The following is a 57671-nucleotide window of genomic DNA, read 5'->3' as shown; positions in this document are numbered from 1 at the left end:
ATTTGATAATCTCAGCCGAGACCTTATCACGAGTATCAAGCTCATTGATAAATCGTTGACCGCTTTGTGAAACTAAAATAGCTCCACCACCACGTATAGATTCAGAAATTAAATATGAGGTCGTTTGTTCAACCGTTGGATGGATTTGGATTTCTCCCATATCAACAGTACCAGCGCCAAGCTTTTCCAAAATTACAATACCAGAACCGGTTGCTCCTTTATGATTGGTAGTTACAAAACCCTTAAGATCAGGACGATATTTTTCAACCATTTTTTCATTAGCACTGAAACCTCCAGTGGCAATAATTACTGCTTTGGTTTTAATAGTTTGGCTAGAGCCATCTTCTTCTAAAATTTTCACTCCCACTACTTTATGGTTTTCTGTAATAATTTCAGTTACGGAAGTTTCTAACATAACTTCAATGCCACGTTTATTAATATTTTTTACCAATCCGCTAATCAAAAATCCCCCCACAGCCGCACCATTGGCAGGGCGATGAGTTCGATCTATACTCATTCCACCAGTAGTTGTAATGCCACTTAGTTCTATACCATTATCATCTAACCAATTTATTGCATTAGGTGCATTATCAACAAAATAACGGAGTAGATCAGTGTTATTTTTATTTTTACCACCTGCCAGCGTTTCTTTATAAAATAGATCTTTGCTATCTACAATGCCTTTAAGTTTTTGAAATTTCGTTTCTGCTGCGTTCATACCAGCTGATGCTTTATTTGTGTTTCCGCCAATTACTGGCATTTTTTCAATAATAATAACATTTGCTCCGAGATCATAAGCTTGAATAGCAGCAGCTAAGCCTGCTCCACCACTGCCTACGACAACAACATCGTAAGATTTATCGTTAGGATCCCCTCCTTCAGCTAGAATTGCTTCTTTGTTAGATTTTGCCATAGCTTTTGTTACGGCTTTCTTAAATGCCTCACATTGCGTGGTTGCACCAGAAATTGCATCAACATGTGGGCTATTAGAATCGATAATTCGACTTTTGATAGCAGCAAAATTATTTAACACTTCATTATTAAATTCATTTGCATTGATTAATTTTAAATCTTTGATGAAGTCTTTACCTAATTCAACATTAATCAAAAACTCATAAGTTTCATCATTAACTTTTTCCTGATAATTGCCAGGTTTGAATTTTTTAACATTGAGATTAACATCACGAATTAAGCTTTCAACAAGTGAAAAATGCCATAGAGGTTCTGGAATATTGAGTGCTTCACGCTTATCACTATTTATCGTTAATTCTAATGTTTCTCCTTTCTTTATACGATTAACCCAATCTGGATAGGCAATGCAAGCTCGACCAACAGCAACTAAATCATAGCCATTATCGATTGCAGTATCAATATCACTTTTATTAACAACATTACCAACACCAACAACCGGAATTTTAGCTAATACATCAGAACGCATCGCAATGAACTTCTTGATTAATGGTGTTGGATCTTGAGTATCAACAATCGATGATCTAAGGGTTGTTCCCATTGAAAAATGAACATAATCAAGTCCTTTTTTAGCTAATTTTTCAAGTAAATACATTGTGTCATCAAAACGAATACCTGGGACTTCTAATTCTTCCGGAGAGAAACGATAACCAACAATAAACTCTGAGGATGCATATTGTTTTGCCATGCTATGAGTGATATCTAAAACTGCTAATGGAAATTGAGTGCGATTATCACGACTACCACCCCACTTATCATCTCGTTGATTTGAATTTGGGGAGTAGAATTGTTGAATAAGATAAGTATTTGCACCGTGAATTTCGACACCATCAAATCCTGCTTCGATAGCACGTCGTACAGCTTGACCAAATTTATCGACCATTTCATCTACTTCATTAGCCGTTAGTGCTATTGGAGTTGCAGCGCCAGGACGTGGTGCTGCTATTGCACTTGGTCCTACAGGCAATTGTCCACCAATCAATTTTGGCTCAACCATGCGACCACCATGGTAAACTTGAATAACCGCTTTGGATCCTTTTTCTTTGATTGCTTTTGCAACCTTTGCTAATCCTTCAATTTTGTCATCGCTATCTAATCCAATAGCACCAGGAAAAGCTAATCCTTTATTATCTACAAAGCCACATTCAACGATAATAGTACCAATTTCACCTGCTCTTGCTTGATAGTATTCTATTAAATCTTGTGTGACAGAGCCTTCATGAAAGCCAGAACAAGTCGTCATCGGAGCCATCATTATACGATTTTTTAGCTCAACACCGTTGGGTAATGTGAATGCACTAAATATGTCTTTATTTTCCATTTTAATATACCTAATTATTTTATTTTGATTCAATTACTAACTTTAATAATAACATTACTTATTCTGATACTCCACTTACTTTAGTTTCAAAAATGTACTAACGTATCAATTTTGAGAAATAATATTTCTTATATTTATTAAAGAATTATGTAACAATTTATTCTTTTAGCAGTGATTTTTAGTTATTTTATCAGTTGAATTTGCCAAGCATTGTTTAAACCTACGCATAAAAATCTAAAAAAAAACACTATAACTATTTCATTTAGTTATATATTTATTGATTAATTTATTCTTGAACTTTATTTTTATTTAGCTAGAATTCCTTGAAGCTTAACGAAAAGAGAACATTGATAATGAAAATAAAGTTAATCCATAAATTAGTTCTAAAACTACGTCTCTTTCATTGCCTATTAATTTCATTTACAAATCCTCCTTTATGGAGGATTTTTTATTTTAAACAATACCACTTAAGGACGTGCATAAATGGGAGACAATATGAAATCTTTGACACCTTTCTATAATCCATATATTAGCTATGAAGATAATTATGCTAAAGGACCATTTGGGCTTTTTGTGCAATTAAATAAAACAGAAAATGTTCCTACTAAGTTAACCAAATTTTTGAATATAGAGGTAAATCTACCTTTTGGTATACCCGCTGGCCCCTTACTAAATGCTAACTATATTAAAGCTGCTTTTGCTTATGGATTTGATTTATGTGTATATAAAACAGTACGAACTAAACTTCATAAATGTCATCCTTTACCTAACATCTTATCGGTACACGCTAAAGGTAAATTATCAAGTAATTTAGATACGGTATTAGCAGATACAAATTATGATCAACCATTATCAATAACAAACTCATTTGGTGTGCCTTCCTTTTCACCTGATATATGGCAACAAGATATGGAAGATGCGGTAAAATCTGCAGGTCATGGACAATGTGTAATTGGTAGTTTCCAAGGCACGGAAGGTAATGGCAAAATAGAAAATGATTACGCTTTAGCCGCAAAATTAGTTAAAGAAACCAATGCGCCTATTCTTGAAGCAAATTTAAGTTGCCCGAACGAAGGGGCAAATAAATTACTTTGCTTTGATATAGATAAAGTCGAAAGAATTGTCAATGCCATTAAGACAGCTGTTCCTGATCGTCCACTTATTTTAAAACTAGCCTATTTCCCTGACGATGAAAGGATTGTTTCTTTATTAACTCGTATCGGTTCTATTATCGATGGTTTAAGTGTAATCAACACACTATCCGCTAAACCAGTTGATGCTAAAGGGAACCCAGCATTAGGTGAAAATAGAAAAGAAGGTGGTGTCTGTGGGGATGCAATTCGTTGGGCAGGTTTAGATATGGTGAGTAGATTAGCTAAATTCCGTCAAGAAATGGAATTAAAATTTGTTATTGTAGGTGTTGGTGGAATAAGCAACAGTGAACATTATCGTCAGTTCATCGGCAATGGCGCTGATGCAGTCATGAGCGCTACTGGGGCAATGTGGAACCCTCTGCTTTCTATAGAAATCAAGAAAACCTTGAATAAAATTATTTAACGTTATGCTCATGTCTGTTACAGGGTAACTTACCCTGTAATTTTTTACTGACAATACACCCTACTATATCCTTATTACTTTTTCTTAAAAAATAAAATCCAAAACAAGATGAGCAAAAAACGATAACTAAAATAATTGACACATGCAAGGAAGGAATAAAAGATATTAACAGTACAATTAAGACCATTGCTAATATTTTAAATAAACTTTTTTTGTTGCTCTCTTTTCAATAAGTATCTTTTATATATGAGGTTGATACTAATATCTTTTAGTAAAATAATAATAAAGGCAATCTGAACTATTGAGCTAAAGTAAGACGTTAATAAATAAAAAAGGCACTGTCGTTAAAAGTGGCACAAAATGCCAATGATTACCAACAAAAATGAAACACCATCTATAATAAAAAGCTATTGTTTAACATTACTAAATGTAACTCAGAAAGGTTTCAGTATTTAACTCAATATAAGTAGATGGCGTCAATAATAGAATAAAACTTATAACGTACTAACTAGACAATTTGAATTGGCGGAACGGACGGGGCTCGAACCCGCGACCCCCTGCGTGACAGGCAGGTATTCTAACCAACTGAACTACCGCTCCGCTTTATTTAATAATCTTAACGTTGGAACGTTAAAGTAGGCGTGATATTAAAGATAATTTTCATTTCCGTCAATAAAATTTTTGTATTTAATGATTGATTGCGTATAAAATCATCATTAGTTAATGAGCCATAAGGCCCCCGCACTTTTTTTATCAATTTTTTTTAAAACAGCTTCATGTTCAGACAGTTCAACTTCAGAAGCTTTAATTACTTTTAAAGGTATAGAGCTACGTTCAACTCTACGAATAGAAGTATTATTACCAGATAAAGAATTCTGATCATCCATATTAAAAGATAATGTTGTTTGTCCCCCTGTCATAGCTAAATAAACTTCAGCTAAAATTTCAGCATCCAATAATGCTCCATGAAGTGTTCGATGTGAATTATCGATTTGATAACGTTCACAAAGCGCATCTAAGTTGTTGCGCTTACCTGGAAATAAGCGTCTTGCCATAGCCAAGGTATCAGTAATAATACAATGATCTGCTGTTTTGAAATCTAAACCGCATAAGCGAAACTCATAATCCATAAATCCAACATCAAAAGATGCGTTATGAATAATAAGTTCAGCACCATCAATAAATTTTATAAAATCATGAGCAATATTTTTAAAAATAGGTTGATCTTTAACTAACTCATTATCTATACCATGTACTTTAAAAGCATCTTCATCAATCAAACGTTCAGGGTTGATATAAACATGAAAATGATTGCCAGTTAAGCGACGATTTATGATTTCAACAGCACCAATTTCAATAATTTTATGACCTTCATAGTGATTATTGCCTTCTTGATTCATACCTGTTGTTTCTGTATCTAATACTATTTGGCGCGCGGAATTATTTATCACGTTATTCTCTTTTATCTGTTAACAATTGGGGAAAAAATAAATTAGTGTTATAGTCTATCACCAAAAGTGATTAATGTTGATATCTAGCGATTATACAAATACAAAACTCATTATGAATTAAAAATAGTTGTCATCAATGAATATATAACCAACTTAAACAATTTAATCGACAATCAAAATATGCTGAAAAAAATAGAAATTTATACAGACGGATCATGCTTAGGAAACCCTGGACCTGGCGGCTATGCAGCCATTTTAAAATACAAACAGCAAGAAAAAGTGGTAGCAGAAGGTTTTTTTAAAACAACCAATAATAGGATGGAATTATTAGCAGCAATTACTGCCTTAGAACAATTAAAACAAGCTTGTGAAATTGACTTATATTCTGATAGTCAATATTTACGTAATGGCATTATGAATTGGATTCATGGTTGGAAGAAAAATGGTTGGAAAACGGCTAATAAAAGACCTGTTAAAAATGAAGATTTATGGAAAAAATTGGATGAGCTTGTTCTGTTACACAAAATCAACTGGTTCTGGGTAAAAGGTCATTCTGGTCATATTGAAAATGAACGATGTGATATTCTAGCGAAAAAACGGGCTCAATCTCCAACATTAAAAGATATCGTTTTTGAGCAATCTAATAAAGAAAACATTTAATTAACAATTTTGAATAGCTTTCTATGTTTAAATTACATATTATTCCTGCGTTAAAAGATAACTATATTTGGTTGTTATCAAATACGGATAACCAAGCCATCATTATTGATCCCAGTGAGGCGGATACTGTCATTAACTATGTTAAGAAAAATGATCTCTCACCTATTGGAATTTTACTTACTCATCTTCATATAGACCATATAGGTGGTGTAACAAAATTAAAAGAACGGTATAACCATATTGAAGTTTATGGTCCCAGTGAGATTAATCTACCAATAAATTATATAGATAATCAAAATACAATTTCTATTGGGAATTTTACATTTGATCTCATCAGTGTCCCTGGACATACATCTGGACATCTTGCTTATTATTGCCACCCTTATTTGTTTACAGGAGATGCCCTATTTTCAGCAGGATGCGGACGAGTTTTTGAAAAGACTTATCAAAAAATGCTAAATTCACTTAACAAATTAAAACAACTTCCTGATGATGTTCTTATTTGTGCTGGTCATGAATATACTTATTCTAATTTGTTATTTGCTAGCACAATGTTACCAGAAGATGAAAATATTAAGTCATATTTGAATACAATTAATGAAAATTCAATTACTTTACCTTCAAACTTAGCAACAGAAAAATTGATTAATTTATTTTTACGATGCTCTGATAAAAAATTACAACAAAAATTCAAGTTCAACAATGAATTAGATTTATTTATTTTTTTTAGAAGCCAAAAGGACAATTTTTAGGTATAATACGCGGTTTTAATAAATGTTTAATTTTACAGGCTAATGAAAAAGTTATTTATATTCACAATATTATGTTTAATTTTGGTTGCATGCCAAAACCATGGTTCTAATACCAATAATAGTGTCTATCAAACACATAATTCATTATCGGTAGTTGCAAGCAGCATTAAAAGTAGTGGTATTAATCACATATTAATAACTCAAAACCCTTGGCAATATATGCTAAACCAAATTGATGTTAATGTTCCCGAGAATAAACGTGTTAAAGAAGAAAGAGATCGTTTATTACTTAATCCACAGGCTTTCGAGGTGACAGCACTTCGCTCTGAACCCTATGTTTACTATATCATTAACCAACTTCGTAAAAATCGTTTGCCGGTTGAATTAGCGTTAATTCCATTAATTGAAAGTGCATATGATCCGCTTGCAACATCTTCCGGTAAAGCGGCAGGTTTGTGGCAGTTTGTACCTATTACCGCAAAAGAGTACGGTTTAAAAAAGAACAGTAATTTTGATGATCGTCGTGATCTTATAGCCTCTACAAATTCGGCCATTACACTTTTACAAAATTTAAATAATCGTTTTAATGGTGATTGGTTATTAACATTAGCCGCTTATAATGCTGGGGAAGGTCGAGTAAAAAAAGCTATCGAAAAAAACCAGGCAAATGGCTTACCTACTAATTATTGGTCTTTGGAATTACCAAATGAAACAATGCGCTATGTTCCGAAAATTCTTGCCATTATTGATATTGTGAAAAATAGTAAACAATATGGAATTAAGTTACCAGATTGTAGCTATGAAAATTCTCTAGTTAGAATTGACATGTCTAAAAACATTTCTTTAGCTAAAATTGCTCAATACAGTGATATACCACTTAGTGATTTAAAAAGTTTTAATGCTGGGTATTTAAAACAGACAGTAAATGGCCCTTTCCATTTGCTTGTGCCTTATGCCTATGCAGAAAAATTACATAAAAAGCTACAGGAAAAAAATCTTGTTACAACAGAAATTACTGAATTACTACAAGATGTGCCGCATAGCACAATGCCAATAGAAGTCAAAACAGCAACAATTCAACAATCGACTGGAATTAACAATAAAAATACCATACTTCATACAGCTAATACAAAAAAGCAGATAACTTATCAGGTTAAAGCTGGTGATAGTCTTCATTCAATTGCACGAAACTATCAAGTAAAAATAACTGATATTTTGACGTGGAATAACATGAAAGATTCGCAAGTTAAAGAAGGGGATGTATTAACAATAAATCTTATCAATCCAATCTAAATTTTATTAAAAGAGGATTATGGTCAGATGTCTTAGTGTTAATAATTTCAGCTGTTTCCAATTGTAATCCTCGATAAAATACAAAATCCAATGGTCTACCCATGAAAGTTTTGCGATTATCTATAGTAAAATTCACTGACCTAAGACCTATTGAATGTATCAAATCATATAATAAATTCAAACGTTGTTGGCTCCATGCATTAAAATCTCCTCCTAATATTATTGGACCATTATGTTCTTTAATACGATTTAATAACATGTGAATTTGCTGACGATAAATTTTAACACCAATACTAAAATTAACGGCATGAACATTAGCCACAAGAAATTGCTTTTTTGAATGAGCAATAGGATAAATTGTAATTAGTGCAGATTTGGGAACTCTAATTAATGGCTCTTTTTCTCTGAATGAGAGAAGAGCGCTAGGTAAAGATTCAGTAATCGTCATCACACCTGCATAAATATCATTAAAGCAATATGTAGGAACATGATCTGCAACCTTATGATGTTTTGAAATAAAGCTTAAAAGCTGAGGGGTATTTTGGGCTTCTTGTAGCAATATTAATTTAGTAGTATTTGCATACTGCTCTAAAATATCAATACAATCTGCCCGCTTTTGTTTATAAATATTCCAAACTAAAACCGAAAAAGAAGTATGATCAATAAGCGATTTATTAACACTTAATTGGTGATTAGGTAAGATTACTTCTACATCATTATTTGATCGATAACGTAATGTATAGTTGCGTTTTTTAAACATACTACTGCGAGTTTTTCAGCTTTAAATATTCATCAAATGATAAAGTATCACTTTGCTCTTTTATTTTTTGTTTTTCAAGCGATAAATGATGTTGTTGAACAAAATCATTATCTGTTAATAAAGTTAAAGGTTCTGAAATAAGCTGCCTTTTATATTGGTTAGCTAAAGCTACCCCAAACTTTGATGTACCTAGATCGCTAATTGCTTGTAGCGTCCTTGCTGATAAAGTTAACTCAGGTTGTTCAAACATCAAATCCAAACGTTCACAGACCTTACGGTAATGTTGATGACCATTTTGGTGATCTAAAACATCGGCAACACGAAGTAAATCTTTAAATAATTCGTGCCCTACTTTGGACAAAGGTTTTCGATAACTATCACAACCTATACTAATTTCAAGCCCCGGCTTTCGCCCTTCAATAATTACTTTATTCCAATTCATCTTAGCGCACTCAAGTTCTTGGCTACTCATTTCTGGAGCTGGAGCTAATGCACACCAAATCAAAAATAAATCAATAAAACGAATTTGTTCTTCAGTAATACCTATTGGTGAGAAAGGATTAACATCAAGCGCACGTACTTCAATATACTCAATTCCACCACGTAAGAGCGCATCTGAAGGTGTTTCATTTGCTCTGGTCACTCGTTTAGGGCGAATTGGTCCATAAAACTCATTTTCTATTTGTAAAATATTATCATTTAATTGGCGATATTGGCCATTTACTTTAATACCTAATTTACTAAACTCAGCAGATTTAGTATGAGTTGCACGTTTCAATCCCGCTACATAAGAATCCAAATGATTAAAAGTAATACCTAATTGTTTCTGAGCACTATTCGTATAACCGATATCGCTTAACCTTAACGAAGTTGCATAAGGTAGATAACAATTACCATTTGTTTGCTCAATGAAGGATTTGGCTTTTTCTGGATCTTGAATAAATGGAGAACATATTGATGGCGAAGCACCAAATAAATACGGAATTACCCAGCCAAAACGATAATAATTGCGAATCAAGGTAAAATAACCTTCAGATATTATAGTTTTACCTTCTTCAATATTTTTGATACCGTTTCTTGCCTGCCAAAATGCGGTAGGTAATGAAAAATTATAATGTACTCCAGAAATCGTTTGCATCATTGCGCCATAGCGGTTTTTTAACCCTTCACGGTATAGCGTTTTAAATCGCCCTTCATTGGAAGTACCATATTGGGCTAAAATAATGTCATCTTCATTTGCAAGAAAACAAGGCATACTTAATGGCCACAACATTTCATCTCCAATGCTTATGCTAGCATAACGATGCAAATCCCGTAAAAAAGACAGCATATAATCAATATTGGTATTAACTGGTGTAATAAACTCTAACATTGATTCAGCAAAATCAGTTGTTATCCAAGGATGAGTTAACGCTGACCCAATTTTTGAAGGAAAGGAAGTTTTCGACAATGATCCATCAGGTAAAATACGCAAAGTTTCACGTTCTAAACCTCGTTGAATCCCCTGTAAAATAGTATAATGTTTTTCTAACCAACTAAGCGCTTTGGAAACATCAGGAATCATAATCTAGCTTTTCCTAATTTAATTATTTATAGCATTAATATTATCATAATTTACTAGTTACTATAGATGATTTTGATATTTTAAGAATAGCTGAAATGAACAAAAGCATTTCAAAAACTAAATAAAAAAATAACTCTATCTATTTCAATAGGTAAAAATAAAACTCACAACATACATTTTTATCTATTTCATAGATAGGATTAGTTAATTGCAATTAAAATAATGATAAATTGATACATTAAAGCAGTTTATTTTTGCATATGATCTTTTTTTTCTAACAAAATTAAAACTTCCATATGTGCGGTATGGGGGAACATATCAAATAATTTTGATTTGGTAATTTGATAATCATTTAACAACTTTAAATCCTCAACAAGCGAAGATAAGTTACAACTTGAATATAAAATATAGTTTGGTTTCATCTCTTCAAGATACTGGATTAATTGCTTCCCTGCTCCTCGTCTTGGTGGATTTAACAAAACTAAATCAGGGATATTCTGATTGGTAATCGCATATTGAGTAGCATCTAATGATTTAAAAAATATTTGCTTATAACCGAGTTCGTTAGCTGATTTTGTTGCGCATTCAATTGCATCTGAATTTATTTCAATTCCTGTTAATTGAACATCATTTTTTGATAAATTATTCAAGCAATGTAAACCAAATCCACCCACACCGCAAAAAAGATCCCAAATCGAATGTATATTCAAATCGGTGACCCAGTCACTTGCTGTTTGATAAAGATTGGAGGCAACATCGGTATTTGTCTGAAAAAAGCTTTTAGGCTTTATAAAAAGAGGAATATTATTTAATGTTATTGATAGAAAAGAATTATTGGTTAAAACTATCTCTTCATCCCCTTCTAATATAGCTGAATGATTAGGTTGAATATTAATTGAAACAACTTGCAGATTTTGAATTTTATCTTGTAATTGATTAAAAGAATTCTTAATTTTTTCAAAAAATTTTGGTGACTTCAAAACAAATCGCAACATAAAACTACTTATTCCATCACAAATACTCTCAGTGATAATAACGAATTTTAGCTCTCCTTTTCGCTTATTGATATTGTAAGGCACTAATCCTTGTTTTCTGATATATGTTCTTACAATTTTTAGAATATTTTGCATATTGTTAGAGTAAAGAGGACAATCACACAGATCAATAGCTTGATCGCCTGTTTGAATACCTAATATGGGTTTTTCAACTGTACCTAATACAGCCATTTTAGCTTTATTACGAAAAGCATGTTTTTTACTTGCCAAAGGCTCTTTAATTTCTTTAGGATTAAATTCACTTAGCTGCTCAATTAGCATTGTTTGCTTTTGTTCTAATTGTATTTGATAAGGATGGTCAAGCCAATGACATGATAAACATTTTTTTTGTTGATAATAGCTACATTGCATCGTAAAAACCTCTTTTTATAATTAATTATTATATACCTAATCAACCTTAATAATCAGTAGTTTTAGTTATATATACTGTTTCAGCGTTACAGTAAGTGGAATTAAAATCGATTTAATATGAATCATATACTTAATTAATCACTTCCATTTATTTGACGAAATAACGGTATATGATAGGATATGTTCATTAACATTACAGGAACAATTTAATGTCTATTAAGTTAAAAACCCCAGAAGAAATCGAAAAAATGCGTATAGCAGGCAAACTTGCTGCTGAAGTTTTAGAAATGATTGAATCTTATGTAAAACCTGGTATTAGTACAGGCGAGCTTGATAAAATCTGCCATAAACACATTGTTAATGTCCAAAAAGCTATTCCTGCAAATATTGGTTATCATGGCTACCAACATACTAGCTGTATATCAATAAATGATGTTGTTTGTCACGGCATTCCAAATTTTGAAAAAAAAATAAAGGATGGTGATATTTTAAACATTGATGTCACTGTAATCAAAGATGGCTATCATGGCGATACATCTAAAATGTATATTGCTGGGAAACCGACTGTCACAGGTGAAAAGCTATGTCAAGTTACCCAAAATAGCTTATATGAAGCGATTAAGATAATAAAGCCGGGTATTCGTCTAAAAGAAATTGGTAAAACAATTCAAAAATATGTTGAAAAGTTTGGCTTTTCATCAGTACGTGAATACTGTGGTCATGGAATTGGAAAAGTTTATCATGATGAACCACAAGTATTACATTATGATGCTGATGATGGTGGTGTAATTTTAAAACCAGGCATGACCTTTACAATTGAACCTATGGTCAATACGGGTGATTGGCGTACTCGAACGATGAAAGATGGTTGGACAGTTAAAACCAAAGATCATGGACTTTCGGCTCAATATGAACACACTATCTTAGTTACTGAAAATGGCGTTGAAGTTTTAACATTGCGCAGTAACGAAGATTTTCCTCGCATTATCGAACACTAAATAAAATGGCTTCAACAATAGTTTATGATTGAAGCCATTTTATTAAATTTCATAAATCTTAATATAATAAAGTATACAATTTACGTCGATAACTGCTAGCCAACGGATTACTTGTTCCTAATGCGGCTAGTAAATCAAGTAATGTTTTCTTTACTTGCCCATCACCGGCGTTAAGATCTTTTGTCAGCGGTTTAAATAACAGCTCTAATGCTTCCTCATGACGTCCTACATGCATTAATTGTGAAGATAATTGAATCATTAGTTCAACATTATCAGGATGTTGAGCAAACTCTGATTGCAATTGCTGTAACTCAGGCGAGTTAGCTGCTTGTTCAAGTAGTTCAATTTCGGCTTGTAATCCGTGATAACTTGAATCTTGATCTTGTAGAGGAATGGTTGCAAGCACTTCTTTTGCTTCACTTAGCTGTTTAAGTTCAATTTGTGATTTCACTAGCATTAATGCAATATCTGTTCTTGGTTTCCCCAAATGATCGGTAAGTGATTTCCAAGCTTGACGTAAAAGTGGTAATGCTTCTTCATATTTAGCTTCATGAAATAAATTTTGAGCTTCAATTAATTTAAGTTCATCTTCATTTGGTAGTACTTTTTCTAAAAAAGCTTTAATGGTTTCTTCAGATTGAGGTCCTTGAAAGCCATCTATAGGTTGACCATCTTTAAATAAATAAACAGTAGGAATAGCACGTAAACCAAATTGTGCTGCTAACATTTGCTCTTCATCACAATTAACACTAGCTAAAATAAATTGCCCATGGTGTTTATTAGCAAGCTTTGTTAATGTTTGTGTCATAGCTTCATAATCTGGGCTTCTTGAAGACCAAAAATAAAATAATACGGGATATTTAGATGAACCTTCTATAACTTCTTGAAAGTTTTGTTGATTAACTTCAAAAATAAATTGATTTTGCATATTGTGTCCTAAGAATATTTTGATTCATTATTTATTAATTAAAATTCTATCCATTAATTTATCAGGAAGCAAACGTTTAGCAAATGCAGCAAGCTTGGTTACCTTTGTTACCCTGTAACGTATTTTAGGCGCTGAATGCTCTAACGCATCAAATAAACATGGTAATATGGCTTCCGGTGATAACGTAAATCGCTTAGCTATCGGTGGATTTTTAATAATATTTGATTGTTCCGTTTGATTCACATTTTGTGAAAAATGAGTTTTTAACGGACCTGGCTCAATTAAGCAAACTTTGACATTGGTATCAGCTAATTCTAATCTCAAAACGTCAGACCAAGCTTCTAAGGCATACTTACTCGCTGAATAAGCACCTCTACCAGGAGTTGCAACAATACCGACAATTGAACTTGTTTGAATAATACGGCCTTCATTTTGTTCAAGCATGGCAGGAAGTAGTAACTGCGTTAACTGATGTACTCCAAAAAAATTAGTTGAAAATTGCGATTCTAGCTGCTCTCGGCTAATTGTTTTTAATCGCCCATACAGACCAAATCCCGCATTATTAAATAACGCATATAATTTTCCACCAGTTAATGCTAATACTTCCTTAGCAGCTTGTTTAACGGAATTAGAATCATCTAAATCAAGTAATACCGTTTCAAAGCCTTGTTCAATCAAATGTTGCTGATCAGATGCCTTGCGACAAGATGCAATAACACGATAACCTCGTTTTTTTAATGCAATGGCTGAAATAAGTCCTATCCCGCTTGAACAGCCAGTAATAAAAATTGTCTTCAATTTTTATCTCCGTTTTACTCACATATTGTCAAGTTAATCTACTGCAATTATGATATCACACCTAAATAGAAGTTACCGTAAGTAAAAGAAAGAGGATTGTATGAAAATCGCTATTATTGCCGCAATGGAAGAAGAAGTTGCTATATTAAAAAGTAAAATTACCCATTATCAAATTGAACGCCATTTAGGTTGCGATTTTCACCTTGGGCAAATTGCTGGTTGTGAAATAGTTCTACTTCAATCAGGCATTGGTAAAGTAGCCGCAGCTTCAGGCACAACATTATTATTAAATAATTACAAGGTTGATGCTGTTATTAATACGGGTTCAGCTGGAGGACTTTCAACCGAACTCAATATTGGTGACATTATCGTATCAAAAGACGTATTTTATCATGATGTCGATTTAACCGCTTTTGGTTATAAACCAGGACAAATGTCCGGTTGCCCAGTTGTATTTGAAGCAAGCCAACAATATCAATCATTAGCCAAATCATGTATAAAAAAACAAGGTGTTAATGCAGTTGAAGGATCAATTGGTAGTGGTGATACATTTATTAATGGTAAAGATACATTAGAACGAATCAAACAAACCTTTCCAAATGCCATAGCGGTAGAAATGGAAGCCGCAGCAATTGGGCATGTCTGCTGGCTATTTAAGGTACCGTTTGTAGTAGTAAGAGCAATTTCAGATAATGGTGATAATGAATCTGCAATGGATTTCCAGTCATTTTTAAAACTCGCAGCAAAACAGTCTTCCTTAATTGTTGAATCGATGTTAAGCGAGCTAGCCTGAACTATTTTAAAAAATAGCATACTGAAATCACAAACAATATTCACTAAACAAGGGCTGACGCCAACCAGTTAGTATTTCTGGTACGTCACCTTTTTTATCAATTTTCCATTTAATATATTGATTAATTAATCGGCGCGAAAGCAGTAAATCTTGATTAAGCCCTGTTTTTGATGAAATGATTTGAGCCGCTTTTTTTAATTCATCCGAGATCTTCTTGAAATCGGGATAAGTATTAATTCTACGAATCGGTGGTATCTCTGGTATCGGTTCGGATAAAATATCGAGAATTTTCTGCCCATATAAGCGAATTTCTTTTCCTTTCATTCCTAATTTATCTAGTTCAGCTAATGATGACGGCAAATACCGTGCAATCTTCCACAAAACCTCTTCATGTATGACAAAATTTAAAGCGATATCTTGTTGTTTTGCCAATTGGTATCGGAAACGTGCAATTTTAAATAATTGTCCTAAATTTTTGCCTTTTAATTGCCAACTATTTTTAATAGTTAAATAGGCATCATCAGGGAACATCACTTCACTTTTACGCGCAATCACCATTTGGCATTCTTGGTAAGCAGCATCTAACCAATTTTGATCAGCTAATAGCATTTTCAATTTTTCCATTAATGGAAAAAGATAAAGCACATCATTAATAGCATATTGGCATTGTTTCTCGGTAAGGGGACGTTTTAACCAATCAGTACGAGTTTCACTTTTATCAAGATCAACGCCTAAATATTTTTTAGCTAAACTAGCATAACCACTACTTAACGGATTATCTAAAAAAGAAGCCAATATTTGACTATCAATTATCGAGGAAGGAATACAATTAAAATGATGCAAAAAAACCTCAATATCTTCACTGCAAGAATGAAAATATTTTTCAATCATAGGATCATTTAATATAGCTTCAAAAGCTTGCCAATCAGTGATAGAAATGGGATCGATAAGTGCCGCAAATTCACCATTAAAAATCTGTAATAATCCCAAATGCGGATAAAATGTTCGAGTTCTAACAAACTCAGTATCTAAAGCTATAGCGGAACTATTGTTGATTTTTAAACAATAATTCACTAATTGTTCATTATTAGTAATAAATTGATAAGTCAAAATCACTTCCTATTTAGTTTCATATTTTAATTTATCTACTTTTTTATCGAAGCTCGCATCAATAACCACAATTTCAGAACGAGTCATAAAACGAATTGGCAAACTACCAAAACCATATCCATTACTTACAATACTGGTAAAGTGGTGCTGGATATCTTGATACATACCATAAGCATTTTTATACATTAAATCAGCCAAAAAGTTAACGGGGAAAATCTGCCCACCATGTGTATGACCAGAAATCATCAAATCAACGCCTAAATTAGCTGGTTCAGCAAGATCCTTAGGTTGGTGATCAAGCAAAATAATTGGCGAAGAAGTATCTGAAAAAAGCATCAGATCAGAAAGTGAAGCACGGGTAACCTCATATGATGACGATGAAAAATCGTCTCGACCAATTAGTGTTATGCCTAAATCATTCAAATAGATAATATCATCTTTCAATACATTCATATTGGCTTGTTTAAAAGCTGTGATAAGATTTTGCTCCTTATCCTTTTCACCTTTAGTTTCCAAGTATTCATGATTGCCAAATATAACATATGTCCCATATTTAGATTTTAATTCTTTCATTTGCTGATTAAATTCATCTTTAACGAAAGGACTCAATTTTTTATCGATAGTATCGCCTGTAATAACAATAAAATCTGCATTAAGCTCATTGACTTTATTAACCATTTGTTGAATAAACTTGTGCCGTGTCATTTCGTTAATATGAATATCACTTAATTGAACAATTCGTAAATGATCCGCATTCGCTTGTTTATTGATTTTAACTTGATAATGAACAATTTTTGAATTTGTTGCCATTTGATTACCGAAAATAAAAATCACAGCAGTACAACCAAGATAGACAGAGCTCAACATAAAATCGGGTTTAAATTTTTTTTTACTTAACAAATAAATAGCATCAAAAATTAATGAGGTGTAAACTAAACAAACAATCAAAGCAACTAACAGAGAAAAATAACTGGTAAAATTAATAAATAATTTAGAAAGTAAAAAAGCGATACCTAGCGCAAATATCCCTAGCCAATAGACAATTAGAAAAAAACCACTTAAATTAAGATCTAACCAAAATTGCAAACGCTTTCCTAAATAAACAGCAATAAGAACACACACCAAACATGTTAAAACAACTACAAAATTCATAAAGTCACATCAAATAAACATAAAAAGTGTTATCATAACAGAATTATTTTTTTGATAGTATCAATAACTTCTATGGGTTTTAAAAAAGATCAATTATTTTCTGCACCTATCGATAAATTAGGTGATTGGACTTTTGATGAAAAAGTAGCTGAAGTATTTCCTGACATGGTTCAACGATCCGTTCCAGGCTATTCTAATATTATTTCAATGATTGGCATGTTAGCCGAACGGTTTGTACAACCCAATTCGACTATTTATGATTTAGGCTGTTCACTTGGAGCAGCTACATTGTCTATTCGTCGTAATGTTACGCAAGATAACTGTCATATTATCGCTGTTGATAATTCTCCACCAATGGTTGAACGTTGTAAGCGCCATATAGAATCATATAAATCCAAAACACCTGTAGATATTATTTGCGATGATATTTGTAATATCAATATGCAAAATGCATCAATGGTGGTACTCAATTTTACGTTACAATTTTTAAGTCCTGAAAATCGGCAACATGTTTTAACTCAAATTTATAATGCGCTAAATCCAAATGGCATATTAGTATTGTCAGAAAAGTTTAATTTTTCAGATCTCACCATAAATGAATTATTGTTCAATATGCACCACGACTTCAAACGTGCAAATGGCTATAGCGAACTTGAAATCAGTCAAAAACGAAATATGTTAGAAAACGTCATGCTAACTGACACGATAGATACCCACAAAGAACGCCTTTATAATGCAGGTTTTGAACATATAGATACCTGGTTCCAATGTTTTAATTTTGGCTCTATCATTGCCATAAAATAACGTTTTAATTTAGTGTAATTGAATAAGGAAACAAGAATGATTGATTTTGGTGATTTTTACCAGATTATAGCAAAAAGTAAACTTAGCAGCTGGTTAGAAGTATTACCAGCTCAGCTTGCGAGTTGGCAACGACAAAATATCGACAATCGTTTTAACCAATGGTTAAATAGCATTAAGCATTTACCTTCTATTGAACCTTATCAAATTGACTTATTACACGGTGTAACAACCTATTCAGATGAGCCATTGTCTACTGGTGAACAACAACGTATTACCCAATTACTCAAAAATATGATGCCATGGCGTAAAGGACCTTTTCACTTATATGGTATTCATGTTGATACCGAATGGCGTTCAGACTGGAAATGGGAACGTTTAATCAATCATATTGATAATTTAAAAGGAAAAACAGTATTAGATGTTGGCTGTAACAGTGGTTATCATTTATGGAGAATGGTAGGAGCTGGGGCTAAACTGGCTATAGGTATTGATCCTATGGCGCTTTATTTATGTCAATTTGAAGCTATCCGCAAACTATTAGGCAATGATCAACGTGCTCACTTTTTACCGCTTGGTATTGAAGCCTTACCTAAACTTAATGCTTTTGATACTGTATTTTCAATGGGCGTATTATATCACAGACGATCACCACTCGATCACCTATTCCAATTGAAAGATCAACTTGTTGAAGGTGGGCAATTGGTTTTAGAAACATTAGTCATTGACGGCAATGAACATCAAGCATTTATGCCGGGTGAACGTTATGCGCAAATGCGTAATGTTTATTTTATTCCGTCAGTACCAACAATGATTAACTGGCTACAGAAATGTGGCTTTATGAATGTCAAAATGGTTGATATATCGCTAACCAGCGTGGATGAACAACGAAAAACAGAATGGATGACATCTGATTCACTTGCTGACTTTTTAGATCCTAATGATTCAAGCAAAACAGTTGAAGGCTACCCTGCTCCAATGCGGGCGGTTTTTATTGCTAGAAATAAATAAACAACGAAAAGAATATAATTAAAAACAGTTTAGAAAGTGAGCTTAGCAAAGTAAAAATATTGCTGTTAAATGCCCCAAGACATAAAAAGTACACAAAAAAGAAAACGGGTTAAAAACCCGTTTTTTATAGGATGAAATAAAAAGATAATCCCTAAAATATCAGATATCTTTTATAAAAGATTCCATTAAAAATAAATGAAAAATGCCTTAGTTAGCTAATAAAATCAAATAAGGTGATATATTTAAATCTTTATTACACACCAGGAATAGTAAATTCCATAATAAGCAATAATGTTGGCAGAATAAATATTGATAACACTGTTGAAGCAAAGAAAATACTTGACGCATGTTCTTGTTCAACATTCCAATTGTAAGCCAAAATAACCGCAGTTGATGCAGTAGGCATTGCCAATAAGAAAACTAATGCTTCAGCATCTTTGCCTGTTATTCCAAAAAGATATACAGCGAAAAGCGCAACCACAGGTGTTAAAAAACTTTTTAACAAAATATTAATTACCAATGCTCTGGAAAAATTCAATTTAACACCATAAATACCAACTCCAACTGCAAGTAATGATATAAAGTTACAAGCACCTGATGTAATTTCAAAAGTATCCATGACAAATTTTGGTAACCAAGTAGTAGTACCATTAGTCGAACTTACAATTAACCCCAGAATAACGGCTAAAAACATAGGTTTCATTAGTGAGCTTTTCACAGCACTTAATACCATATCGGCAGTTACTTTACCGCCAGATATTTTTGTATCGCATAACTCTAATAAGAAAATGGTTATTGGAATCAATGATAACGCCACAACAAAGTTAGCTATCGCAACAAAAATAGTTGAAGATGCACCTAACATTAAAGTTAAAAATGGTACTCCCATTCCCCCCATATTAGGGAAACAACATAACATTGAGCTCATCGCTGTTGATTTTAATTCTTTATGCAAGATGTATTTATTAGTTAAAAAACAAATTATCCACAAAAAAGACATTGCGCAGAAAAAAGTAACCATCCAAATACCATTAAATATTTCCGATGGTTTGGCATGTGACGTATGTACAAAAAGTAAAGCTGGAAATACAAAATTTGATACAAGTCCAGACAATAATTTCTTAGAATCTTTCGTAAATATCTTTTGTTGTACACACAACCAACCAAGAAAAATTAATAAAAATACCGGAAGACAAGAACTTACTACTTGTCCAACTGCTGACCAGATTAGATTCATTTTTTAAAACTCCTAAAATAATATTACTTAAAATACAAATTCGGTAACGATTCGGTAACTTTGGACTAGATTTTCTATTTATGACCGAGCAAAAATAAGGGGTAACAAAATCGAATATACGCTATTAATTACAAAACTACATTCCACCTTGTTTAAAACTTGAGATAACTTAACGCTATTTGATTTTTAGCGTATTTAAATAAAGACATTATTAATATTACAACTCTTGGCATATTTAAACGTCAAATATCATCACTTAGAAAATATTATACTTATTCTTCTCAACCTTGTGTAAAACAAGAAAGACTAACTTACTTAAAAAAGCAAAAAACATAAAAAATTTATTTGATAAAAATCAAAAAAATAAATTTTATCTATAAAAAACAATAGTCAATTAAACAAAAAGAATAAGTGTTAAATTATGGTAAAAATCAATATGTTAACTATTTTATCTAAATGGTACTTTTTTATACGATATCTTTGATCATAAAAAATACCACTACTAAAGATAACAAACTGACTAATTTATACATTTACTTTGATACTTAAAATTAACGTTATTAGTGATTATATATATAGCAGTGAATAAATAATTCAAGTTATTGTGAATTATGTTTTAAATTAATTAATAAAAATCTAATATAATGTAAATTATTTATGGAGCATTGTGAAATAGGTAATATAAATTTCATCAATTAGTTGGCTGTTATTATTTCTCCTCATCGCACTTTAATCCTTCATAATATAAAACAGCGAGATCAACACGATTGCTCATAGGAAACAACCGATGTGGTCACATCATGTTTAGCCCCCCACAACAAACCTAGCTTCATTTTCCTAGGTAAACACGATATCTGAATCTGGTATTAATAACTTATTTAATTTCGATAGTTTTTTATCTATCTTGGCTTTTGCCGTTTGCACCACAATATTATTATGCCTAAAAGCTCGAACATCTAAATAAGTTCCTCTATCGCCAGTACCCTTCATTAACTTTTTTCAAGTGTCCTGCTTTTTTTCCTTTGTCATAAAAATTTCTTTACAGCCTTTATTTAAATAAAGCTTACTTGACTACCATTCTTTATTTATTAGTTCGTTAGTCGTGTAAATGCATAATCTGTTTTCTTTCATCAACCACCGCTTTGATTTTTTCATTAGCCAGTAGATTGCCATACCGTAGCGTCATGAAAGTAAAAATACTTTGATTGCTTCGATTTGTTAATCCATGAGAATACCCCCCCCTGTAATAAGTACTCGCCAATTTGATTAGATCAATTTAGGTTATCTCTTTGCTAAGCTTGGGTATTGTTGTCAAGTAATACCATTCTTGGTTCGAGCACAATTTAATAGTCTTGATCACTAGATTAAATTCCGTAATCACACCGTAAAGTGTTTTAGTTTTATCAAGCGCATTAAATCAACTTATTTTACTCTGTTGTGGCAATAGGTTTTGTGTATGAAATAATACTGAAATATTTGTTGAAGACTCCAACACATCAATTGACAAAGAATATTGATTAATATGCAATTTTGCTAACTATTGAAGTAAGGGTATTGGCAAATATCTCCTTCATATCAATTTTCGTTTCCTTGTATGCATAAAAGTTAACTTACAATACATGCATAAAAATATGATGGTGATTAACTAATTTGTGTAAGGTAATATACGATTTTTTTAAACAGTCAATATTTTTTCATATAATTATAAAATTGATCTATTAATTTAGATAGAGTGGCAATTAGGACAGTAATTAAATTATAGAATGTGATTTTTTAAGTACAAAATCCAAATATTTTAAATACTGTACTTTGTCGTTTTTATTATTAATTTCCTTACGATCCCATATTGACAATTGAACTGCGAAAACGTTTTAAAGCAATTAAAAAGAACACGGTACCAATTGCCAATAACCAAGCAAATGATGTCCAAACTACCTCTATGCCGGCACCGCGATACAGTATTGCCTGCCCTAATTCAACAAAATGAGTGGTTGGAGCAATTAACATAATATTTTGAACGATTTCTGGCATGCTTTCTTTAGGAGTACTGCCGCCAGATAACATTTGTAGCGGCAGTAAAACTAAAATAAGTAACATTGCAAATTGAGCGGTGGATTTTGCAATTGTTGCCATAAAAATACCAAGTGACGTTGTCACAAAAAGATGTAGTGCCGCACCGATAAGAAATAATGATAGTGATCCAACAATAGGAACATTGAGCCAACCTTTTACAACAACCAAAAGGGCAATCCAAGTTGATATTAATACCACAAGCCCCATTGACCAAATTTTTGATACCATAATTTCAAAGGGAGTAACTGGCATGGCAAGAAGATGGTCAATTGTGCCATGTTCACGTTCTTTCATTAAAGCAGCACCCGTCAAGATTATCGATAATGTTGTTACAATATTGATAATTTCCATTACCGAACCAAACCAAGAACGAGTTAAATTTGGGTTAAATACTGTGTGAACTTGAATATTAACTGGTAAATTTGTTGTATTGCTATAACGGTTTACATATTCACTCACTTCGCCAGTAATAATTTGAGTAATATAACCATTACCTACAAAAGCTTGCCCCATTCGTGTTGCATCAATATTAAGTTGAATTTTAGGGCTTTGGTTATTAAGTACATCACGTTGAAAATTAGGTGGAATATTAAGGGCAAACGTGTAGCTATCAGTATCCATTCCACGGTCAACATCATCCATCGAGAATAATTTAACTGGCTTGTTAAACATTGGGGGATAAAAAGCCGCAATAATTTGCCTAGATAGTGGTGAATCATCTTCATCTACAATTGCAATAGATGCATGATGCAATGAATCAGATGTTGCGGTTGCAGCAGTATAGATGTCAAAAGTAAAGCAGTAAGCGATTAATAGTAGCATGATTGGGTCACGTAATAATCCCCATAACTCTTTTATGCCTAAACGATAAATATTGATTAAACTTTGCATAATATCTACCCTTCCTGCTTTTTAAGAAGAAAAATACTGGCACCAAGCACAATCGGTATTGTTATTAATAAAGCAAATATGGAATTATGCAAATCGATAAAGCCAAGTGCTTTGTTAAATACACCTCTTGCGATGATCAGCATGTGGGTAGTTGGATAAACTTCACCAATGTAACGCCCTCCACCTTCTAATGATGCAACTGGATTAAGTAAGCCAGAAAATTGAATCGCAGGTAACATAGTGCCCACACACGTTAAAAAGATAACCGCAATTTGGCTACGTGTTATGGTTGAAGCCAATAAACCTAGCCCCGTTGAAATAATGCAATAAGTAAAAGCAGCAAGGCATAAAGTAAACAAACTTCCTTTTATCGGTACACCAAATATTGTGATTGCCATAACGAGCAATAATAAAAAGCTAAACATGGAAATAATAATATAAGGTACTTGTTTACCTAACAAAAATTCGGCTTTAGTTACTGGGGTTACATATAAATTGATGATTGATCCCATTTCTTTTTCACGCACAACAGATAACGCAGCAAGCATCGAAGGGATCATTAATAATAAAATTGGAATAATAGCTGGTACCATTGAAGGTAAGCTTTTAATATCAGGATTATAACGATAACGAGTTTCTATATTCGCTAAACTTGTGGGTACTTTTCCTGTCGTTTCTTTTATTTTTTCATTTAACCAATTAAGGTGCATGCCTTGGACATAACCTTTAATGGTTTCAGCACGCATTGGCATAGCTCCGTCAATCCAAATACCAACATCAACAGGATCACCTCGCTTTATATCTCGACCAAAATTGGGGGGAATTTCAATAGCTAATGCAATATTATTACTGCGTAAACGAGCATCCATATTGTTATAATCAGTTATCGGTGCTTTTTCAATAAAATAGCGTTTAGAGCCAGCTAAGTTAAGAGAGTAATTTTCACTAATTACTGTGTGATCGCGGTCAAGCACCGCAAAGCGTAATTCTTCAACATCCATGGTAATGCCATACCCCATAACCAACATTAAAATTGCTGCTCCTAATAACGCTAATAAGGCTCGCAATGGATCACGAGATAATTCCAATGTTTCACGCCATAAACAACCTATCATACGGGTAAAACTAAATCCTTTTAAGAGAAAATTTTGTGAAGCTGTTTGGGAGGAATTATTGGTTGTTGTTTTTAGAGTCACTTCGGTGGATTGTTTTTCTTCATTACTATCATCAGCACCTGCATCAATAAGATATTGAATAAAAGCATCTTCTAATGTTTTAGCCTTTTTTGAACTGATGATATTATCAGGCGTGTCGCTAGCTAATACTTTACCAGCATGCATTAACGATATTCTATCGCATCTTGCTGCTTCATTCATAAAGTGAGTTGTGATAAATACCGTTACTTTATCTTGTCGTGAAAGCTCAATAATTAAACGCCAAAAGTCATCACGAGCAATGGGGTCGACGCCTGATGTTGGTTCATCAAGGATAAGTATTTGTGGATTATGTACAACTGCAACTGACAATGAAAGTCGTTGTTTTACCCCTAAAGGTAAACTATCGGGCAAATCTTGTGCGTTTTGTTCTAAACCAAAACGCCTCAGTAATTCTTCAATGCGAGCAGGTATTTTACTTTCTTCAATACCGAACAGGCGTGCATGTAGAACTAAATTTTGTTTGACCGTTAACTCACTATATAAAGAAAATGCCTGAGACATATACCCCAAATGACGCCTAACGTTAATATCACTAGCGTCAACAGGTTTACCAAATAACCATGCTTCTCCTGATGAAATCGGTAATAAACCCGTTAACATTTTCATGGTGGTTGATTTACCGCAGCCATTTGAACCTAAAAAACCAAATATTTCACCTTGTTTAATTGAAAAATTAACATGATCAACTGCAATAAAATTACCAAACTGTTTAGTTAAATCTTTTGCTTCTATGGCTGTTTGCAAATCTTTATTAAGATCTAAAGGTGGAATTTCGACAGTTTGATAACCTTGTCTAGCGCTTTCTGGCATTAGCTGAATAAATGCATCATCTAAATTATCTTTTCCTGTCTTAGCTAGTAAGGATTTTGGTGTACCAGTTTCAAGAATCTTACCGCCATACATCGCCACCAACCAATCAAAATTTTGTGCTTCGTCCATATATGCTGTTGCAACAATCACGCTCATTTGTGGTCTTTGTTTACGAATTTTGTTAATTAACTGCCAAAATTGAGCTCTTGAAAGTGGATCTACGCCAGTTGTAGGTTCATCAAGAATTAACAAATCAGGATCGTGGATTAAAGCCGAACATAAGCTAACTTTTTGCTTCATACCACCAGATAGTCGCCCTGCTGGTCTTGATAAAAATGGGTATAACCCAGTACTATGCGTTAATTCATCAATACGGCGACGACGCTCAGCAGCATCATTACCAAACAGACGAGCAAAAAATTGCAAATTTTCTTCAACTGATAAAGTAGGATAAAGGTTTTTGCCCAATCCTTGCGGCATATAAGCAATACGTGTGCAAACATTTTTACGGTGTATTTTATCTTTCATATCACCATCAAGCACATATACTAAACCATCTTGAATAACATGCGCACCAGCAATTAATGATAATAAACTTGATTTTCCAACACCGTCTGGTCCTATCAATCCAACCATACATCTTGGTGGTATAGCTAAAGTGATATTATCAAGAGCAAGGTTCTTCTTATAATACAGCGATACATCACTAACTTTTACCACTGCATCGTCGAGCGATTTAGCTTCGGTTGATAAAGCTAAATCCTTATTGTCGGATTCTGACATATGCTATCCCTAATTATTTTGTTGGACATTTTGCAACATCAGATAAGCCAGACGGCCACGGAGCTTTTGAATCAAGTTTTACCCAAGCCACACCCGGCAAGCCTGTTTTTACTTGATTAATAAAGCATTTTAATAATTCAGGGCTTAATTGCGCTTTTACTCTAAACATCAATTTCTGACGCTCATCTTTAGTTTCAACTGTTTTAGGAGTAAATTGCGCAACGCTTGATACAAACGATATTTTGGCAGAAATTGATTTATCTGGTAGTGCATCTAAAATCAATCTCACTTCATCACCAATACCCACTTTACCTGCGACTGTTTCAGGTAAAAAGAATGTGAGATAAACATCATACAAATTAACTAAATTTAATACTTTTCCGCCTGAAGGTAAAACTTCACCTAATTGTGCAATTCGGTATTGAATACGACCGTCAACAGGGGCATTTAAAGTACTATCATCGATATCAGCTTGAATTCTTCTAATATTAGCACTTGCAACATTGATTGCCGATGTGGCGCTATCAACACCGGCTTGGGCCACAGCAATTGCAGCATCAGCGGCAGTAACTTGTGATTTGGCAGAATCTAATGCTGCTTTAGCATTGTTTACTTTAGCTGTATCATCATCAAATTGTTGAATAGATATTGCCCCTTTTTGATATAGGGCAGCAGTTCGTTGTAGATGTTTTGAGGCAATATCTAAGTCACTTTCCTTTTGGCTTACACCTGCTTGTGCTGCAACTTTATCACTCATTTTTAATGCCACTTGCGCTTTAGCACTTGCTTCATTGCTAACCGCTTGGCGATATTGAGCTTGAGCTTCATTAAGTTGTGCTTGTAAGGTATCAGTTTGCATAACAACTAAAGCTTGACCAGCTTTAACAAAATCACCCTCATCAACATTAATTTTTTCTATTCTACCAGCTAATTTAGCTGAAATATTGATTTCAGTCGCTTCAATACGTCCGTTGCCACTAATAAAATCTGAACCATACCCATCAGTTTTTAATTTTTGCCATAAAATAAAAATGATAGCTATAATAACAACTGCAATAACAATCCATTTTCTGCTTATATTTTTCATATAACACCTTATTTTAAAAAAATTTATAACAAATTTTAACGCAACAATAAATCGTCATAGGTTGTTTAACTTTATTGTTTAAATAGTATCAAATGTTTATGACAAATAAAATCCGTTCATAAAACAAACGCAATAAAAGCTAAAAAAAGATTAAATATAGTGTAATTAAATCAATAAAATTAAGAGATAGGCAAATGAAAAGGCAAATGTTATGCTTATAACATTTAAAAAAGCATATCTTCGATCATTTAAAGGTAATTTTATGGCTCTCCCTTCATTTTTAACCCTTTATAACGAACTAATTTCAACACCAACCATTAGCAATATTACCAATGAAAAAATGGATTATTCTAATCAACCTTTGATCAACAAATTAGCTGCATGGTTTGAAGATTTAGGTTTTGTTATTGATATTCAACCAGTTCCTAATACTCGTCATAAATATAATATGCTTGCTACTTATTCAAACAGCGAAAATAAAACCAAAGGCGGTTTATTGTTAAGTGGACATACTGATACTGTCCCTTTTGATGAAGGGCAATGGACTAAAGATCCCTTTAAATTAACTGAAGATAACAATAAGTTATATGGATTAGGTTCTGCCGATATGAAAGGCTTTTTTGCTTTTATTTTAGATGCACTGCGTGATATTGATCTTAAAAAACTCACTAACCCTATTTATGTTTTGGCAACGGCTGATGAAGAGACCACAATGGCAGGCGCTTCATTTTTTGCCAAAAATACCCAACTGCAACCTGATTGCACAATTATTGGGGAACCAACATCGTTAATACCAATCCGTGCACATAAGGGCTTTATCTCCAATTCGATAAAAGTGATTGGCAAATCAGGGCATTCGAGCGATCCCGATAAAGGTATTAATGCTATCGAAGTCATGAATTTAGTCATTGAACGCTTGTTAATATTAAAACAAAAATTTAAAGAACAATATCATAATGATGGTTTCAGTGTACCTTATCCTACCCTAAATTTAGGCGTTATCCATGGTGGAGATGCAGCCAACCGTATCTGTGGTTGTTGTGAGCTTGTCATTGATATTCGTGTATTACCCGATAATAATGTCGATTCAGTTCATAATGCACTTTGTGAAGCATTACAGCCCGTCATGGATAAATACCCAAATCGAATTGCTATTGAATATGAGGTTGCTCCAATTCCAGGCTATGAATGTAAAAAAGATCACCCAGCCTTAAAACATATTGAAAAATTGGTAGATCATAATGCTGAAACGGTTAACTATAGCACCGAAGCACCTTATCTAAACCAAATTTCGCCAACGATTGTATTAGGACCTGGATCTATTGAACAAGCACATCAACCCGATGAATTTATTTCAATGGAGTTTTTAAAACCGACAAAATCAACTATAGAAAGGCTAATTAGAGATTTTTGTCTTTAATCTCTTTTTTTATTCGCTGATATGATAATGTCAGCGAAATTTTATTAAATGGAAAAAGTTGCAAAATCGGTAGCCATTTCTGTATTAGCAAAAACGTCTTTTGCTTCATCAACTAACTTTTTATTGTCATTTAAACTGTATCTAGGGCTTATATGAGTCATAATAAGCTTTTTTGCATTAGCTTGTTTGGCAATATTTGCAGCATGTATAGTGGTGGAATGTCCTCGCTCAATGGCTTTTTGCTCCAACGCTTTTTCTTGCGTTGCTTCATGAACTAGCACATCGACATTTTTTGCCAATGCAATTGAGGCATCACAAGGTGTTGTATCACCTAAAATAGCCAGCTTTTTGCCTTTTTTAATATCTCCTTGATAGTTACTACCATCAATCACTCGCCCATCTTCAAGTGTCACTGTTTTCCCTGCTTTTAAAAAAGCATAATAAGCGCCAATATTAACATTATCTTGCCGTAATTTATCAATATCTAAGGCTGCAGGTCGATCTTTTTCAATTATGCGATAACCAAAGCATGGTACACGATGTCTTAATAATTTGGCTTCAACATAAAATTTCTCATCTTCAAATACGGTTCTATCTGCTTCTAGTTCAATAATATTAAGTGGATAAGTTAGCCAAGAGTAACTAATTTCTATCACAGTTTCGATAAATTGTTTAATGCCTTTAGGCGCAATTAATGTTAGCGGTGATTGGTTTTGCATTAAAGAACGGGAAGTTAAAACGCCAGGCAATCCAAAAAGGTGATCACCATGTAAGTGGGTTAAAAAAATAATTTCGAGTTTTGAAAGACTAAACTTAGCTTTTTGCATTTGAATTTGCGTTGCTTCACCACAATCAAACAACCATAATTTCCCCTTCTCTTGTCTAAGATCAAGTATAATACTACTGACATTACGCTCAGTAGTAGGCAAACCTGCACTAGTACCTAAAAAAGTAATTTTCATGCTAATATATTTTATAAACCTTTATATTTTCAAATTAGTTTATCTATCTAATTAAACAAGCTATTTTAAGTAAAATTTCTAAGTGATCTTTGACAGCTTTACTTCAAGGACATATCTGACAACGCATTTCGTAGTTGTTCTGCTCGTCGATTATTCAGCTCAGTAATACAGGCTAATCGACTTATTTCAGCTGTATTACCTATGCCTCCTCCTCTTAAAGATGAAGCAAATGCACATTGGGAATCTCGATACTTCACAAAATCCCGGCTTGATGCAGTAAGTTGTACTTTTACCTGATGAATATATTTACGATCTTCTTTCAAATTTGAAAGAGAATTTGCCATTTTTTCTTCTGCTTGGCGCAATGCTTTCTGACTACCTATAACTTTTTTCTTTAAGCAATCACGCATTTCTGCTTGAGAAAAAATACCACATTCTGCTCGTAAATCACGTTCATTTTGAACAGGGGCCGCTGGGGCAACAAAGGCTAAAAATGGCATATAAGCTATTAGCAAAAAACCAATTAGCTTTATACTTTTCATTTCTTATCCTTTTTTGAAAAATCATTATTATACATTATTAAACTTCATAAAATAGAGCCCATGCCTAACTTAATTAAACAATAATTTGTTAACGCATGGGCTTAAAATGCTAAATATTCTTACGCTCAATAGTCTGTTCACCCCAAAATAATTTATCTGCTTTAGTTTTGGAAAAGGCTAGTGGTAAAACTTCATCGTTGCCTTCTGACCAGATCTGTTCAGCTAATGTTTCGTCATAATTGGCTAATTCAAAAATAGCTTCGGCAATTTCTATTGAAGTTTCTCGAAGATTTGCCCAAGCGTGGATATTATGTATATCTTTTTTACTTGAATTCATATTATGATTCCTTATTTTGTAAGATTAAGTGTAAAATACCCTCTATTGATGTAAATTACAATAGGTCTATGTTTTTATGCTAACAATTATTTCACCAGCTAAAACACTTGATTACCAAAATCCTCCAATTACAACACAGCATACTTTACCACAATTTATACAAGCATCTAAAGATCTCATCGAATATTGTAAAAAGTTGACAGTATCTGATTTAACTCAATTAATGTCCATTAGTTCAAATTTAGCCAAACTTAACTATGAACGCTTCCAAAATTGGCATAGTGATTTTAACATTGAAAATTCAAAACAAGCTATACTTGCATTTAAAGGCGATGTTTATGAAGGATTATATGTTGAAGATTTTACTGATAAAGATCTAAAATTTGCACAATCTCATTTAAGAATATTATCTGGTCTTTATGGCATTTTAAGACCACTTGATCTAATTCAGCCTTATCGGTTAGAAATGGGGATCCGCTTAAAAAATGGTAATAATACTAATCTTTATCAATTTTGGGGCGATAAATTAACTGAATATCTTAATAATGAACTAGCCAAATCATCACATCGCACATTAATCAATTTAGCCTCAAACGAATATTTCAAAGCGATCAAACCCAAACAATTAAATGCAACTATAATTCAACCTATCTTTTTAGATCAAAGCAAAGATACCTATAAAGTCATTAGTTTTTATGCTAAAAAAGCACGTGGACTCATGAGTCGTTTTATTATAAAAAACAGCATTGACAATTATCAGGATATTAAAAGCTTTAATCTTGAAGGCTATCAATTTGATTCTAAGCGCTCAACTGATTTAGAATGGTACTTCACTCGTAATCACCAGTAAAATAACAGATATGGAATTTCTTACTACATTATGGGCACAGTTTTTATCTACCTTGCCCTTATTTATCTTAATTCTATTAGGATATTTAGCCGTAAAAATTGGTCGTTGGTCAAAAACAATAACTGACAGTTTAACCAAATTTACCTTTTATATTGCCTTTCCGATTATGCTATTTCAGATTATGAGCCATTTTTCTGAACACTTACAAATCGATATAAACTTATTATTGGTTTTTTTTGGTGGATCTTTTATTGTTTTTACAATAGGGTGTTTGATTGCCTCAAAATTATTGAAATTAAATGGTTCGCAAAGTACCCTATTTGCCATGGGAGGAATCTATACTAATACTGTATTTGTCGGCATTCCTATTATCAAAACGTTACTTGGCGATGAAGCCATTCCTATTGTGGCAATAATCGTTATCTTTAATGCTTTAATTTTATGGACATTAGCGACAGTTTCGATCGAATTTGTACAAATGGGTAAATTTTCAGGCAAAGGGTTTATTAAAGCATTTAAAAATGTCTCTAAAAATCCGATAATTATTGGTATTTTTACAGGCATTGCTGTGAATTTTATTGGTCTACCTATGCCTAACTTTATCGATAAATCAGCCAAAATGGTCAGTGATATGACAGCGCCACTGTCGCTCATTGTTTTAGGTATGGGACTTTCTGAATATAAAATTCGCGACAAATTACTCATTACTGCTTCTATCTGTATTTTAAAATTAGCCGTATTACCGATTGTTACCTATATTATGGGCAAACTCTTAGGGCTGCCAACTTTAGAATTACAAGTGTTGGTCTTACTCAGTTCGGTATCAATTGCAATAAATTGTTATATGATGGCAAGGCAATTTGAAGTGTTACAAGGTCCTATAGCTTCAAGCTTGTTAATATCAACGGCACTGTCTTCAATCACAACGCCATTGATTTTATCGATTATGACACATTTACCTTAACTACTTATTATTCTTAATATAATGAGCGGTTTTTAACTTTGTAGTGTAGCAAGAGTGCCAACACAATAACTACACTACCTAATATAAAGCGTAGCCAATCGAGCGATTGATGCCAAATCACCACATTCACTAAAATTCCTGTTGGAATCACCACATTATTCATAATAGCCAACGTGCCAGAATCGACTTTTGTTGCGCCATAGTTCCATAAAAAATAACAAACACCAGATGCAATCACCCCAAGCCAAATAAGAATGCCCCACTGTAAATTAGATGTAGGTAATTTTGATACATCGCCAAAAAGTAACCACCCTAATGTGGCCACAATTACCGCCCCAAAGTAAACCCAAGCAAAAGCCTGATGTTGGGGCATTGGGTACATTTCCATAATTCTTTTATAACCAACCTGCCCTAAGGCAAAAACAATATTAGCTCCTTGAATTAATAAAAAGCCAATAATAAAGTTTGAGCTAATATGATCATAACGAATGATAGCGGCACCAATAACTGCTATTATTGCCGTTAAAAGATAACTAAACCTTAACGGGTGACGTTGTAACAAATCATAAATAACCGTGACATAAATTGGCGTAAAAATAGTAAACAACAGCACTTCAGGTACTGAAATATATTGGAAGGAATTATAATAAAAAAAGTACATAATCCCCAATTGACAAGCCCCAACGCCCATTAAAAGAAACGTGGTTTTAAGCTTAATATGTTTAAAGCGTAAAAAAGGTAAAAAGGTAATAAATGCTAACAAAACGCGCGTAACCACTGCAAACCAAGTATCAACCTGCCCACTTAGATAAACGCCAATAAAACTAAACGAGAATGACCAAACAATGGTCACAAAGATAAGATAAAACATCGTTAATTAATATAAAGAATGATAAATAGTTTGCATCGTATCAATTGATATAACACTTGTAAACTTTATATATACTCAAACTTATCTTAGTACGAATATCAATAAAATTATTGAAGCAATTAATAATTAAAATTAGATCTGAGATTAATACTTAGCGATTTTAATAATATTTATTTCTTCATTTCTCTATACTAATAACTTAAAAATTAGCTGAATTTTTCTTATTTACTCCACAGTCCCACTTTTGTGTAAACCTTATTAAATAACTCAATGTATTTTTTATGCTTCTATTATTTCACTATCTATTACTTTTCTTTTTGATTGTTTATCTTCAATATCAATTTCAATTGAAAACATCTATATAATTCAAATAATATTCGACAATACCCTGTCTTCGTAGCAATAATAGCCTTCTTCAATAGCATAATTTAAATATTTAATACTTTTTCCTAATTATTTATCTTTATATGATGACACTATTTCTTTTTCATCAAAACAATAAAAAACAATTCCCCCTTTTCATAATCTTGATTTTTAAACTCCTGTAATGGTTTACTCGTATTTTAAGATAAAATGAACTAAATAATTATTTAAAAATATTAATTGTTTTAAATAAATGATAGCAAAGCGAAAATAACGCGCTGCTTTTTACCTTAAGTAAAACAATCATCCTCAAAAAACTTAAAATATGGCATAATGTGCGCCAATTCATATTTTTTTGCGACTTCACTCAAGGTTGATACCTTTTGGGCAAACGCATGTTAAAGAGAGTAAATTTTCGTGTTAAGTACAAATAACATTACAATGCAATTTGGCAGTAAGCCATTATTTGAGAATATTTCAGTTAAATTTGGTAATGGCAACCGTTATGGCCTAATTGGTGCCAATGGTAGCGGCAAATCCACTTTTATGAAAATTATTGGTGGCGATTTAGTGCCAACTTCAGGCAATGTTGCTTTAGATCCGCATGAACGATTAGGTAAGTTACGTCAGGACCAATTTGCTTTTGAGGAGTTTACCGTACTTGATACCGTAATTATGGGACACACCGAATTATGGCAGATCAAACAAGAACGTGATCGCATCTACTCTTTACCCGAAATGAGTGAAGAAGATGGCTTTAAAGTTGCGGATTTGGAAACCCAATACGCCGAAATGGATGGCTATAGTGCCGAAGCTCGTGCAGGAGAATTATTATTAGGTGTGGGTATTCCAATTGAGCAACATTATGGATTTATGAGTGAAATCGCTCCAGGTTGGAAGCTACGTGTACTTTTAGCCCAAGCCTTATTCTCAAATCCCGATATTTTATTGCTCGACGAACCGACCAATAACTTGGATATCGATACTATCCGTTGGCTTGAAGATACTTTAAATCAACGCGAAAGTACGATGATTATTATTTCGCATGATCGACATTTTTTGAATATGGTCTGTACACATATGGCAGATTTGGATTATGGCGAACTTCGAATTTATCCAGGCAATTACGACGATTATATGACTGCATCAACGCAAGCCAGAGAGCGTTTATTAGCAGATAATGCTAAAAAGAAAGCCCAAATAAGTGAACTACAATCTTTTGTAAGCCGATTTAGCGCAAATGCCTCTAAATCAAAACAAGCCACATCACGCGCAAGACAGATTGAAAAAATCCAATTGGAAGAAGTAAAAGCATCAAGCCGTCAAAATCCATTTATTCGTTTCGAGCAAGATAAAAAGCTTTATCGTAATGCATTAGTCGTTGAGAACCTAACCAAAAGTTTTGACAGTGATCCCTTATTTAAAAACTTAAACTTAATGGTTGAAGTGGGTGAAAAAGTCGCAATTTTAGGGACAAACGGTATTGGTAAAACCACATTAATAAAAACGTTAATGGGCGAGCTTACGCCTGAACAAGGTGATATAAAATGGTCAGAAAATGCCAATATTGGCTATTATGCCCAAGATCATGAATACGAGTTTGAAGAAGATTTAACGGTCTTTGACTGGATGAGTCAGTGGAAGCAACCAACCGATGACGAGCAAGCGGTACGGAGTATTTTAGGGCGATTATTATTTTCACAAGACGATATTAAAAAGCAAGTTAAAGTCTTATCTGGTGGCGAAAAAGGACGTATGTTATTTGGTAAATTGATGATGCAGCGCCCTAACATTATTGTTATGGACGAGCCAACAAACCATTTAGATATGGAATCCATTGAATCACTTAATATGGCGTTAGAGCTTTATCAAGGCACCCTATTTTTTGTTTCACACGATCGTGAGTTTGTGAGCTCATTGGCAACTCGTATCATTGAAATCACCGCTGAAAAAGTGATTGACTATACTGGTAATTATGAAGATTACTTACGTAGCCAAGGAATAGAATAATCTCTCATCAATAAAATTAGCCACATTAGTGGCTAGCTTTATTTCAATTGATTAGTTAACACATCAAAAATCCAATTCATCCCACCAGATATCTATAAGTGAGCTGGTTTTAACATTTTTTAAACCGTGGCTTTCTAACCATTTTGTGACAATGTCACGGTGTTCTTCAGTACAGTTACCTAGTTTTTGGGTGCATACTATACCTTTCCAATTTAAATAACCACTTCCTTCATAAGCTAAGCCATTGGGTTGAATAGCTTCAAGAATGAATTGATCAACAATATTATCTAAAGTTTCTTCGGTTGTGCCTTCGTCAAATGACCAACTAACAGTAAAACCTAATTCTTTAAACTCTTCAATATGTAATTTTTTTCGTAAACGTCTGCTGCGATTTACCATAGTAGTTTCCTTCTATTTTATTGAGTATAACTTTGTTTATTTTTAAAGTTCATGTGTTTATTAGTTTGTTTCACACTATTTTGATTTGTGTTGTTTCTTTTGTGAGCGGATTGTCTTGATGATGTTTTTTTCACTGGCTCTGCTTTAATTCTTGGATCCACTTCAAAACCTTGCGTAGTTATTTCTGGAATGGTTTTCTTAATTAGTTTTTCAATGGCTTTTAATTGTGGCAGTTCATCAATGCACACAAGTGAGAGCGCTTGACCTTGATTTTGCGCTCTCCCTGTTCGCCCTATACGATGTACATAATCTTCAGCAACTTGTGGCAACTCATAATTAACTACATAGGGCAGCAGCTCAATATCTAGCCCTCTTGCCGCAATATCGGTTGCGACTAATGCTCTAATTTGTCCACTCTTAAAATCTGCTAAAGCTTTAGTACGAGCACCTTGGCTTTTATTGCCATGAATCGCGGCTGCTTTTATACCATCTTTCGTTAATTGCTCAGCTAAATGATTAGCCCCGTATTTTGTACGCGTAAAAATTAACACTTGTTGCCACTGATTTTTTCCAATTAAGTATGAAAGCAATTCGCGTTTACGACGCTTATCAACACGATGCACATATTGGGTAATTTGCTCTGAGGTACTATTAGTTTTAGCAACAGCAACCACTTCTGGCGCTTGTAGAATCGTTTGTGCCAATGTCTTTATTTCATCCGAAAAAGTTGCCGAAAACATTAAATTTTGTCGCTTATTAGGTAGTTTGGCAATCACACGGCGAATATCATGAATAAATCCCATATCTAACATGCGATCGGCTTCATCTAACACTAACATTTTAATGGTTGAAAGATCCACCGCATTTTGTTGAACTAAATCAAGCAGCCGCCCAGGAGTTGCAATTAAAACATCGACACCACCACGCAATTTCATCATTTGCGGATTAATACTCACCCCACCAAATACTACTAATGACCTAATCTGTAAATAACGGCTATACTCACGAATATTTTGGCCAATTTGTGCAGCGAGCTCACGAGTTGGAGCTAAAATCAAAGCATATAAAGGACGTTTGCCTTTTTTAGGCTTTGAATTATTGGCTTCTTTTGCTTGCTGTTCTACGAGTTTTTGCAGTATTGGTAAACCAAAACCTGCCGTTTTACCTGTTCCTGTTTGTGCGCTAGCCATAAGGTCTTTGCCAGATAAGATTACTGGTATAGCTTGTTGTTGAATGGGGGTGGGTTGAGTGTAGTTCTGTTCTTGGATTGCTTTTAAAATCTTGGCATTTAAGCCAAGAGAGTCAAATGACATGAATTAATTCCTAAATAAACGAAAGAAAGTTATTTTTATATTATAAAGCAATTGAATAATAATTGTTTGTTTATTTAAAAATACAGTATTGAATTGATGATCTATTTTGTTTCATAATTTTTTATTCGAGTATAAGTAAAATATTAATAAACAGTGCGATATTTTACCCAATTGAATTAAGTGAAAGTAAAACATACTGATTTTTAATATTTTTCTTACAACAATAATAGAAATGATATTTATTATCATTTATGATTATGCTAGTATTCTTGTCCTTATAACAACTGTTTTTATGGATTTGCAAATGCTGTTTAATTTTTACCGTTTTAAAAATTTATTAATTACTTTATTGTTATTGATTTTTGGTTTTAATTGTTTTGCCAAAGATGATATCACATTTGCTAACTTCCGCGACATACGGGATTTAAACCCTCATCTTTATTCTGGCGAAATGTGGGCACAAAACATGCTTTATGAATCATTAGTCCATTATAACGAGGATGGGACATTCTCGCCTTGGTTAGCTGAAAGCTGGACTATCACCAATCAAGGCAAAACCTACACGTTTAAATTACGTAAAGACGTCAGTTTTAGTGATGGTGTAAAGTTTAATGCTTACACTGCAAAACTTAATTGGGATGCCGTTCTTTCTAATAAAGTTCGTCATACTTGGCTTGAAATGGTACGCCTAATTACAGAAGTGAAAGCCATTGATGATTATACGCTTCAAGTTAACCTATCAAAGCCTTACTACCCGTTTTTGATTGAAATTGCAGTAACCAGACCAATGCGCTTTATTTCACCAAATTCAATGATTAATGGTGAAACAAAAAATGGCGTAAAATCTTATATTGGTACCGGTCCTTATGTGTTAAGTGAACATAAAAAGGATCAGTATGCTGTTTTTAACGCTAATCCTAACTATTGGGGTGAACAACCGAAACTGAAAACCGTTACCATGAAAGTAATTGCTGACAATCAAAGCCGTTTGATGGCACTTGAAAAAGGTGAAATTGATTTAATTTACGGTAAAAATATGGTAGATGCCGATTCATTTGAACGCTTTTCAACAATGAATAAATTTCAAGCGTTGATGTCAAAACCGGTATCAAGCCGTATGGTATTAATGAATACTACTCGACCAGAACTAAGCGATACCAATGTGCGCCGAGCAATCGAACATATCATCAATAAAAAAGATATTTCTGAAGGTATATTTAATAGTAGTGAAGCACCAGCTGATACATTAATGGCTACTAATATTCCTTATGCAAATATTGGATTAAAACCTTACAAATATAATACTAAATTAGCCGAAGAGCTGCTTGATAAAGCGGGCTGGCTAAAACAAAAAGGTCAAATTTACCGCCAAAAAGAAGGCAAACCATTTGAAATTACTCTTTATTATGATAGCAATACTGCGTCTCAAAAAACCATTGCACAATACATGCAAGATGAGTTTGAGCAAGTTGGTTTAAAACTTAATATTCATGGTGAAGAAGAACAAGGCTATCGTGATCGCCAAAAAGCGGGGGATTTTGATATGGTGTTTGATATTTCTTGGGGAATGCCTTATGACCCACAATCTTTTATGTCTGGCATGAAATTACCGGTATATGGTGATTATATGGCACAACAAGGTTTGAAAGAAAAAGCTCAAATTGATGCAAGCATTAGTAAAGCATTAATTTCAACTAACGAAAAAGAACGCCAAGATCTTTACCGTTATGTGCTTGAAACCTTGCATAATCAAGCCGTTTATATTCCGTTAACTTATGAACGCAACCGAGCTATAGCTATTAAATCACTAAAAGGTATTGAGTTTGCTCCTTCACAGTTTGACATTCCATTTGAGAAAATGCATTTTTAATTTATTTGTATTAGCTAGTAATAATGTTAAATTATATTTTTAAACGTTTAATCATGATGATACCGATTATTATCGGTATCTCATTTATTGCTTTTTTACTCATTAATTTAGCCCCTTCTGATCCTGCTGAAGTAGCCCTACGTTTAAATGAAATCATGCCCACGCCTGATGCTATTGAAAGTATGCGCCTAGAGTTAGGTTTAAATGAACCATTTTGGAACCGTTATTTCAGTTGGTTATATAACGTTTTTCAACTTGATTTTGGTCGTTCTTTTGTACATCGAGATAGGTTAGTATTAGATGAGATCATTCGAAGTTTACAACCAACAATTCTTTTAGCATTCTCTTCATTCATTTTTACATTGATTATTAGTCTGATCTTAGGTGTTTTATGCGCCATTTTTGCTAATTCAGTTTTTGATCAAATTTTACGTATTATAATTTTTTTAGGCACGGCTATGCCAAGCTACTGGCTTGGACTTTTATTTATCTGGTTTTTTGCTAATTATTTAGATTTGCTGCCAACAAATGGATATGGCACATGGCAGAATCTAATTCTACCGACTTTAACGTTATCATTCGTTTATATTTCAACCTATATTCGTTTTATTCGTAATAACATGCTAGAAAACATGCGTAACTACTCCGTTTTTTATGCACGTAGTCGAGGGTTAAAAGAACACACAATTATTATTAAACATGTATTAGTAAATTCCTTACATACCACTATTACCGCATTAGGTATGACAATTCCGCAATTAATTGCTGGTTCATTTGTCGTTGAATATATCTTTTCATGGCCAGGGCTTGGTCGTTTATGCATTGCAGCTATCATGAATCGAGATTATCCGGTTATTCAAGCTTATATTTTAATTATGGCAATATTATTTGTGGTGTGTAATTTTATTGTCGATGTTATTCATCATTTACTAGATCCTCGTTTACGTGATAATGGTGGTTTGTCATGAATATGCTTAAGCAGGTTTGTAAAAATAAAACTGCACTATGTTGTTTAATTATCATTGCAACTATTATTATATTAGGTATATTAGCCCCCTATATTGCACCATTTGATCCTAATAAAGTGCGTATTGTTCGTAAATACGCCCCGATGTCGGCTCAACATTGGTTAGGTTGTGATCATCTTGGTCGTGATATTTTTTCAAGACTACTTTATGGCATTCGCTCCACATTATTTTTATCATTATTAACCATGATTATTACTATTGTTATTGGTGCAACAATTGGTTTAATATCAGGCTATAAACGGGGTAAATTTGACGAATGTATTATGCGTTTATGCGATATCATGCTTTCTTTCCCTAGCCAAGTGATGATTCTGGCTATTGTTGGTGTACTTGGCGTAGGTATTGAAAACGTTATTATTGCCAATATTGTGGTTAAATGGGCTTGGTATAGCCGTATGATACGCAGCTCGGTAATCAAGTATAGCCGTAAAAACTATATTTTATTTTCCCAAGCAATTGGCGCTCCGCATTCTTTTATTATTTGTCGCCATTTATTGCCAAATGTAATGTCAGAACTGGTTGTATTAGCCACATTAGATACTGGTTGGGTAATATTGAATATTTCTGCTCTATCTTTCATAGGGCTTGGCATACAAGCACCAACAGCAGAATGGGGACTGATGCTTAGTGAAGCAAAAAACGTTATGATGCAGCATCCTATGCAAATGGTTTATCCTGGAATTGCAATATTAATTATAGTTTCCGCGTTTAATATGCTTGGCGACTGTTTACGTGACATTCTTGATCCTAAGGAAAAAACAGCATGAGTAATAAATTACTTGAGGTTAAGAATCTTACCGTAACACTGGATAATGGCAAAACACTGCTTAACGATATCTCCTTTTGTCTTGAGCATCATCAATGTTTAGGTATTGTAGGTGAAAGTGGTTGCGGTAAAAGTTTAACCAGTAAAGCCATTATCGGTTTATTAGAGCCCTACTTTTCGGTTAAAGGGGAAATTTTATTTACCCCTAAACAATCTAAAATAGCGTTACAATTAAATGGTGATTTATTAAAACAAAATCATGACACATTACGCCATATTCGTGGTAATGCTATTTCGGCTATACTACAGCATCCAATGAATGCTTTTGATCCACTTTATTGTATTGGCAATCAAGTGGTTGAAACGTTATTGGCACATCTGACAATTACTAAAAAACAAGCTATTGAAAAAACATTAACTATGATTGCCGACATTGGTCTTAATCATCCAAAACAAATCTTTAACAAATACCCACATCAGTTAAGTGGCGGCATGTTACAGAGAATCATGATCGGAATTGCATTGATGCTTGAACCTGAATTAATTATTGCCGATGAACCAACCACAGCGTTAGATTCTATTAGTCAACTTCATATTCTGCAATTATTAAAAAATATCAAACAACAATCGAAAACAGCAATGATATTTATCTCGCATGATTTAGGTGTTATTCACCATATTGCCGATCATATTATTGTAATGAATCAAGGATGTATTGTAGAACAAGGTCGTTGCGATCATATTTTTTATCATTCTAAAAACGATTACACACGTTACTTAATTGATACTCGTAAACAGTTATTAGCCAAATTTAACGCCGTTATCCACCCAAATAGATTGGAGACAATCTAAATGACACCGTTATTACAAATTAATAATCTCAAAAAATCCTTTTTACAACCTAATCAAGGTTTATTTAACCGCAAAAAAACGCCGATTATTAAAGATGTTTCTTTGTCTTTATACCAAGGCGAATGTTTAGGTATTGTAGGAGAAAGCGGAAGTGGTAAAAGCACTCTTGGTAAGCTAATTTTAGGTCTTGAAAAGCCCGATAGTGGCAAAATTTATTTTAATGGGCAAGATATAGGACAACGAGCATGGCGAAAATCCCCAATGCGACGGGAAATTAGCGCCGTTTTTCAAGATTATAATGCTTCGGTTAATCCTTATTTTACTATCGCTGAAATTGTCGCTGAACCTATAGATATTTATCAAAAACTGACGGTTATTCAACGAAAGAAGCGAATAATTGAGCTATTAGAACAAGTCGGATTAAATGAGTCATTTTATCATCGTTTTCCTCACGAAGTGAGTGGAGGTCAATTACAACGCATCTGCATTGCACGGGCAATTGCCTGCTCACCTAAATTTATCTTATTTGACGAAGCTGTAAGTTCTCTTGACATCTCTGTCCAAGCCCAAATTCTATCGTTGTTAGTTGATTTGCAAAAACAGTTAAATTTAACAGCCATTTTTATTACCCATGATTTAACAACTATCACTTATCTTTGTAATCGAGTGATCTTCTTTTATCAAGGTCAAATTGTGGAACATGTTGATAAGATAGCTAATTTAAATCAGGTCAATAATGCTTATTCTAAACAACTTCTTGAATCTATTTTAAGTTTTTAAATATGACAACTCAATCTACCATTAATAAACAATATCGTTTTAAAGATTACTTAGCGCTAGTTATTCCGTTTATCATTTCAACTATTACAACACCATTACTTGGTGTGGTTGATACTGCGTTGGTCGGGCATTTACCCAATCCCGCCTTTATTGCCGGCATTGCTGTTGGCGCTGTTATTTTTAACACTATTTATTGGCTTTTCGGCTTTTTACGAGTCAGTACCACTGGTTTTGCCGCACAAGCATTAGACGACCCACTACTATTGCGATCATCCTTAATCCGCCCTTTGTTTATAGCAATATTTTTAGGTGTTATTTTTATCATTTTTCAGCAAGTGATCTTTACTGCCTCTATGAACGTTATCAACCCCAATGAAGAAGTAAAGCATTATGCCAATATATATTTCTCTATCCTAATTTTGGGGGCGCCTTTTGTGCTTATCAACTATGTTTTAGTTGGTTGGTTAATGGGAATGTCTAAAGTAAAGGCTGTGCTATTTCTACAAGTATTAATTAATCTGCTTAATATTATTATGGCAGTAATTTTTGTTTGGGGATTTCATTGGAATGTTCAAGGCGTTGCCTTTGCAACACTAATTGCTCAAGTAATTTGTACTTTGTTAGGCATTTGGTTTATTTATCGTAATTTACCAAAATCCAATCAACAAACTGATTTAAAATCGATACTATCTTGGCAATCATTGAAAGGAGTGATTTTAGTTAATACCAACTTAATGATTCGTACCATTTGCTTATTAATCGTTACTAACCATTTTATCTCGATTGGTTCGAGTTTTAACACGGAAGTATTAGCTGCTAATGCCGTCTTGTTTCAAATTCATTATTTGATGGCTTATTTATTTGACGGCTTTGCCAATGCTTCAAGTGTATTTAGTGGTAAGGCGAAAGGTACTAAAGATATTAAGTTATATAATCAAACCTTACATTGGTCACTACAAGCTTGTATTATTTGTCCTTTAATATTAATTGCTTTATGGTTTGGATTTGATACAACAATTATTAAATTATTAACCAATCAAACCGAAATTATCACTATCTGTTTGCAATATCAATATTGGCTTACTATCTTCCCTGTTGTGGTTGCTGGTGGTCTTATCTATTATGGCGTTTTTTCTGGGATCAGCTACACTTCTTCTATTCGTGATTCTATGATTCTTGCCTTAATTTTATGGCTGATATCACAATATATCTGTGTACCAATATGGGGAAATAATGGATTATGGCTTTCTTATATTTTATTTAGTTTTGGGCGAACCCTATTTTTAGTCATTTGGATTAAAAAATCGAAAAACTATGTCACACTTTAAGTATTGCTCGGTAAATATTGAATGAGTTTGGCATGTATTTTTTATTTTCCCGTTACTAGAATTACTCATTGTGCAGCATTAAATATGCTTAAGACTAATTGATGACCTTAACAAATCATACTTACAGCAAACAAATGATTAGGTAGGCATAATAGCCTACTTTTTAGTTGCAAGAGATATAAACATAAAATGGCAAAGATAAAATGGCAAAGATAAATTATTAAGAAAGAAACTAATTAATAATAATTCTTACTATTAACTTACTGAATAAATTTAATTATAATATGAAAAAATTCATATAAAGTTTCATTTATCAATGAAAGGAATATAACAAAAAAATGGCTTATGATTTAACAGAAAGACTTGTTATTGGTCTTGCATCTAGCGCTCTTTTCGATTTAGAAGAATCAGATAAAATTTTCAGAGAAAAAGGTGATAAAGAATATCGAAAATTTCAAAGACATAAGGAAAATGAACCACTCAAAGAAGGAGTAGCTTTTCCTTTTATCAAAAGGTTATTATCATTAAATGTTTTATCTCCGTCACCAAATAATCCATTAGTAGAAGTTATTTTATTATCAAGAAATGATCCTGACACAGGGCTAAGAGTCATGAAATCAATTGAACATCATAACTTAAACATGACAAGAGCTGTTTTTTTACAAGGATCATCACCATTAAAATATATTCCAGCTTTTGACATTGAATTATTCCTATCCGCAAATCCTTCTGACGTAACTCAAGCTATAAATGCGGGTTACCCAGCAGGTAGAGTAATTAAAGGAAATATTACAGATAATCCCACAGATTTAGAACTTCGTATTGCATTCGATTTTGATGGTGTAATAGTTGATGATGAATCAGAAAGTATTTATCAAACAACACGTAATTTAGATGATTTTCATAATAACGAAAGAATTAAAAAAAATATCCTCCATAATCCAGGTCCACTAAATAAATTTATTCGCCGGCTAGCTGAAATACAAAAACTAGAACATAAAAAAATCGAACAAGATCCAACTTATAAATCAATATTAAAAACAGCTATTGTAACAGCCAGAAATGCACCTTCTCATGAAAGAGCTATATATACTTTGAGAGATTTAGGAATTGAAATTAACGAAGCATTTTTTCTAGGAGGAATTGAAAAAAATAAGGTCTTAGAAATCATGAAACCACATATCTTTTTTGATGATCAAGAATCACATTTAGAAAAACCTTCCAAAATTTTACCATCAGTACATATACCATTTGGGGTTACAAACAAAAAATAATATATTTTACAATAAAATTTATTCGAATATTTATTTTTAATTAACCCTCAATTTTAACAAAATGACTAGTATCATTAACCGGTCATTTTTAATAATCTTATAATTTAAGGACGGGGGTGCTTATGTCTTTTGATGCTGTTTAACAGCAACTGCCACCAAAGTCATAGCTGCCATTAAATGACAGCTAAACACAACGATAAAAGTTAAGTAACTTATGATACGGCGTCGATTTTTATATTAATTAATCAGTTATATAGAAATTAATTTGCTTGGTGTCGTTAGTCATTTTTTCAATACTTTTCATTACATTTTGATAAGCTTGTTCAATACCTTTTTCCCCAGCACATTCATTTAGTAATGCATAATTTGATTGAACAGTTTCATCTGATATCAATTTTTTATAGGCAATAGCAAATTTCTTTCCAGTAAATGAAAATAATTGATGCCAATCTTGTAAATGCTTTTTCATGTGATCACGACCTGCTGGGCATTTAATGCTATTTATATCAAGATTAGAAATACTATATTTTTTCAACTCACTAAAGTTTCTAGGTTGATAAGGAAAGCTTATCTCTTCAGTAACACCTGCTGACTTTAACGTTTCTATAAAGCTATTTTCACGGTATAACTTTACTTTTTGTGATCGGTACTGACCTTTTCGATGCATGGTCACACTATTTGGCAGAGGTTCATCAACTGAGTAGTCCCAAAAGTTAGTGCGCCGTTCAATAAACACATCATTAATCACTTTAACGGGCATTTCTATTCTTCTTTTTTCACCGTCAACAATAATTGAAACAAAGTTCATATATTTAGAAATCAACTTATTATAGATTTCATCAGCACCGTCTGAAGTCGTATATAAAGTGGTATACAAGAAATAATTACTTTGTGTTGGATTAATTAAGCCAGTATTATTAAATATTGAAGGTTTAGCAATAAAATTTAATGATTCGTTATTATAAGATAAGGTATGTTTACCATAGCTAAATGTATAATTAACGCTTGATTTAGCAGGAATAATTAACTCTGTTCCATCAATAACTACTTTTATTTCGTTAATGGTAGGATTATCGATCCAACGTTCAACGGTACTAGTCAATAGTGGTTCAGAGTTAAAACACCCAACTAAAGAAAAACTGCAAACTAGCAACAGAGAATGTTTTATTAGTTTCATCACATCATTTGTTATAAAAATTGAAAGCGTAAAAATTATAGCACAAACAATTAAAGATTAAAAATAAGTAACTGTTTTTTATGTACTATATCTGTTTTCAACTTGCTATAAAAAATGATTTTCAACCTTAAACATCCTAGCTATTTACTCAGGTATTTAAGGTGTTAAAAATTTATTGCTGTGGCCAAATAAATCTACCTTTTGCTTGTGGATCCTCCTTTATGAATTTTTTTAACACATCTGATTGGTATAATTGTTTTACATCTTTAGCCCATTGCGAATTGAGATTTTCTTTTTTTATGACTACCATTAATTCTAAATCAGGTGATAATTCTTCTTGCACTATAAGATTATCTACTGGGACTTTACTTAACCATGCTACACCACCAGGCATTATCGCATAATCAACCTCACCAAGGATCCGAGGAATAATTTCAGATAATAATGTTTTAAACTTTAAATGGTATTTATTTTCAACAATATCGTTTAAAGTCACATTACCTTCTTGAACGTCTGATTTTAGTTTTATCCAATTTAATTTTTGCAGTAATATTAAAGCTCTTGCCGTATTTGAAGGGTCATTAGGAATAGCAATTATTTGCTCTGATGAAACATCATTAATTGTGTGGTGTGTTTGTGAAAATAAAGCGGCTGAAATAGAAGGAATATGAACTAGTGGAACTAAGTCATTATTGGTTTCTTTATTATACACATTAAGATAGGCTTGATGCTGAGCCGCATTTAAATCAATACTCCCTTCAACAAGAGCGGTATTAGAATCTCTTAACGAGCTAAAATTAACCAATACTACGGTATATCCTTTTTTTTCTAATTCAGGTTTTACCACACGCTCCATTAAGATATTGTGCATACTTGGCGGTAATCCAACAATTATTTCCTTCTTTTCAAGGTTATTTGTAATACCTTTATTGGTTTTTTTATCACATCCAAATAAACATAATCCTGCAAAGATTAAAATAGATAAATATAAAGACTTTTTCATTATTACTCCTTCCATATCAATTTATTACTAATATAGTATTAGTAAAACTATTCTTTTATTTTAATTTTACTTGTTATGATTATAAGTCAGTATTACAGAGGGTAAAAATACATAAAGCTTATATTGATATTCGATTAAGATATATGAAATTTCTGTTTAATATCAGCTCTATTTGTGGTTAAATACAAAACTAATATCAAATGAAAAAGTAAACCAATAAATAAGATGGAAGTTGAAAAAATTACCTTATTTACTGTAGTTTTAACCTTATTCGGTTGTAATAACAACCAGTTAGATTCTAAAATAATAGTCAACAACTATATTACTAATGGTCAATTTGAGTTGGCTCCTTTTTCAAAAATAATTAAAAAACAAAAAATTGAAGGTACTTACTCAGGTATAATTGAAACCATCCCCAATGGTTTAATTACGTTTTACCGTTTAAACGATAAAAAAGTCTATATTGACTTTAAAAAAGACAATTATATGATTGATTCTCAAAAAAATTCAAAATATAAAATCAATTTTGATGATAAACAAAATATCCTAACAATCGAAGATTCATTTGGTAATAATGTGGTTAAACCCACTTATGATGATCAAGGTAGAATTATAAAAATTGAAAATTCAGTTATTGGTGGAAGTCATTATACTTTTGTTAATCAACTTTCCTACGAAAATAATTTAATGCAAACCAATGAATATCAGATCTTTAATAAAATTGATGGACAACAATCTATTCCGTATTATCTCAATAAAAAACAGTATTTTTATAACTCAGAAAATCAATTAATTAAAACAATCGAATCTTCTTTTATAGCAAAAGATGGAAAATTTAACACTGATGACCAAAATCAAACAATACCTGATGAACAATTAACATGTATTTTTGACGACCACAATCAATATGGTGACTGGACTAAGTTATATTGTTTAACTCCTAAAAAAGAAACAAAACGCTTTATTTTACGTAGTATTGAATATTATCAATAAGAAGGAATATAAAGATGAAAAGGATTCTTGCCATATGCTGTTTATCGATAATTTTGTCTGGCTGTCAGGAAAAAAAAGAAAAAATAAATAAAACCCAAATCACTAACAATTACTTGTTATTTGGAAATGCTTTGAATATACCTTATTCAAAACCGATCAAACAGCAAAAAATTATTGGTAGCGAGCAACAGAGTTATCAATCAGATACTAATGGATTTATTACCTCTGTCGACGTTAATCATGTGAAAATCGATAACAACTATGAAACCAATAAAAGCCAGTTTTTTATTAATAATAAATTCAATTTGGATCTGAATATAGAACAAGATGAAAATAAAAATATTCATAAGGTCGAAGATGCTGAAAAGAAAATATCATGGATAGCAACGTATGATGAACAATATCGGATAATAAAAATAGAACGTATTTCCAATCCAACCACGATTAGTCATATTTTTTATGATAAAGGGAATATTACCAAAATAGTCAATCAATTCACACTCAATATAACTTCAATAAATTCTTATAGCTCAACGGAAGAAAAACATTTTTTATATAATAATAACAATCAATTAAGTAAAATTATGATTAAAGTTTTTGATGATAAGAAAGCAAAACCATTAGAAACTAAAAAATGCACTTTCTATGACTATAATGAAAATGGCGATTGGACTAAAGCTTACTGTTTAAAGCTAGGTGAAAATTATACTTACTTTAATTTACGAGAAATTGACTACTAATGATAAGCATTACAATAATAATGTTGATTATGCTTCGTTCACTTTTTTCATAGCAAAGTCCCACTGATAAGGCAGGTAACACCGAGCTGATCTAAACCTACTTCAATCATGTCTTTTTTCTATTGCCTCTTTTCGTCAAACAGCTCATCAACTTCGTTGCATTTGCTTAATGCTTCATCAGCATACCATTTTCTTTCATACTGGATTAACATGCGACCAGTGATGATGCTAATATTGGCTTATCAATTATTTCTTTAAAGCTGTCAATATTTATCATCGCATATTTTAGTATCATTCAATTTGGCAGTAATATATTGAGCTTCAAAATCATTACTACGGTCATTACCATTAGCATGCCCCAAGCCAGCCAGCGCAGCAATGCTATTACCATTTAAAGTAGCAAGTAGTGCACCCTTTCTAAGTTGGTTGTTGTGTTTTTGTTTTTGCTCGTCACTTAAATAAGCCCCATCACCAAGTGGTGCATAGCAAAATAGACCTTTAAATTCGGATAGGGTACCAGTTAATTTAACCAAATTTTTGGGTGGTAGTATTGGATCAGTAATGCTAATACCGGTTTTTTTTAATAGCTGCTCTTTGTCTTTATAGATGGGATCTTTGCCATCATATTTTGCGTAAGGCATAATCGAATTCCTTATGAACTTATTTTCTTTTTTTATTTTTAACCCGTAAGGGTGGCTTGCCTTTTTTGCATAATACCTCAGGATCATAATAAAAAAAGAACCAGCCTTCGCCAGATTTGGGCGGTCTAATATACTGATCAGTCTTATTGTTATATTTTTCTACGTATTTTCCTTGGCCAATTAATTTAGCAATATATTGCTTGCTTATTTTAACTAAATTGATATTTTTGACATCTTTCCAGCCCAACACGGTAAAAATGCGCTCCGCAAGTTTGATATGTGTTGCAATTGAATTTTTATTTACCATTAAGCAAGCAGCCCCAAATATTACCCCTAAAGAACCAAAACCAATAGTCAGATTTTCTAAACTAAAATCGAGAAAAAAATAGTTCATGAGCAAGGTGCAAACAACATAAATAATAAAAAAAGGTAAATGATAGCGTTTTATTGCTTGGTTACGCCCCGCAAAACATAAAGGGATAAGAGAGATAATTTGTTCACTGGGTTTGAGCATAGCATACACTTCGTAATGGTCTTCATGTTTTTCGGCGACTACCTCAACTTGATCGCCATCATGAAATTTATAATAACCGATCCAGCCTTTTAACGTGATGGAGTCATTTAATTTGGCAGTGATATACTGAGCATCTACCTCATTACTACGGTCATTACCATTAGCATGCCCTAAGCCGGCTAATGCAGTGATGCTATTACCATTTAAAGTGGCAAGAGCTGCTCCTTTTCTAAGCTGATTTTGCTGTTTTTGTTTTTGCTCATCACTTAAATAAGCGCCATCAGCAAGTGGCGCATAGCAAAATAGACCTTTAAATTCGGATAGGGTACCGGTTAATTTTACTAAATTTTTGGGCGGTAAGATTGGATCAGTAATACTAATACCGGTTTTTTTTAATAGCTGCTCTTTGTCGTTATAGATAGGGTCGTTACCATCATATTTTGCGTAAGGCATAATCGAATTCCTTATGAACTTATTTTCTTTTTTTATTTTTAACCCGTAAGGGTGGCTTGCCTTTTTTGCATAATACCTCAGGATCGTAGTAAAAAAATCCCCAACCTGCACCGGGTTCAGGCGGCTTAATAAATTGATCCGTGATGCTATATTTAGTTGAATATTTACCTTGTCTAATTAACTTAACTATATATCGTTTACTTATTTTAACTAAATTGATATTGGTGACATTTTGCCAATCCAATACTGTAAAAATACGCTCGGCAAGGGTAATGTATGTCACAATTGAATTTTTATAAACCATAAAAAACGCGGAACCCAATATTACCCCTAATGTACTAAAACCAATGGTCAGATTTTCCAACGAAAAATCGAGAAAAAAGTAGTTCATAAGTAGAGTGCAAACAATGTAAAATATAAAAAAAGGTATATAAAAGAGCTTAAAGGCTTGCTTTCTTCCACCTAGACATGGCGGAATGAGCGAGATAATTTGTTCACGGGGCTTGAGCATAGCGTACACTTCGTAATGGTTTTCATGCTTTTCGGCGACCACCTCGACCTGATCGCCATCGTTAAATTTATAAAAACCGATCCAGCCTTTTAACGTGATGGTGTCATTTAATTTAGCGGTAATATATTGTGCTTGTACATAATTGCTACGATCATTACCATTGGCATGCCCTAAGCCGGCTAATGCAGCGATGCTATTACCATTTAAAGTGGCAAGAGCTGCTCCTTTTCTAAGTTGATTTTGCTGTTTTTGTTTTTGCTCATCACTTAAATAAGCGCCATCAGCAAGTGGCGCATAGCAAAATAGACCTTTAAATTCGGATAAGGTACCGGTTAATTTAACCAAATTTTTGGGCGGCAGGATTGGATCAGTAATACTGATGCCGGTTTTTTTTAATAGCTGCTCTTTATCTTTATAGATGGGGTCGTTACCATCATATTTTGCGTAAGGCATAATAATATTCTCTAACGTATTATTTTTCTGTTTTATTTTTAATGCGTAAGGGTGGCTTGCCTTTTTTGCATAACACATCAGGATCGTAATAAAAAAAGAACCAACTATCACCTGATTTAAGCGGTCTGCTATACTGATCAGTAATATCATATTTAATTGAATATTTACCCTGTTCAATTAATCTAACTATATATTGTTTACTTATTTTGATTAAATTGATATTGGTAACATTTTGCCAGCCCAACACGGTAAAAATGCGCTCAGCGAGTTTGACATGAGTCGCAATTGAATTTTTATTTACCATTAAGCAAGCAGCCCCAAATATTACGCCTAATGTACTAAAACCAATGGTCAGATTTTCCAACGAAAAATCGAGAAAAAAGTAGTTCATTAATAGCACGCAAATAACATAAAAGATAAACATAGGTAAACGATAAATTTTGAATGCTTGGTTACGCCCGGCAAAACATAAAGGGATCAGTGAGATAATTTGTTCACTGGGTTTGAGCATGGCGTACACTTCGTAATGGTCAGCGTGCTTTTCGGCGACTACCTCGACTTGATCGCCATCATTAAATTTATAAGAGCCGAGCCAGCCTTTTAACGTGATGGTGTCATTTAATTTGGCGCTAATATATTGTGCTTGCACATAATTACTACGGTCATTACCATTGGCATGGCCTAAGCCGGCTAATGCAGCGATGCTATTACCATTTAAAGTGGCAAGAGCTGCTCCTTTTCTAAGTTGATTTTGCTGTTTTTGTTTTTGTTCATCACTTAAATAAGCGCCATCAGCAAGTGGCGCATAGCAAAATAGACCTTTAAATTCGGATAGGGTACCGGTTAATTTTACTAAATTTTTGGGCGGCAGGATTGGATCGGTAATACTGATGCCGGTTTTTTTTAATAAATGTTCTTTATCTTTATAGATGGGGTCGTTACCATCATATTTTGCGTAAGACATAATCGAATTCCTTATATAATTAATGAGATGTAGGCCAATGATAAATAGTTTGCCAATCACTCGATGAGAATACGGGCATATTTTCTTTGATATATTTTCGTTCTTGTTCGGCGTAATATTCGGCTAGCTGCTCTTCATATTTTTTAAAGATCGCTTGCAGTGCCGCAATTTCTTTTTCGGATGAGAGAAAGCGATAAGCAAAGTCATAATCTGCTATATTTTGCCCTTTACCAAAACGGCAACGCCTTAACCATTTTTCGATATCATCGTCTTCAGCTAATTCGAAGTATAGTTGAAGTAAAAAGATCCCTAAACTAACCCATGGGTTTAATGCCAGTGCAATGATTGATATAAGAGCTCTTCCTCCATATATAATAGCCCCGCTAATCAAGATTTTTTTTATGAACAAAGAACTCAATGATTGAATCCCTCGATCCATGATTGTAATTAAACTGGTTTTACCCATTTGTAAAAATAAATCGGTGGTGGATACAATCGCAGTAAATAGAGATGCATAATATAATGTTTTTTCACTCTTAGTTTTATCTGAAATATCCTCATTCCAATTTAAACCAATATCAATTAACCCCGATATTAGCCCAAAAAAGTTGCCTAAAAAGTTCATATTGGACAGTAATTTGGTATTGATTTGTCCTTTGTTGGCATATACGGTAACTAGTCGAAAGCTTGCTGCCATCGATGCTGATACCGCCATAGTTAACTGGTAATCGGCTTGGTTTTGTTGGGCTTGGGTTTTTAATGAGTTATCAGTCACTATATAATAGATTTTCATGATATGTACCCCCAATATAGCCGCAGTAAAACTTGCCCCAACCTTTTCATTGGTGATGTGTTGCTTGATAAGGTTTGTGGCTTTTTGTGAGGCATTTGCCAGCTTTTCGCCAATATTTTTAATATCTGAATACAAGGCACTTTTTAAATTGTCTGCCCATTTGTGGTATGACGCCATTCTCTTTTTTAGCGCAGTTTTAGATAGCCTTGTTGGCGAAATTGCTACTAAAAAAGCTTCGGCAAATTCTGACGATAAATCACCACCCATTTTTTGCATATATTTTAATAAAGCAATAAGTGCAGCACAACTTCCCTCTTTAATTGGGCGTAAATAGGCGGCGGTGATTTGGTTATCGATCGAATCACCATCAATTAACGAGTTTCGCTCGCTTTCAAATAACGAAAAGAACTCTTTAGTTGTATCTAATGCTTTATGTTGTTCTTGTGGGTCAAAAAGTGAGTGACTAATGTTGGCAATGCTATTAGCAAGGTCTATCATAGCATTACTTTCTGTTGATTCGGCTTGATAAAATTCTAATACTGTTTCTAATTTATCTAAGAACTCGCCATAAGATTGTGGTTTTAATTGGGTTGTTTTATTTAATGATAATAAAAAGTTGACACATTCTTTTTGTTTTTCTTTATCTAATTTTCGATTAGCAAACACAGCTGACCAAATAATATTATGACCTTCTAAGTTTTCATCCTCAATTAATTGGGTGAATAATTGGGTAACTTTGCTACTTTGGGCTTGCATGCCTAAGGTCATTAAAATATCGTTGGCAAATGCCAAATAATTATCATCATCTTGTGCAAAATCATCGGCTGGCAATGAAATGGGATGCTTTTCTTTTTGTTTACTGCAATCTACCCATAAAATTAAATCATTTAATAATCCTGCTATATAGTCTTCTGCCTCTTGTAAAAAAGTGGCATATTTTTCTTTATAGGATTTATAATCGTCGTTTAAATGATTTTCATATTTGCGCCAACGCTTTTCGGCCGATTGTTCGGTCTTATTTTTTTCATGCCATTGTGCTTTATACGCCTGAGCTTTCGCTTCAAATTCGACTCTCATTGCTGCTAATTTAGCATCTAAGCGTTCAATGTTTACCATTTCTGCTTGTTTATTTAATTTAAATGCCTGTTCAAAAACTTGTGCGTGCCGTTCTTCGCCTACTTCTTCAATCAGGTAGTTTTCTTGTACAAATTGGACTAATATTGCAGCGTTATATTTTGTACTTTCTACCGCTTGTTCTATATCGGTTAAATATGGGGAAATAAAATTATATTTTTTAGATTCATTCACAATATTAATAACACGTTGACCTTTGGCTTTTTGTTCTTCGCTCCATGGAATCATTCGGGTTGTATCAGTTCCGAATATACCACTATCATAAGGTATTACTTTTTGATTAAAATATTTTGTATCAGCAAGGTATTTTTTATTGGTGTTTTTTATATGTTTTTTAAAATCTTCTTCACTTTCCGCAAGATCGCTGTTTTTTATTGCTTCTTCAAGCATTGCAATACCACTACAAGTGGCATTTTCACGCTGTCTTTCTATCATTATTTTTCTAAACGAGTTTAATGCACTATTACCCCAGTTGCTTAATTCGGCAGTAATACCAATGCTGTCGTTTAATACTACCATCATCGGTGTGCAATCGGTGCTGTTGCGTTCAGCTGACATCATTTTTTTATGTAGATAGACTGAATACGGCTCTTTTAGGGTAATTTGGTCATAAACTGGCTTGGTTAGTAATTGCCAAGGTGTTAATGTGCTTCGTTTTTTAAATAGCTCTTTAGCATATGTAAATGGTTGGCGAAATAAAATACTTTGCGAAAGCGTATTTTTGTCTAATGGTTTATTATGATACAAATAAGGAAAGCAAAGCGAGTAATTGCAATTTTCAAGGTTTGGTAAGTTTATTTTGATTTTTTCTATTATATTTTCAATGTTTTGTATTTCCATTATGGATGCAATGGATTCTTTATCAGCAGTCGTAATTCCATTTTCACTTACTTGCGAATTTAACCATTGCTTCGGTTTGATAAGTTGCATTCGTAAGTTACGTTTATCTTCATCGTTAAGGTATTTTTTTAACGTTTTAATGCTCCATTTATGTTCACTAAAAGCAAGCCAAGCTTTTTCACATTTTTCAGGTTTTGAAAGTGTAATAAAAGCAATATTGCTTGATAAATGGGCACTGTTGTTGCAAGTTGTTTCTATATCATTGAAAGGTACAGAAGGATTTTCTTCACTTATGATATCACCAAATCCTAATAGATCTTGCTCTTTACTAATATCTTGTTGCCAAAAACCACCATTTTCATCAATTCTATAAATAGAAACATCTAATATAATATTGTTTTCATACTGGCACAATACATAAAGATAACCTTTTCGCATAGTTCTTAATACATATTTACTCTCTCCTTTTAAGGTAGGCAACATATCGTTTTTTGCCCATGAGGGTAAATCTGCCGTGACATAATTAGGTGCAACAGCATAACGAATCGGATAAATTGGTAGACCTTTAGATTGGCATTTTTCACATAAACCCATTATTTATTTCCTTCGTATTAATGATACATTCATCCGCTACAATATCCCATTGTGGTGGAGTTATAGTTTGTAATTGTTTTATTAGTGATTGGTGCCGATGTCGTCTTATTGCTTCGGCAATAATTGGATGTTTAATAAATTTAGGATGTATAACTAAACTACGATAAGCATATTCGGTTAGATCTCGTTTATCATGGTATCCTTTGAGGGTAGCATCTTGAAAAGATTGCATAATAATATCATCAGCCTCTCTTTCAGATAAATTATATTGTGGATGAAAAAAATGATAACGAGCAAGTGTCTGGTTGCGACTTTCTATCCAGCTTATTTGTTCCCATTGTTGATCAATAATCCCCAAATTACCGATAAGGTTGTGACGCTCATCTAGCGGATTCTTTTCAATAATTAAATGACCATCACTGTTAAGATATAACCATGAATGAACAGGTTTAAGTAATATTTCCTTTTGCGCCAAAATGAAAATATTCAATAGTGGTGGTAATACCGATGGGTCAAAATAACGCAATAATTGTTTACCGTCACTTGACGGTTGAATGGCAATTTTTCCTAATTCTTGAGCTAATACTTCGGCATTAAATGAAGAGTAAATCCAACCATATACTGAACGTGGTTTTGCAAATAATACTGTTTTAGGATCAATAGCTAAATAAAATTCTTGAATACTTTGTTTTAAAATAATTTGATCTTCTTCATTTTTTAAATCAAGTTCAATAAGTCCTGGTGTGTGTTTAATTTGATAGTTTATATATCGAAATAATGTTAATTCCTTTCCTGTAATCAAATCAGTTAAACTTGTGTTTTGATCATTAGTTTGATAGATAAGGTAAAAATGTGCATCATTTTTTAATGACAGCGAAATAATCTGTTGAAAAATAGCCTCAACGTCTTGTTTTTGTATCGATTTATTCATGTTATCTATAATTTATCCAAGTCTTACATTTGCTTTTTGTAGTTTATCCGCTTCTTGTATCGCCGCTTCACAACCACCAGGTAATAAAGCATCTACATCCATATTTGCTTGCCCCATTTTCTGCATGACATTACATTTAAAATAGACATTATCTTGGGTGCCAAGCTCAATGCCTTCTTCGCTGATTTTTATGTATGAACCGCCACAAATTAAGGTGATTTTTTTATTGGCGCTTAGGGCAACTTTGCCATCAACACTGTCGACTTTAACTTCTTGCTTAGCTGCCATGTTGAGGTTGGCGTTTTGGGCTTGCACTTCAATATCGCCTTGGTTGGCAAACAGTTTCATGCCTGATTTGTGGGCAAATAAGCCCATCGCTTCGCCCGATGAGAGGGTAAGGTTTTTTAAGGCGGCAATGTCAGTTTGGTTTTCACTGGTTAAAGTAACGCTGTTGCCGGTGGAGAGTTGAATGTTTTGTGGACTGGTTAAGGCAATGCCTTCTTGGGCATAGGCAAGTATGCCGCTTTGGGTCAGTTGGCTTAATGTTTTGTTAAGTTGTTCTTGGCTGTCAGTGTCTGC

The 57671-nt window shown here is 33.1% G+C and carries 49 protein-coding genes and 1 tRNA gene (1 of these 50 running past the window's edge); 21 read left to right on the top strand and 29 right to left on the bottom strand.

Going from position 1 to position 57671, the window contains the following annotated elements:
- Positions 1–2290, bottom strand: the 5' portion of a protein-coding gene (locus A9G34_RS05670) for a flavocytochrome c (RefSeq protein ID WP_065569178.1). Its footprint begins 482 nt before the window's first position; the window shows 2290 of its 2772 coding nt (coding positions 1–2290); the start codon lies at positions 2288–2290; its stop codon lies off the left edge, out of view.
- A 495-nt stretch (positions 2291–2785) separates the two neighbouring features.
- On the opposite strand from A9G34_RS05670, the gene A9G34_RS05665 reads away from it, so the two are divergent.
- Complete coding sequence (locus A9G34_RS05665) at positions 2786–3847, top strand: dihydroorotate oxidase (RefSeq protein WP_034946208.1); 1062 nt, start codon at positions 2786–2788, stop codon at positions 3845–3847.
- Positions 3848–4370: 523 nt separating this feature from the next.
- Here A9G34_RS05665 and A9G34_RS05660 read toward each other — a convergent pair.
- A tRNA-Asp gene (locus tag A9G34_RS05660) sits at positions 4371–4447 on the bottom strand.
- Positions 4448–4563: 116 nt separating this feature from the next.
- Positions 4564–5298 (bottom strand): DNA polymerase III subunit epsilon, encoded by a 735-nt coding sequence (gene dnaQ / locus A9G34_RS05655; protein WP_034945649.1) that lies wholly within the window; start codon positions 5296–5298, stop codon positions 4564–4566.
- Positions 5299–5478: 180 nt separating this feature from the next.
- On the opposite strand from dnaQ, the gene rnhA reads away from it, so the two are divergent.
- Genes rnhA through A9G34_RS05640 form a run of 3 tightly spaced genes read left to right on the top strand, consistent with a single transcriptional unit; the run spans position 5479 to position 8003 of the window.
- Entirely contained in the window at positions 5479–5958 is a 480-nt protein-coding gene (gene rnhA / locus A9G34_RS05650) for a ribonuclease HI (RefSeq protein ID WP_034945652.1), read from the top strand.
- A 23-nt stretch (positions 5959–5981) separates the two neighbouring features.
- Positions 5982–6710, top strand: coding sequence for a hydroxyacylglutathione hydrolase (gloB, locus tag A9G34_RS05645; protein WP_034945656.1), 729 nt, complete (start codon positions 5982–5984; stop codon positions 6708–6710).
- 42 nt (positions 6711–6752) lie between these two features.
- Positions 6753–8003, top strand: coding sequence for a transglycosylase SLT domain-containing protein (locus tag A9G34_RS05640; RefSeq protein WP_051825216.1), 1251 nt, complete (start codon positions 6753–6755; stop codon positions 8001–8003).
- On the opposite strand, the gene A9G34_RS05635 is transcribed toward A9G34_RS05640, so the two are convergent.
- The 3 genes from A9G34_RS05635 to rlmC form a co-directional block, all read right to left on the bottom strand.
- On the bottom strand, positions 7990–8763 hold the full coding sequence (locus A9G34_RS05635; protein WP_065569177.1) for an endonuclease/exonuclease/phosphatase family protein: 774 nt from the start codon (positions 8761–8763) through the stop codon (positions 7990–7992). The two genes, A9G34_RS05640 and A9G34_RS05635, sit on opposite strands and share 14 nt — an antisense overlap.
- Before the next feature lies 1 nt (position 8764).
- A complete protein-coding gene (gshA, locus tag A9G34_RS05630) occupies positions 8765–10327 on the bottom strand; it encodes a glutamate--cysteine ligase (RefSeq protein ID WP_065569176.1) in 1563 nt (520 codons plus the stop codon).
- A 248-nt stretch (positions 10328–10575) separates the two neighbouring features.
- Positions 10576–11733, bottom strand: a complete 1158-nt coding sequence (gene rlmC, locus A9G34_RS05625) for a 23S rRNA (uracil(747)-C(5))-methyltransferase RlmC (protein ID WP_034945666.1) — start codon at positions 11731–11733, stop codon at positions 10576–10578.
- A 209-nt stretch (positions 11734–11942) separates the two neighbouring features.
- Here rlmC and map point away from each other — a divergent pair, with 209 nt between their 5' ends.
- Positions 11943–12731, top strand: a complete 789-nt coding sequence (gene map, locus A9G34_RS05620) for a type I methionyl aminopeptidase (RefSeq protein WP_065569175.1) — start codon at positions 11943–11945, stop codon at positions 12729–12731.
- Between the two features lie 58 nt (positions 12732–12789).
- On the opposite strand, the gene A9G34_RS05615 is transcribed toward map, so the two are convergent.
- Positions 12790–13659: a co-chaperone YbbN gene (locus A9G34_RS05615; protein WP_034945671.1), complete on the bottom strand. Its 870-nt coding sequence runs from the start codon at positions 13657–13659 to the stop codon at positions 12790–12792.
- A gap of 27 nt (positions 13660–13686) precedes the next feature.
- A complete protein-coding gene (locus A9G34_RS05610) occupies positions 13687–14457 on the bottom strand; it encodes an SDR family oxidoreductase (RefSeq protein WP_034945672.1) in 771 nt (256 codons plus the stop codon).
- 100 nt (positions 14458–14557) lie between these two features.
- On the opposite strand from A9G34_RS05610, the gene A9G34_RS05605 reads away from it, so the two are divergent.
- Positions 14558–15250: a 5'-methylthioadenosine/adenosylhomocysteine nucleosidase gene (locus A9G34_RS05605; RefSeq protein WP_034945673.1), complete on the top strand. Its 693-nt coding sequence runs from the start codon at positions 14558–14560 to the stop codon at positions 15248–15250.
- Positions 15251–15277: 27 nt separating this feature from the next.
- On the opposite strand, the gene rnd is transcribed toward A9G34_RS05605, so the two are convergent.
- Both rnd and A9G34_RS05595 read right to left on the bottom strand, forming a co-directional pair.
- The gene (rnd, locus tag A9G34_RS05600; protein WP_065569174.1) at positions 15278–16360 is read right to left on the bottom strand and encodes a ribonuclease D; all 1083 of its coding nucleotides are present in this window, start codon (positions 16358–16360) and stop codon (positions 15278–15280) included.
- A 9-nt stretch (positions 16361–16369) separates the two neighbouring features.
- Positions 16370–17512 carry a metallophosphoesterase gene (locus A9G34_RS05595; protein ID WP_065569173.1) on the bottom strand — a complete coding sequence of 381 codons (1143 nt, stop codon included), beginning with the start codon at positions 17510–17512 and terminating at the stop codon, positions 16370–16372.
- Between the two features lie 72 nt (positions 17513–17584).
- Between A9G34_RS05595 and cmoA the strand changes: the two genes are divergently transcribed.
- Together cmoA and cmoB are read left to right on the top strand one after the other, a co-directional pair.
- Positions 17585–18316, top strand: a complete 732-nt coding sequence (gene cmoA / locus A9G34_RS05590; RefSeq protein ID WP_065569172.1) for a carboxy-S-adenosyl-L-methionine synthase CmoA — start codon at positions 17585–17587, stop codon at positions 18314–18316.
- Positions 18317–18352: 36 nt separating this feature from the next.
- Positions 18353–19324 carry a tRNA 5-methoxyuridine(34)/uridine 5-oxyacetic acid(34) synthase CmoB gene (gene cmoB / locus A9G34_RS05585; protein WP_065569171.1) on the top strand — a complete coding sequence of 324 codons (972 nt, stop codon included), beginning with the start codon at positions 18353–18355 and terminating at the stop codon, positions 19322–19324.
- A 253-nt stretch (positions 19325–19577) separates the two neighbouring features.
- Here cmoB and A9G34_RS05580 read toward each other — a convergent pair whose 3' ends face one another.
- The 4 genes from A9G34_RS05580 to A9G34_RS05565 form a co-directional block, all read right to left on the bottom strand.
- Entirely contained in the window at positions 19578–20561 is a 984-nt protein-coding gene (locus tag A9G34_RS05580) for an AEC family transporter (RefSeq protein WP_034945687.1), read from the bottom strand.
- Positions 20562–22394: 1833 nt separating this feature from the next.
- Positions 22395–23525 carry an ABC transporter permease gene (locus tag A9G34_RS05575; protein WP_034945691.1) on the bottom strand — a complete coding sequence of 377 codons (1131 nt, stop codon included), beginning with the start codon at positions 23523–23525 and terminating at the stop codon, positions 22395–22397.
- A 5-nt stretch (positions 23526–23530) separates the two neighbouring features.
- A complete protein-coding gene (gene rbbA, locus A9G34_RS05570) occupies positions 23531–26335 on the bottom strand; it encodes a ribosome-associated ATPase/putative transporter RbbA (protein ID WP_065569170.1) in 2805 nt (934 codons plus the stop codon).
- A 13-nt stretch (positions 26336–26348) separates the two neighbouring features.
- Positions 26349–27422: an HlyD family secretion protein gene (locus A9G34_RS05565; protein ID WP_065569169.1), complete on the bottom strand. Its 1074-nt coding sequence runs from the start codon at positions 27420–27422 to the stop codon at positions 26349–26351.
- 262 nt (positions 27423–27684) lie between these two features.
- Here A9G34_RS05565 and argE point away from each other — a divergent pair, with 262 nt between their 5' ends.
- Entirely contained in the window at positions 27685–28842 is a 1158-nt protein-coding gene (gene argE / locus A9G34_RS05560) for an acetylornithine deacetylase (RefSeq protein ID WP_034946217.1), read from the top strand.
- 44 nt (positions 28843–28886) lie between these two features.
- On the opposite strand, the gene rnz is transcribed toward argE, so the two are convergent.
- The 3 genes from rnz to A9G34_RS05545 form a co-directional block, all read right to left on the bottom strand.
- Entirely contained in the window at positions 28887–29804 is a 918-nt protein-coding gene (gene rnz, locus A9G34_RS05555; protein WP_065569168.1) for a ribonuclease Z, read from the bottom strand.
- A gap of 98 nt (positions 29805–29902) precedes the next feature.
- On the bottom strand, positions 29903–30346 hold the full coding sequence (locus tag A9G34_RS05550) for a lysozyme inhibitor LprI family protein (RefSeq protein WP_034945745.1): 444 nt from the start codon (positions 30344–30346) through the stop codon (positions 29903–29905).
- Positions 30347–30455: 109 nt separating this feature from the next.
- Positions 30456–30683 carry a YccJ family protein gene (locus A9G34_RS05545; protein WP_034945764.1) on the bottom strand — a complete coding sequence of 76 codons (228 nt, stop codon included), beginning with the start codon at positions 30681–30683 and terminating at the stop codon, positions 30456–30458.
- A gap of 76 nt (positions 30684–30759) precedes the next feature.
- Here A9G34_RS05545 and yaaA point away from each other — a divergent pair, with 76 nt between their 5' ends.
- Both yaaA and A9G34_RS05535 read left to right on the top strand, forming a co-directional pair.
- Positions 30760–31533, top strand: coding sequence for a peroxide stress protein YaaA (gene yaaA / locus A9G34_RS05540; RefSeq protein WP_034945779.1), 774 nt, complete (start codon positions 30760–30762; stop codon positions 31531–31533).
- A gap of 10 nt (positions 31534–31543) precedes the next feature.
- Positions 31544–32497, top strand: a complete 954-nt coding sequence (locus tag A9G34_RS05535) for an AEC family transporter (protein WP_065569167.1) — start codon at positions 31544–31546, stop codon at positions 32495–32497.
- Between the two features lie 13 nt (positions 32498–32510).
- On the opposite strand, the gene A9G34_RS05530 is transcribed toward A9G34_RS05535, so the two are convergent.
- A complete protein-coding gene (locus tag A9G34_RS05530; RefSeq protein WP_065569166.1) occupies positions 32511–33368 on the bottom strand; it encodes a carboxylate/amino acid/amine transporter in 858 nt (285 codons plus the stop codon).
- A gap of 780 nt (positions 33369–34148) precedes the next feature.
- Here A9G34_RS05530 and A9G34_RS05525 point away from each other — a divergent pair.
- Positions 34149–35741: an ABC-F family ATPase gene (locus A9G34_RS05525; protein ID WP_034945790.1), complete on the top strand. Its 1593-nt coding sequence runs from the start codon at positions 34149–34151 to the stop codon at positions 35739–35741.
- A 63-nt stretch (positions 35742–35804) separates the two neighbouring features.
- Here A9G34_RS05525 and A9G34_RS05520 read toward each other — a convergent pair whose 3' ends face one another.
- Together A9G34_RS05520 and rhlE are read right to left on the bottom strand one after the other, a co-directional pair.
- On the bottom strand, positions 35805–36140 hold the full coding sequence (locus tag A9G34_RS05520; RefSeq protein WP_034945793.1) for a YggL family protein: 336 nt from the start codon (positions 36138–36140) through the stop codon (positions 35805–35807).
- A gap of 17 nt (positions 36141–36157) precedes the next feature.
- Positions 36158–37453, bottom strand: coding sequence for an ATP-dependent RNA helicase RhlE (gene rhlE, locus A9G34_RS05515; protein WP_080715886.1), 1296 nt, complete (start codon positions 37451–37453; stop codon positions 36158–36160).
- A 304-nt stretch (positions 37454–37757) separates the two neighbouring features.
- Here rhlE and nikA point away from each other — a divergent pair, with 304 nt between their 5' ends.
- From nikA to A9G34_RS05480, 7 genes are all read left to right on the top strand, one after another.
- Positions 37758–39323: a nickel ABC transporter substrate-binding protein gene (gene nikA, locus A9G34_RS05510; RefSeq protein WP_034945796.1), complete on the top strand. Its 1566-nt coding sequence runs from the start codon at positions 37758–37760 to the stop codon at positions 39321–39323.
- Positions 39324–39346: 23 nt separating this feature from the next.
- Positions 39347–40291, top strand: a complete 945-nt coding sequence (gene opp1B / locus A9G34_RS05505) for a nickel/cobalt ABC transporter permease (protein WP_034945799.1) — start codon at positions 39347–39349, stop codon at positions 40289–40291.
- 2 nt (positions 40292–40293) lie between these two features.
- Complete coding sequence (gene opp1C, locus A9G34_RS05500) at positions 40294–41118, top strand: nickel/cobalt ABC transporter permease (RefSeq protein WP_034946223.1); 825 nt, start codon at positions 40294–40296, stop codon at positions 41116–41118.
- Positions 41115–41969, top strand: coding sequence for an ABC transporter ATP-binding protein (locus A9G34_RS05495; protein ID WP_034945802.1), 855 nt, complete (start codon positions 41115–41117; stop codon positions 41967–41969). Before opp1C ends, A9G34_RS05495 begins: the two co-directional genes overlap by 4 nt.
- Complete coding sequence (locus A9G34_RS05490) at positions 41970–42749, top strand: ABC transporter ATP-binding protein (protein WP_034945806.1); 780 nt, start codon at positions 41970–41972, stop codon at positions 42747–42749.
- A gap of 2 nt (positions 42750–42751) precedes the next feature.
- Entirely contained in the window at positions 42752–44077 is a 1326-nt protein-coding gene (locus tag A9G34_RS05485) for an MATE family efflux transporter (RefSeq protein WP_065569165.1), read from the top strand.
- 338 nt (positions 44078–44415) lie between these two features.
- Positions 44416–45351, top strand: a complete 936-nt coding sequence (locus A9G34_RS05480; protein WP_065569164.1) for a 5'-nucleotidase — start codon at positions 44416–44418, stop codon at positions 45349–45351.
- 241 nt (positions 45352–45592) lie between these two features.
- Here A9G34_RS05480 and A9G34_RS05475 read toward each other — a convergent pair whose 3' ends face one another.
- Positions 45593–46528, bottom strand: coding sequence for a hypothetical protein (locus A9G34_RS05475; RefSeq protein ID WP_065569163.1), 936 nt, complete (start codon positions 46526–46528; stop codon positions 45593–45595).
- Between the two features lie 172 nt (positions 46529–46700).
- The gene (locus tag A9G34_RS05470) at positions 46701–47531 is read right to left on the bottom strand and encodes a MetQ/NlpA family ABC transporter substrate-binding protein (protein WP_034945812.1); all 831 of its coding nucleotides are present in this window, start codon (positions 47529–47531) and stop codon (positions 46701–46703) included.
- Positions 47532–47756: 225 nt separating this feature from the next.
- Between A9G34_RS05470 and A9G34_RS05465 the strand changes: the two genes are divergently transcribed.
- Together A9G34_RS05465 and A9G34_RS05460 are read left to right on the top strand one after the other, a co-directional pair.
- Positions 47757–48524, top strand: a complete 768-nt coding sequence (locus A9G34_RS05465; RefSeq protein WP_065569162.1) for a hypothetical protein — start codon at positions 47757–47759, stop codon at positions 48522–48524.
- Positions 48525–48538: 14 nt separating this feature from the next.
- Positions 48539–49264, top strand: a complete 726-nt coding sequence (locus tag A9G34_RS05460; RefSeq protein ID WP_065569161.1) for a hypothetical protein — start codon at positions 48539–48541, stop codon at positions 49262–49264.
- A gap of 263 nt (positions 49265–49527) precedes the next feature.
- Here the strand turns inward: A9G34_RS05460 and A9G34_RS05455 are convergent, their stop codons facing one another.
- The 7 genes from A9G34_RS05455 to A9G34_RS05425 all read right to left on the bottom strand — a co-directional run.
- A complete protein-coding gene (locus tag A9G34_RS05455; protein ID WP_065569160.1) occupies positions 49528–49905 on the bottom strand; it encodes a hypothetical protein in 378 nt (125 codons plus the stop codon).
- Between the two features lie 19 nt (positions 49906–49924).
- Complete coding sequence (locus A9G34_RS05450) at positions 49925–50872, bottom strand: putative type VI secretion system effector (RefSeq protein ID WP_065569159.1); 948 nt, start codon at positions 50870–50872, stop codon at positions 49925–49927.
- A 19-nt stretch (positions 50873–50891) separates the two neighbouring features.
- Complete coding sequence (locus A9G34_RS05445; RefSeq protein ID WP_141670353.1) at positions 50892–51836, bottom strand: putative type VI secretion system effector; 945 nt, start codon at positions 51834–51836, stop codon at positions 50892–50894.
- Positions 51837–51855: 19 nt separating this feature from the next.
- The gene (locus A9G34_RS05440) at positions 51856–52800 is read right to left on the bottom strand and encodes a putative type VI secretion system effector (RefSeq protein ID WP_065569157.1); all 945 of its coding nucleotides are present in this window, start codon (positions 52798–52800) and stop codon (positions 51856–51858) included.
- A gap of 19 nt (positions 52801–52819) precedes the next feature.
- Positions 52820–56161, bottom strand: coding sequence for a T6SS effector BTH_I2691 family protein (locus tag A9G34_RS05435; RefSeq protein WP_065569156.1), 3342 nt, complete (start codon positions 56159–56161; stop codon positions 52820–52822).
- Positions 56148–57092, bottom strand: a complete 945-nt coding sequence (locus A9G34_RS05430) for a hypothetical protein (RefSeq protein ID WP_065569155.1) — start codon at positions 57090–57092, stop codon at positions 56148–56150. The genes A9G34_RS05435 and A9G34_RS05430 overlap by 14 nt, the downstream gene beginning before the upstream one ends.
- A 12-nt stretch (positions 57093–57104) precedes the next feature.
- The coding region (locus tag A9G34_RS05425; protein WP_141670352.1) for a DUF2345 domain-containing protein at positions 57105–57671 on the bottom strand (567 nt) is incomplete at its 5' end.

The organism is Gilliamella sp. Choc4-2 (assembly GCF_001690355.1).
GTDB classification, from domain to species: domain Bacteria; phylum Pseudomonadota; class Gammaproteobacteria; order Enterobacterales; family Orbaceae; genus Gilliamella; species Gilliamella apicola_A.
This window is presented reverse-complemented; position numbering and strand designations above follow the sequence as displayed.

Coding starts and splice junctions, on each gene's coding strand:
- A9G34_RS05485 (WP_065569165.1), top strand. CDS start 42,752: ATGACAACTCAATCTACCATTAATAAACAATATCGTTTTAAAGATTAC.
- yaaA (WP_034945779.1), top strand. CDS start 30,760: ATGCTAACAATTATTTCACCAGCTAAAACACTTGATTACCAAAATCCT.
- A9G34_RS05465 (WP_065569162.1), top strand. CDS start 47,757: ATGGAAGTTGAAAAAATTACCTTATTTACTGTAGTTTTAACCTTATTC.
- A9G34_RS05450 (WP_065569159.1), bottom strand. CDS start 50,872: ATGCCTTACGCAAAATATGATGGTAACGACCCTATCTATAACGACAAA.
- A9G34_RS05435 (WP_065569156.1), bottom strand. CDS start 56,161: ATGGGTTTATGTGAAAAATGCCAATCTAAAGGTCTACCAATTTATCCG.
- cmoB (WP_065569171.1), top strand. CDS start 18,353: ATGATTGATTTTGGTGATTTTTACCAGATTATAGCAAAAAGTAAACTT.
- nikA (WP_034945796.1), top strand. CDS start 37,758: ATGCTGTTTAATTTTTACCGTTTTAAAAATTTATTAATTACTTTATTG.
- gshA (WP_065569176.1), bottom strand. CDS start 10,327: ATGATTCCTGATGTTTCCAAAGCGCTTAGTTGGTTAGAAAAACATTAT.
- A9G34_RS05440 (WP_065569157.1), bottom strand. CDS start 52,800: ATGTCTTACGCAAAATATGATGGTAACGACCCCATCTATAAAGATAAA.
- gloB (WP_034945656.1), top strand. CDS start 5,982: ATGTTTAAATTACATATTATTCCTGCGTTAAAAGATAACTATATTTGG.
- rbbA (WP_065569170.1), bottom strand. CDS start 26,335: ATGTCAGAATCCGACAATAAGGATTTAGCTTTATCAACCGAAGCTAAA.
- A9G34_RS05535 (WP_065569167.1), top strand. CDS start 31,544: ATGGAATTTCTTACTACATTATGGGCACAGTTTTTATCTACCTTGCCC.
- A9G34_RS05550 (WP_034945745.1), bottom strand. CDS start 30,346: ATGAAAAGTATAAAGCTAATTGGTTTTTTGCTAATAGCTTATATGCCA.
- A9G34_RS05635 (WP_065569177.1), bottom strand. CDS start 8,763: ATGTTTAAAAAACGCAACTATACATTACGTTATCGATCAAATAATGAT.
- cmoA (WP_065569172.1), top strand. CDS start 17,585: ATGGGTTTTAAAAAAGATCAATTATTTTCTGCACCTATCGATAAATTA.
- A9G34_RS05475 (WP_065569163.1), bottom strand. CDS start 46,528: ATGAAACTAATAAAACATTCTCTGTTGCTAGTTTGCAGTTTTTCTTTA.
- rhlE (WP_080715886.1), bottom strand. CDS start 37,453: ATGTCATTTGACTCTCTTGGCTTAAATGCCAAGATTTTAAAAGCAATC.
- rlmC (WP_034945666.1), bottom strand. CDS start 11,733: ATGCAATGTAGCTATTATCAACAAAAAAAATGTTTATCATGTCATTGG.
- A9G34_RS05605 (WP_034945673.1), top strand. CDS start 14,558: ATGAAAATCGCTATTATTGCCGCAATGGAAGAAGAAGTTGCTATATTA.
- A9G34_RS05455 (WP_065569160.1), bottom strand. CDS start 49,905: ATGCCTTACGCAAAATATGATGGCAAAGATCCCATCTATAAAGACAAA.
- A9G34_RS05595 (WP_065569173.1), bottom strand. CDS start 17,512: ATGAATTTTGTAGTTGTTTTAACATGTTTGGTGTGTGTTCTTATTGCT.
- A9G34_RS05480 (WP_065569164.1), top strand. CDS start 44,416: ATGGCTTATGATTTAACAGAAAGACTTGTTATTGGTCTTGCATCTAGC.
- opp1C (WP_034946223.1), top strand. CDS start 40,294: ATGCTTAAGCAGGTTTGTAAAAATAAAACTGCACTATGTTGTTTAATT.
- A9G34_RS05495 (WP_034945802.1), top strand. CDS start 41,115: ATGAGTAATAAATTACTTGAGGTTAAGAATCTTACCGTAACACTGGAT.
- map (WP_065569175.1), top strand. CDS start 11,943: ATGTCTATTAAGTTAAAAACCCCAGAAGAAATCGAAAAAATGCGTATA.
- opp1B (WP_034945799.1), top strand. CDS start 39,347: ATGTTAAATTATATTTTTAAACGTTTAATCATGATGATACCGATTATT.
- A9G34_RS05460 (WP_065569161.1), top strand. CDS start 48,539: ATGAAAAGGATTCTTGCCATATGCTGTTTATCGATAATTTTGTCTGGC.
- A9G34_RS05520 (WP_034945793.1), bottom strand. CDS start 36,140: ATGGTAAATCGCAGCAGACGTTTACGAAAAAAATTACATATTGAAGAG.
- A9G34_RS05665 (WP_034946208.1), top strand. CDS start 2,786: ATGAAATCTTTGACACCTTTCTATAATCCATATATTAGCTATGAAGAT.
- A9G34_RS05530 (WP_065569166.1), bottom strand. CDS start 33,368: ATGTTTTATCTTATCTTTGTGACCATTGTTTGGTCATTCTCGTTTAGT.
- A9G34_RS05580 (WP_034945687.1), bottom strand. CDS start 20,561: ATGAATCTAATCTGGTCAGCAGTTGGACAAGTAGTAAGTTCTTGTCTT.
- A9G34_RS05430 (WP_065569155.1), bottom strand. CDS start 57,092: ATGAATAAATCGATACAAAAACAAGACGTTGAGGCTATTTTTCAACAG.
- A9G34_RS05565 (WP_065569169.1), bottom strand. CDS start 27,422: ATGAAAAATATAAGCAGAAAATGGATTGTTATTGCAGTTGTTATTATA.
- A9G34_RS05545 (WP_034945764.1), bottom strand. CDS start 30,683: ATGAATTCAAGTAAAAAAGATATACATAATATCCACGCTTGGGCAAAT.
- A9G34_RS05640 (WP_051825216.1), top strand. CDS start 6,753: ATGAAAAAGTTATTTATATTCACAATATTATGTTTAATTTTGGTTGCA.
- A9G34_RS05490 (WP_034945806.1), top strand. CDS start 41,970: ATGACACCGTTATTACAAATTAATAATCTCAAAAAATCCTTTTTACAA.
- A9G34_RS05445 (WP_141670353.1), bottom strand. CDS start 51,836: ATGCCTTACGCAAAATATGATGGTAACGACCCCATCTATAAAGATAAA.
- rnz (WP_065569168.1), bottom strand. CDS start 29,804: ATGAAAATTACTTTTTTAGGTACTAGTGCAGGTTTGCCTACTACTGAG.
- argE (WP_034946217.1), top strand. CDS start 27,685: ATGGCTCTCCCTTCATTTTTAACCCTTTATAACGAACTAATTTCAACA.
- A9G34_RS05470 (WP_034945812.1), bottom strand. CDS start 47,531: ATGAAAAAGTCTTTATATTTATCTATTTTAATCTTTGCAGGATTATGT.
- A9G34_RS05615 (WP_034945671.1), bottom strand. CDS start 13,659: ATGCAAAATCAATTTATTTTTGAAGTTAATCAACAAAACTTTCAAGAA.
- A9G34_RS05575 (WP_034945691.1), bottom strand. CDS start 23,525: ATGCAAAGTTTAATCAATATTTATCGTTTAGGCATAAAAGAGTTATGG.
- rnhA (WP_034945652.1), top strand. CDS start 5,479: ATGCTGAAAAAAATAGAAATTTATACAGACGGATCATGCTTAGGAAAC.